This is a genomic window from Yersinia nurmii, assembly GCF_001112925.1.
In the GTDB taxonomy this organism is placed as follows: Bacteria; Pseudomonadota; Gammaproteobacteria; order Enterobacterales; family Enterobacteriaceae; genus Yersinia; species Yersinia nurmii.
In genome coordinates this window covers 230,687-288,357 of sequence record NZ_CPYD01000004.1, presented here as the reverse complement: position 1 = coordinate 288,357, position 57,671 = coordinate 230,687, and the positions used below count along the sequence as shown (strand labels likewise).

Below are 57,671 nucleotides of genomic sequence, written 5' to 3'. Positions count from 1 at the left end.
TTTATGCATCTCGGCAATCATGCTGAGCCGCGCTTGCCAACCGGAAGGCACACAGTGGCTTTGATCTCGCACAGGCTCCCAAGGTTTAAGGAATGCCTGATTTTCGGCGTAATACTCCGCCATCCGGTACGCATCCCGCTCATGAACCAAACGCAGCGACATACGATCGGTTGTCAGGCGTACTTTTGGTGATGCTGAATGATAGCCAAACATCGACTCCCCTTAATTCAGGCGGAACATTAATAGTGACGATTAATATAACCGTTGCCATGGTCGCGGGTAAAACCGCTATTGACGAGTTATTGCGCAATCAATCCGCAAAAACGATTTTTTTTATCAATTTGCCAGCTAGCTAACGTATTGACGATAAAAAAATATCATCAACTCACCATCTATCGTTTCTATCAATTTAGGTACAAACTATCAGGGTAATAATTGTCCTTCCCCCCTTTCTATTTCTGACGGTGAAACATGTCTCTGGTATCGCAAGCGCGCAGCTTGGGTAAGTATTTCTTATTGTTTGATAACTTATTAGTCGTACTGGGGTTTTTCGTGGTGTTTCCCCTGATCTCTATACGATTTGTCGATCAATTAGGCTGGGCTGCAGTTGTTGTCGGTGCCGCACTGGGATTGAGACAGTTTATTCAACAAGGCTTGGGTATTTTTGGCGGCGCCATTGCTGACCGTTTCGGCGCAAAACCCATGATCGTGATTGGGATGTTACTGCGGGCAGTAGGTTTTGCCCTGATGGCCATGGCGGATCAGCCGTGGATTCTGTGGTTATCCTGCGCGTTGTCCGCGCTGGGCGGCACGTTGTTCGATCCGCCGCGCACCGCGTTGGTTATCAAACTGGTTCGCCCTCATGAACGTGGCCGTTTTTACTCCATTCTAATGATGCAAGATAGCGCCGGTGCAGTGGTCGGTGCTCTACTGGGCAGTTGGCTGCTACAGTATGATTTCCATCTGGTGTGTTGGGTTGGTGCATTTATTTTTGTGCTGGCGGCGCTGTGGAACGCTTGGCTGCTCCCCGCTTACCGCATTTCTACGGTGCGCGCCCCAATGCGGGAAGGCATGCTGCGAGTGATTCGCGACAAACGCTTCCTGACCTATGTCCTGACGCTTACGGGTTATTACATGCTGGCGGTACAGGTAATGTTGATGCTGCCTATCGTCGTGAACGAAGTGGCTGGTTCTCCGGCTGCGGTAAAATGGATGTATGCCATTGAAGCCGCGCTGTCATTGACGTTGTTGTATCCGATCGCCCGTTGGAGCGAAAAGCATTTTCGTCTAGAACAGCGGCTGATGACCGGTCTGTTTATTATGAGCATCAGCATGTTCCCTATCGGGTTAACCGACAGTTTGCAGACATTATTAATGCTGATCTGTTTCTTCTATTTGGGTTCTATTATTGCCGAACCGGCGCGGGAAACGCTGAGCGCCTCACTGGCAGATGCGCGCGCCAGAGGCAGCTATATGGGCTTTAGCCGCTTAGGTTTGGCGTTGGGCGGTGCACTCGGCTACACCGGCGGCGGCTGGATGTACGACACGGGTAAAAGTCTGTCTTTGCCGCAGCTCCCTTGGTTCTTGCTCGGAATCATCGGCCTGATTACGCTGGCTGGATTATATTGGCAGTTTAATCAACGGCGTATCGAACCGGCGATGTTAAGCGGCAGCTAACCTTGTAACAAGTGGCCGAATTACATGGACAGCTGGCTATCCCGATTCCAGCGTAACAGTGAGTTATTCCTATGTTGAAAGTGATCGCGCAAGATTTTATTCATCCTGAACATATCGATAAAGTTATGCCGCTATATCGGGAATTAGTAGAAAAAACCTTGCAGGAGCCGCTTTGTCACGCTTATGAGTTGTGTATCAACCAAAAAGATCCCGGCCATTTCATTTTTATCGAGCAATGGCCAGATCGCGCCGCGCTGGATACCCACTGCAAAACCGAGCACTTCAGGCGTCTGGTTCCGCAAATAGACAGTTACCAACGGCAGGCAGGCACTTTTTTGCTGATGGACGCTGTCGAGAATCAGGAATAAACGCGCCTAACCCTTGTCTAGTGAATTAAATCACCGGACACAGAGTTATCCGATTGGCAGTTTCTCCCCGCTCCCGCACTATCCAGCCTTAATTTCTAGACGCCACCAACGGCGTTGCCACGGCAGAAACCGGTTACAAATTCCAACCCACGGTCTAACCGGTTACTATTAGCCAAATTTGCGGTTCAACGAGGTCATCATGAGAAAGTTATTTTGGGGCGCTGCCGCTCTGATTTTTGTCGGTGCCATTTCCGGCTGCAACCCACTGACACAGTACACGCTAACCGAGCAGGAAATTAACGAGTATTTGCAAAAACACAATAATTACGAGAAACAGATTGGCGTGCCGGGTCTAGTTGATGCCCATATTACCCTGAGCCAATTACAGAGCCAGATAGGACGCGCTGAGCCGGGTAAAGTGACGCTAACCGGCAATGCTCAGGTGAAAATCAGTTCGATCCTCGGCCCACAGAACGCCGATATGCAACTGACGCTAAAAGCGCAGCCGGTATTCGATCGTGAGAAAGGGGCTATTTTCCTGAAAGATATGGAAGTGATCGATTATAAAGTTCAACCGGAAAAAATGGATTCGGTGATGAGTATGTTAAAACCCTATCTAAATCAGTCGCTAAAATCGTATTTTGATCAACAACCGGCCTACGTATTAGATGCTGAAAAAAGCAAAACCGAAGCCATGGCGAAAAAACTGGCTAAAGGACTGGAAGTTAAACCGGGGATGTTAATCGTACCCTTTACTGACTAAAAACCTGCGTTTACCGAACAATCATACTAGCCCGCTGCTCGGCGGGCTTTTTGATCGTCCAAGCTAAGCAACCTACGGGTTATTCTGCCTCGGGTTCGTCTTCTTCTTCCGCCAGCTCATCGCGCATCGCCTGAAGCGCTTCGCGAGTTAACTGTGCCAGCGTGCGGTAAAAACCGGTCGCCGCATGGGCTTCCACTTTACCGAGGAAACGCCCGCACCACGGGAACAGGAAATCATCAAACAGAGCAATCTGTGCCTGAACTTCGTCTTCCTGCGCCTGATCTTCCAGCCAGGAGGCGGCCAGTAGCAGTGAACCAAAGTGATCTACCGGCCCGTCGTTTAACGGCATACCGCGTTGTTGCAAGAAAGCGCGTAACTCCGCTTCTGGACGCGCGTCTTCCCATTGGGAAGCAAAAGGCGAAACGCTGCATTCGCTGCCGGTAAATAACGCGGCATAATCATCGGCCAGCGCCTGCGGCTGATATTCCTGTTGCAAACGCGCCAGCAGATCACCTTGCTCCAGCGGCCAATGTTGCTCCAGCTTGCCCTGCTCAATCAGAGTAAACAGCGGCGCTAATAGCGGATCTTGCGGTTGACGATAAAACAGCGAACCCAACACCCGGCAAACCAGCGAAAAATCATTCATAAAACTGTCCTAATCCATTTATCTAGAGGGGACTACGGCAGTAAATGTTTTCCGCAGCAAAAGCGTTGACTACGCAGACCATTTACTACGGTAACTATTTTACTGCGGTAAGATTGGGCGTGACGATGTCACAAATCGGCCAATTCCGCAATGGCCGGACGGCCTCGCAGTTCGAGGAAATTCAGCAAACGACGCGGGCTTACGTTCAAAATGCGATCTTCGGGGAAACCCACATCAGCAATAATGCGTTCGCAGTGATCAAAAATTCCCAGCGAAAATGCCACGTGAGAATCAGACCCCAGCGCCAGCCAGCCCCCCGCATTGCGCACCGCTTCAGCGATAGCGCGGCAGTTAGTTTCACTGCCTTTACGGGAGTGAGTAAAGGATGAATTATTCAACTCTAGCGCCACCTGATATTTTGCGGCCGCTGCAGCAACTGCGGGAATATCGACCGGAAACTTCGGATTTCCAGGGTGGCTAATAATGTGCACATCGCCCTGCGCCATCGCAGCAATCATTGCCTGAGTATGAGCGGCTTTATCCTGCGGCGGAAATACTGGCTCATGGAAACCGGCGATCACCAGATCCACCGCGTCCAGCATTGGACCGGTGCAATCAATATCCCCGTCCAGATTTTTAATATTCGCTTCAATACCGCGCAGAATACCCACGCCATCGACTAGCCGTGGCCACACTTTCATATTCATAAAGTGCCAGTAGTGTGGAGCATCAGCCATATCCGGGCCGTGATCGGTAATCGCAAACAGCTGAATATTCTTTTGTTTCGCTTCGGCGATGTAATCATGCAGGGTACTGTAAGCGTGGGTGCTGGCGACTGTGTGCATATGCAAATCAACTGGATACATAACTACTCCGCGGGTTCTTATTCTCAGTTTGTTAGGCAAAACATAGTCCGCTAAGCATAGCAGGAATCCCCCGCACAGCCGAGCTGAAACCCATGTTTTGCCTACTGGAATCAGTAACCGCGTGCCACATCCACCAGACCTAGCGGTTGCTTGCCCGCTTCGATCAGTTTGATATTCTCTGCCACCTGGTCCATCGCCACTTCAGGTAAAGTAATAGCGGCAATATGCGGCGTAATGGTCACTCGCGGATGCGTCCAGAATGGATGCATACTCGGTAGAGGTTCTTCGGCAAAAACGTCCAGCGTAGCGGCTGCAACCTGCCCTTGGCTCATCGCCGCCAGCAAATCCCGCTCCAGCAAATGCACGCCGCGAGCCAGATTGATCACATAAGCCTGCTTATTCAATTGGGAGAACAGTGAACCATTAAGAATGCCCATAGTTTCCGGCGTATTCGGCAACAGATTGATCAACAATTGCGTCCCTTTGAGAAAATCGCCCAACTGTGCACCACCCGCATAGCTTTCGACGTCGTCAATGTGCTTTGGCGTTCGGCTCCAGCAACGCACTTTAAAGCCAAAACCAGCCAGTTTTTGTGCCACGCTTTTGCCCAATACGCCCGCGCCCATGATCCCCACGACAAAATTATCATGCTGATGAGGCGTCAGCGGCTGCCACAGTTTTTGCGCCTGCTGTAACTGATACTCATCCATGCGGCGGAAATAACGCAGCACACTACTCACCGCATATTCCTGCATCTGCAACGCCATACCGGTATCTTCCAACCGCACCAACGGCACCCCGGCAGGTAAAGTTCCTGGATGACGTCGCTCCTGATCCAGAATGGCATCCACGCCTGCGCCCAACGCAAACAGACCTTTCAGCTGTTGGCGCTTAGCCAGCATTTCGTGAGGCGGATTCCATACCAGGGCATAATCCGCCGGCTGGTTATCACCCCGCTGCCATTGACGAATATTGGCCTGCGGTAAACGCGTCTTCATACCCGTTAGCCACAGTTGGGCATCAAAAAAGGGGTGATAAAAAATAATATTCATGATCTGTAGGCTCCTAGCGTAAGTCACCTTAGATTTCCGCGATTAGCGGTGAGATGCAAGGGCGAAACTGGAGAAATCTCGCCCTAAATCTGAATAATGCCAGTGGGTTAACGGTTTTGCTCTGTCAGCTTGCTTTGCGCAGATAATTGCCCTTCCTGAATCAAACGACGCAACAACGGAATCAGCACAATCAGCACCGCGCCGGTCAGCAAAGAACCCCAGCCCAGCATGTTGAAAATTTGACTGTAGCCCGGATTGGTTTCTATCGGCGTACTGCCGCTATTGGTCGGCATCATACCAGAGACATAGCCCGCCAGAACTGATGCCACGCCGGTAACCATCATCCAGCATCCCATCATTACGCCTTGATAGCGCGGCGGAGCCAGTTTGCCGATCATGGCATACCCGATCGGTGAGATGAGCAATTCCCCCATACTTTGCAGTACATAGCTCAGCGCAATCCATTTAAACGCCACCAGCCCGTCGCCTCCCGCCAGTTGAATACCCAGCGGCAGAACCAGCATCCCCATCCCCATGCACAAAAGCGCACCAGAAAATTGAAGAGGAACATCAATAGAGAGACCGCGTTTACGCAGGCGACTAAACCACAGCGCCATCAATGGCCCACCGAACACAATCACCAAGGTATTGATGTTCTGAATCCATTGCGGAGCCACGCGCCAGCCGTAAACGTTCAAATCGATATTATGTTCAGCAAACAGCATCAACCCCATCGGAGCCAACTGGTACAACGCCCAAAATACCAGTGAGCCTGCGGCCAGCAGCATGTAGGCCAACATTCGGCGGCGCTCAACGTGAGGATGATGACGAGCCGTTACTACGCCCAGCATCACAAAAACAGCGATGCCGATAGCAATAACAAAATAGCTGCTAAATCCGGCGTAAGTGAGCAACAGACGAATGATGGGGACTAAAGCAATCAGCACCAAAATACCCACCAGCATCCGCTGTTTGGCTTGCTTTGCACCAACTTGCTGTAGTGGCGTATTGGTGTCTTTCAATATGTGCCAGCGAGATAAGGTAATCACAATCGCCAGCAGGTTACCCAAAGTGGCAAACAGGAACAGTGCACGATAGTTTTCACTCAGTTGGAAATAACCGGCAACGGCAAAACCAAGGAAGAAGCCCAGATTCATCCCGGCATAATTCCACAGGAAAGCCGATTCGCGGCGATCGTCATCCGGCATAAACCTCTGGGTCAGCATCATATTCAGGCAGGTGACATTCAGGCCGCTGCCGGTCAGGAACATCGCCAGCCCCCAATACAGTCCCCACAGACCATAAACCGCGATCAGCCAGCAACCAATAACCTGTAGCACCATGCCCAGCACAAATAGATTTCGATTGCTCAGGTAGCGTCCCCCCAAGTAACCACCGAATAAATGCAGCCCATAGTTAAATGCGCCAAATACGCCCATGATGGCATTGGCGTTGCTCTCACTGAACCCCAAACGCTTGGTGGCATACAGCACCAATGTGGAATAAAGCACGGCAAAACCTAACGTGGCAAAGGTTTGGATGAAGAATAAAGTCCCGGTTCCGGCTGGAATCGACTGTGGCAGATCATTACTGAGCTGCGGTGCGGAATCTGACTGTTGCAAAATTTACCCCTAATACTATTCCGACTAAAGATGCTATTCCGACTAAAGGTGCTATTCCGACTAAAAGTACGACTGGCCGTGGGTTTGTTCAGATAGCCGCACAGGCCGATGTACTTTCGTTCGGTATTTCAATCCCGTTAAGCGATTATTTAGCGACATTTTTGACTATAATTCCAGTAACAATGCCAGCCAACCTCATAATTAAGCACTAATTGTGCGAATTAATCGCCTAATTATGCACAAATGTACAAATAATCATCTATTTGTATAACAAATATGTTTCTGCAGGGCATTGACAACAAAGTGGCGGTTTTGTGGAAATAAATGCCGATGAAATCAGCAAATTGATGCAACTTTAGCTAAACAGTCATAAACCCTACACAAGAGGGTTGACGCTGCGCTCGGTTTTCCCTACATTACGCCGGTCGACAACGTTTGGCGTTGGTGACAACAATACGGTGAGGTGTCTGAGTGGCTGAAGGAGCACGCCTGGAAAGTGTGTATACGCGCAAGCGTATCGAGGGTTCGAACCCCTCCCTCACCGCCATATTGAGTACCGGATGATGCAGTTAGTCCTCCGTAAAAGAACGGCAATCCACAGCAGGGATAAAGTAATTCCCCTCTGAATGTGATTGCCGTTTTTTTTTATCTAAAATCAGCCAAACCTGACGCTTTCCCAATTCCCTCTGCTTTCCCCTGATGAATCTCTTTTCGCTTCGTTTCTGTTGAGTAAAAAATAGATAGCGCCTGCTAAATTTGATTATGCCACCCCCTAATTCCCCCATGCTAAAACACCTGAGCCAAAACAGCGCCTAGCGACAAATGCTATGCATTTCAACATCTCTATGGACAGGGGTATCCTAATGAAATTATGCACTTTATTTTATCTTTCTTCCCTCACATTGTTGCCCAGCCTGCTTCCCTCTCAGGCCGCACCGTTAATCGTCGCTCATCGCGGCGGTACAGCGGATTTGCCGGAAAACACCACAAAAGCGATTCAACACGCACTGGAACATCAGGCGGATATTATCTGGATTAGTGTCCAACTCAGTAGCGATAACATTCCCGTGCTTTTCCGTTCGAAGAATCTCAATGCCACAACTGATGGAGAAGGAACCGTAGCTGAATTAACCCTTGAAGACCTCAACACGCTGGATGCGGGGTATAAATTTGAATCTGAAGGAGAATATAAATTCAGAGGATTGGGGATAAAAATCCCCACGCTGGCGAGCGTATTAAACAAATTTCCTACCACAAAATTCTTTATCGACATTAAAGATCAGACAAAAGACTATGATCGCGTGGCTCAATATATCTCGGCGGTCATTACTGACAGCAACGCGGCGGACAGAACCCGAGTTTATTCGACCAAGCATCGGTTTTTCAAAGCGCTGGGGCCAGAGATCAAAACATTTGCACCGCGCAGCCATACGCGTAAAACGCTGGCGAATGTACTCATGGCTGATAATTGTCGGGTTGACGACAGAATGGAAGCGCAGAAACCGGAATATCATGCTTTTGAATTGCGTGCCCCGGTATCTGTAGTTGAAACCTTAACGCTTGGGAAAGGGCAATCAGCAGCGACAATGGTGTGGAATCAAAAGGTGACTCATTGTTTTAAACGCAATTCATTGAGCAAATTGATGTTAATCGGTGTTAATTCGCAATCTGACTATAATTTAGCGAAAGAGCTTCAGGCCGACTTTGTGATGGTAGATTCACCACAGCAAGCGGAACTCTGGCAAAAATAACGCGAATTTGCGGGGTATTTCCACAAGTTGACGGTGAATTAAGCAAGCGAATGGTTTCACGTAAATTCTTCTTGACCCTCAAGGCCCCTATCCCTATAGTACCGCCCCGTTGCAGTGCTTAACGCTGCAACAACACGGTGAGGTGTCTGAGTGGCTGAAGGAGCACGCCTGGAAAGTGTGTATACGCGTAAGTGTATCGAGGGTTCGAACCCCTCTCTCACCGCCATATTTGAGCTAAAGGCTCTGACGAAAGTCGGGGCCTTTAACTTTTGAGCCATTCCCAAGAGAAATGCCTCATAGTATTCATCGGTTATAACGGATTATTACGCCGCGGCTGGCGCTTTCCCACGCCCCTGGTGCGATCGCCCAACGGAGAGAATGGCATCAGTTTGCTATAAACCACCTGATTTCGACCCTGCCGTTTAGCCTGATACAGCGCATCGTCCGCCATTTTTATCGCCTTCACCATCGACATTCCCGGTAAATACAGCGAAACACCGATAGAAATAGTAATCCTGACTTTACGTCCATCGCTTAACGTCACTTCGAGCTGTTGAATACTTTCGCGAATGCGCTCCGCCATCACTTTCATACTTTCCGGATGGTGGCTTTCGGTAATAATGATAAATTCCTCCCCCCCGAAGCGACCAACAAAATCCAGACTTCTCACGGTTTGCTTCAAAATTTCACCCACGCTGGAAAGAATTAAATCTCCCGCGCCGTGACCATAATTATCGTTAACTGTTTTAAATTTATCCAGATCCAGAATCAATAACCCGCAGGCGCGCCTTAACGTACTTAATTGGTTTAAGCGGAAATCAACGCTAGCGCGGTTATTTAAGCGGGTAAGATTATCGACGTTGGCCCGATCTTTCATCGCGAAATAAGCATGAATGTGGCGTTCTTTAAAATTCAATGCGTGGAAACAAATAGCTAGGCACAAAGCAGAAGACGCCTGATATATCAGTATTGACGGCCACAACTGTCCATAGTTAAGAAAAGTTGCGCCGACGCAGGTACGGTAAACGGCAATAAGCGCGATAGTGATATAGAAAACCCGATTGCTCTTTCTTTCCCACACTTTGGATAACAGCAGCGGAAAGATGATTAAAACAATCAGCATATTATCTAGCGTAAACAGACCGGTAAAAATAATGTTAATGGCTAAAGCGACTAAGCCACTGAGCCAGCCGCCGTAAAATGTCGCCAAAATGATCGGTAATATTTCAAAGCTATAAAAGAAGCTATTGGTGATAATAAATTTGTCCTGATTCAAATACAGCGATATCAGGCCGGAAACCAGACCAAACAGCAAACGTTTCCATTTCTCACCGTCGTAGGAAAACGGCGTATTTTTACTCAATGCAAAATAGCTGATAGATAGCGATGCGTAAGTCACACAGGCATCGTTAAACAGCGATGAGAGAGTCATGGTAAAACTCATGGAAAATGAAACTTATGTTGTATTGTCATCATTATGTTCACTTTACCTATAGCCATCAGCGAGACCCGTCGTTTTCAAATAAGATTGCTTTCTGCCCCCGTTATAACCTAATCATGCCAAGCATAATATAGATTCACCTCAAGGGCTTCTCATCTAAATCTTAGCCGTGTAAGGCAATTCCACAGGGAAATTTTCATTATTTCAGCCCTCTTACACTTTACTGCTGCAGTATCCAGCGTCTTTTAGCCACCTACGTACCAAATACAGGGAGTGCAAAATAATCATTTTTATTCACTTTTATTAATTAGTGGTAAATATTCATCTATAACTGATAAAAGTTCATAAAATGAATAAATGTCGACGCTTTAACCCGTTACCCGCCGTGCTTATTACGTTTGTAGGACCATTCTAAAACCCCCTGTTATCCTTATTCCAATCAGAGATTGATATACATCTAGATCTCTGCCCCACATTTGGCGTATCGTTGATATTCACTACTCGAGACGGACCCCTATTGGCCCGCCATTTATTTTGTCTTTTCCTTATTTGGTTTGCACCTTAGATGAAAACGCACGGAATTAACGGCATTAGGCCGTTCAGCGCGCTTATTGAAGCTTGCTGGCGAGAAACCTATACACTTCAACGGTTTATTAAAGACATAATTGCCGGCGTCACCGTCGGGATTATTGCCATTCCTTTAGCTATGGCTTTGGCTATTGCCAGCGGCGTACCTCCGCAATATGGCCTGTATACCTCCGCGATTGCCGGTATTGTCATTGCAGTCAGCGGCGGTTCGCGTTACAGCGTTTCCGGCCCTACCGCCGCTTTTGTGGTCATTTTATTCCCAGTCTCACAGCAGTTCGGCCTAGCGGGATTATTGCTAGCCACGCTGATGTCCGGCCTGTGTTTACTCTGCATGGGATTAGCACGGCTAGGACGATTGATTGAATATATTCCGCTATCGGTGACGCTCGGATTTACTTCTGGGATTGCCATCACCATTGCCACCATGCAGGTCAAAGACTTTTTTGGTCTACAGATGGAGGGCGTGCCGGAAAATTATATTGGTAAAGTTTCGGCACTTATTCAGGCGCTTCCAAGCCTTAATTTCAGCGATACCTTAATCGGCAGCGTGACGTTGCTAGTCTTGATTTTCTGGCCGAGGCTCGGGATTAAGTTACCGGGTCACTTACCTGCGCTGGTGGCAGGTACCGCTGTCATGTGGGTTTTGTCTCTGTTCGACCAGCAAGTAGCAACCATTGGTTCAAAGTTTAGCTATATGCTGGCCGATGGTACCTACGGACAAGGAATCCCTCCGATTTTGCCGCAGTTCGTACTGCCGTGGAACCTACCGGCCGCTCATGGGCAAGAGTTTACTCTGAGCTGGGCCACAGTATCCGCCCTGCTGCCCGCCGCCTTCACCATGGCAATGTTAGGTGCCATTGAGTCGCTGCTATGCGCCGTCGTGCTGGACGGTATGACCGGGCAGAAACACCGTCCAAACAGCGAACTGGTGGGTCAGGGTCTGGGAAATATGATTGCGCCATTCTTCGGCGGGATCACTGCAACAGCCGCCATCGCTCGCTCCGCCGCCAACGTGCGCGCTGGTGCAACCTCCCCGATTTCTGCGGTGGTACACGCTCTGCTCGTTCTGCTGGCGTTATTGATATTAGCGCCGATGCTCTCTTATTTACCGCTGGCGGCGATGGCTTCCCTGCTGCTGATCGTGGCGTGGAACATGAGCGAAGCGCACAAAGTGGTAGATTTACTGCGGCGGGCGCCGAAAGACGACATTATCGTCATGCTGCTGTGTATGAGCCTGACGGTGCTATTCGATATGGTTATCGCTATTACCGTTGGTATCGTGCTGGCTTCGCTGCTGTTTATGCGCCGCATCGCCCGTATGACTCGCCTCAGCCCGTTGTCCGGCGCTCAGGATAATCAAACACTGATTTTACGAGTCAACGGCCCGCTGTTTTTCGCCGCTGCTGAGCGTATTTTCAATGAACTGCTGGAAATGAGCGAGAATCGACGAACCATCATCTTACAGTGGGACGCGGTTCCGGTGCTGGATGCTGGCGGTCTGAACGCCTTCCTACGCTTTGTGGAAGCTCTGCCAGAAGGCCGGGAGCTGATAATTACCGATACGCCGTTCCAGCCATTGAAAACGCTGGCGAGGGCTAGAGTTAAGCCGATTCTAGGCAAGCTAAGCTTCTATGGATCTCTGCCGGAGGCGCTCGCGGCGCTGAAACAACGTTAAAAACGAATGGGTAGCAACAGAAAGGGCAGCGTAGTTATCCACCACGCTGCCCTTTTTTATCGCTTTAGTTCGCGAAATAACTCAGCTTATTTGCTGGTATCCAGCTCTGGGAAGCTTTTCACCAGATCGTCGATGGCTTTCATCTGCACCAAGAACGGCTCCAGTTTATCCAACGGCAGTGCGGAAGGACCGTCACATTTCGCGCTGTCAGGCTCTGGATGAGCTTCGATAAACAGGCCGGCCAGACCCACGGCCATACCAGCACGCGCCAATTCGGCGACCTGTGCACGACGACCGCCGGACGCTGCGCCAAACGGATCGCGACACTGCAGGGAGTGAGTGACGTCGAAGATAACCGGATGACCGCCGGTAGACTTCACCATCACATTGATACCTAACATATCAACAACCAGATTGTCGTAACCGAAGTTACTGCCGCGATCGCACAGAATAACCTGATCATTACCGGCTTCTTTGAATTTGTCGACAATGTTCCCCATTTGGCCTGGGCTGACAAACTGCGGTTTTTTCACGTTAATCACGGCACCGGTTTTCGCCATGGCTTCCACCAGATCGGTCTGGCGTGCCAGGAACGCGGGTAACTGAATCACATCGACTACTTCAGCGACAGGCTGGCACTGACTGATTTCATGCACGTCGGTGATGACCTTCACGCCGAACTGTTGCTTCAGTTCCTGGAAGATTTTCATGCCTTCTTCCAGACCCGGCCCGCGATAAGAATGAATCGAAGAACGGTTGGCTTTGTCAAACGAGGCTTTGAATACGTAAGGAATACCGAGCTTTTGAGTCACGGTGACGTAATGCTCGCAGATGCGCATCGCCAGATCGCGGGACTCCAGCACGTTCATGCCACCAAACAGCACAAAGGGTAGGTCGTTCGCTACCTTGATATCGCCAATGCTAACCACTTTTTGTTTCATGCTTATGCCTTTAAGGATGGTAAATCGGAATAAATCACGACGCCTCAGCGCCCTATCAAATTATGCTAATGCAGAGTAATACGCTGCTGCTCAATGGAGTGAATCTGCATTTTTATCATTTCAGCGATAGGATCTTCCGGGCACTGTTCGACAAAATAGCTTAAATCAGAGATGGCAATATGATTGCAGTCCAGCTGAGCGTAAATCAAACCCCGATCGCGGATCTCGTAGGGATCTTCGGGATCGAACGCCAGCACCGCTTCGCTGGCACGCAGCGCCAGCTCCATTTGTTTCTCTTCCATTAACGCCGCTTTTAGCGTATCCAACATCTTACGAATAATCAGGGTATGTTCCGCTTCTTCCAGATCTTCATCTTCCAGTTCCGCAGACAACCCCAAATTACCTTTAATCCAGACTTCCAGCATATGCTCGTTCAGCGTTTCCCCGTTTAACGGATTAATCAGCCACATTTCCTCATCTAGCCAATCGGCACGAAGAATGAGCTGAGTAGGGAAAATTACTGGCATCAATGGCAAATCCAGTTGATGGGCGATATGAAGAAAAATGACGCCCAATGAAACCGGCGTACCCTGACGTTTCGCCAGGACTTTATCCAGCCAGATCGCGTCGGACAGCCGGTAAACCCCACTCGCCCCACCGAATTTCCACTTGCGGTAGAACAAATCAATAAGCACTTCCAATTGCTGATCTTGATTGAGGTCACAGGGCATCGCCGCGCGGGCATCATCAACCAACTGTTGCAGTTGGTTGCGAACGTCAGCCATTGGAAAGTTCGGTCGGATTTCCTGGGTAATCCGTAACACCCCTTCACTCAAAGGCGCGGTGTTGAATTCGAAATCAGCAATGGTACTCATAAATATCCCATCAGCAGAGGTAATTTAGTCGTTGCCAGTTTAATAATCAGGTACAGACAACCCAGTGCGAGGATAAAGGCCACACAGCGCGTTTTTTGGCTACGGTTGCGTTTACCTAAAGCGACATAACCCAACACGATGTAGAGAATCACACCGAACAGTTTTTCCGTTAGCCAGGTACCCTGCGGGCTGAACGGGTAAAACCCGGTGATAAATATCAGCGCAATACCGCTGACAAACAATAACGTGTCGTTGATATGTGGCGTTATCTTCACCCAACGTTTGTCTATCATAGCTGAACCGCGGCATTTCCAGAAGAACCGCAAAACAAACAGACTAATGCTGATAACCACCGTCGCCAAATGTAGATATTTCATGGCGATATAATCAATCCACATGATGAGTCACTCCATTTTCATTCTAATTATGTGTCATCTGCGGCAACCACTGCCCCAAAGTAACCCTATCGTTGTTACCGTAATCTTTACAGGTTGCCACCGCGCTAAAACCGGTCTGCAACAGCAGCTTCTCTACCGCTGTCGCCTGTTGCCACCCGTGTTCCAGCAATAACCACCCTTTCGGTTCCAGATACTCGGGTGCCTGTCGGATAATGGCCGCAAGATCGGCCAGACCTGCGTCTTCAGCCACCAGTGCGCTGTGTGGTTCATAGCGCACGTCACCCTGCACTAGGTGAGGATCATTGGCATCAATATAAGGCGGATTACTGGCAATCAACGCAAAACGCCCAGCGAGGGGGGAAAACCAGCTGCCTTGCAGAAACGCTACGTTGTTTAGACTCAGTTTTTCCGCATTATGGCGCGCCAACACCACCGCATCCGGTTGGAGATCGACGCCGGTGACCTGACAATCTGGCCGCTCGCTGGCCAACGCCAGTGCTATTGCCCCGCTGCCGGTGCCTAAATCTAGAATTCGACAAGGTTGTTCGGGTAAACGCGCCAGTGCCTGTTCCACCAGACATTCGGTGTCAGGGCGAGGAATCAACGTGGCCGAAGACACGCTCAGCGGCAGCGACCAAAACTCGCGCTCACCGACCAGATAGGCGATAGGTTCGCCCTGCTCTCGCCTAGAGGCTAAGAGTTCCAGTTGTTCTTTCTGCACTGCGGTCAATTCGGTTTCACCGAAGGCCAGCAAAAAAGTACGCTGACACCCGGTGACAAAACCCAACAAAATTTCCGCATCGCGTTTGGGACTGTCACTGTGCTGAAAACGTGCCGCAGCCTGCGCCAGCCAGCGTTGATAATCCATCAATCTTGCTCGGAAAGTGCGGACAGCTGATCGGCCTGATATTCCTGCACAATCGGCTGAATTAACATATCCAACTTGCCTTCCATCACCTCATCCAGACGGTACAGCGTCAGGTTGATACGGTGATCGGTGACGCGCCCCTGTGGGAAGTTATAGGTGCGGTTACGATCGGAACGATCGCCAGACCCTAACAGGTTACGACGCTCAGACGCTTCGGCCTGCTGACGTTTTTGCACTTCGGCAGCGCGAATACGCGCGCCCAGCACTGACATCGCTTTAGCTTTGTTCTTATGCTGCGAACGCTCATCCTGACATTCCACCACAATCCCGGTAGGTATATGGGTAATACGTATTGCGGAATCGGTGGTGTTAACGTGCTGGCCGCCAGCACCAGAGGAGCGGAAAGTATCGATCCGCAGATCGCCCGCGTTGATTTCTGGCATTTCAGCTTCAGGTATTTCCGGCATCACCGCGACGGTACAGGCCGACGTATGGATACGCCCCTGAGATTCGGTTTCTGGCACACGCTGGACGCGATGACCGCCGGATTCAAATTTCAGTTGGCCGTAAACGCCCTCGCCGGATACTTTGGCAATAATTTCTTTATAACCACCGTGCTCGCCATCACTGGCGCTCATTACTTCGATCTTCCAACGACGAGCCTCAGCGTAACGGCTGTACATACGGAACATATCGCCGGCAAAAATCGCCGCTTCATCGCCGCCGGTTCCGGCTCGGATTTCCAAGAAACAACCGCGCTCATCGTCGGGATCTTTCGGCAATAACAAGACCTGAAGCTGCTGTTCCAGTTCTTCGCTACGGGCTTTGGCTTCTTTCAGTTCTTCCTGCGCCATTTCGCGCATTTCAGGGTCTTCCAGCATCATTTCTGCCGCTTCGAGATCGTCCTGAACGCCCTGCCACTCTTTAAAGCAACGGGTCACATCGGTCAACTGGGCATATTCGCGCGATAACGCACGAAAACGCTCCTGATCGGCAATCACATTGGCATCGCCGAGGTGTGCTTCCACTTCTTCGTGGCGCTCTTGTAACGCTTCCAGTTTGGCAACAATAGAAGACTTCATCCGCGGTTTTAAATCCTGTTAATTGAGGAAACTAATGCTGATCCAGCCCAAGGCTGTCGCGTAATAATTGTAACCGCTCCATATCGCCATCGCTGGCCGCTTGCTGGAGGGATTTGGTTGGAGCATGAATCAGGCGGTTGGTCAGCTTGTGGGCCAGTTCATTGATCACTTGATCCACATTCGCACCCTGCTCAATGGCCGCCAGCGCTTTGGCGGTCATCTCACTGCGAATCTGTTCAGCCTGAGAACGGTAATCCCGAATGGTTTCTACCGCCCCCTGCGAACGCAGCCAAGCCATAAAATTCATGCTTTCCTGCTGTACTATAGATTCAGCCTGCACCGCCGCGGCCTTACGCTGTGCCAGATTGTGCTGAATAATTGCCTGTAAATCATCCACGCTATACAGATAGGCGTTAGCCAATTTGCCGACTTCGGGCTCGATGTCCCGCGGTACGGCAATATCGACAAACAGCATCGGCTGATTACGGCGCGCTTTTAGCGCACGCTCGACCATACCTTTACCGATGATCGGTAACGGGCTGGCCGTTGAACTGATAATGATATCGGCGTCGGCTAGGCGGGCATCGATTTCCGGCAAGGTAATCACCTCGGCGTTAACTTCGTCCGCCAGAGACTGCGCCCGCTCACGGGTGCGGTTAGCGATAATCATATGTTTAACCTGATGTTCACGCAGATGACGCGCCACCAATTCGATGGTTTCACCTGCGCCCACCAGCAACACATTCAGTTCAGAAAGGGATTCGAAAATCTGCCGCGCCAGCGTACAGGCGGCAAAAGCCACCGACACCGCACTGGCACCGATATCGGTTTCAGTACGCACCCGCTTGGCTACGGAGAAGGTCTTTTGGAATAAACGCTCCAATTCACCGGAAAGGGATTGACCCCGCTGGGATTCAGCAAACGCCTTCTTAACCTGCCCGAGAATCTGCGGCTCGCCTAACACCAGCGAATCCAGACCGCTGGCTACCCGCATTAAGTGGCTGACGGCCTCATTATCATGATGCCAGTACAGGCTTTTTATGACCTCATCGCGGCTGAGGCGGTGGTAATTACACAGCCAGTCAACCAATTGCTCATGCAGATTTTCTTGCTGTTCTACACTGAGGTATAATTCGGTGCGGTTGCACGTAGACAACACCACACCGCCCTGCACCAGCGGTTGCTGGAGCAAGCTATTAAGCGCCCGGTCGATCGAGTCAGGTGAAAATGTCACCCGTTCACGTAACGAGACAGGAGCAGTTTTGTGATTAATGCCTAATGCGAGCAGGGTCATGAGAACGGCTTAGAGTAATACTTGTCTTAGTATGGATTCTCGTCTGAGTCGCATTCTACTTGATGCGCGAGATCAATTAAAGTCACACCGCATTATCCGTCCTAATATCACGGATATCGTGGGTAAATCGCTCACTGGATAAACAAGATATTGACGCTCCGCCTTACCACCGTTAGCGTGAGCACCTTGGCTGCAACTTTGCAGCACCCAAATGCCTCGCTGGTGAAAACCACGCTTTTAAAGGATTGATATTGATATGCCCATGCGCAAGGTCACTTTTTATCGCCTGCTTCCATTAGCCAGCCTGATGCTAGCCGCCTGTTCTACCACCACGTCGACTGGCCCGGCGACGAGCCCCACCTCGCCGCAGTGGCAACAGCATGAGCAACAATTGCAGCAACTCAGCCAGTTCCAGACCCGCGGCTCTTTCGCTTATATTTCAGATAAACAGAAAGTTTATGCCCGCTTCTTCTGGCAACAGTATTCTGCGGATCGTTACCGTCTGCTGCTCACCAATCCGCTGGGCAGCACCGAGATGGAGCTGGTCGTGCAGCCGGGCGTTACTCAACTGACGGATAATCAGGGCAAACGCTACGTTAGCGATAACCCAGAAGAAATGATCGCCAAACTCACCGGCATGGACATTCCTATCAATAGCCTGCGCCAATGGATTCTCGGCCTGCCCGGCGAAACCAACAATTTTACCCTCGACGATAAATATCGCCTGAAGCAACTGGCCTATAAGCAGGGAAATCAGGTGTGGACCGTGGATTATCAAGAATATAACACCAAGGTGACCCCGGTTTTACCGAGTCGTCTGGAGCTGAAGCAGGATCAGCAACGCATCAAACTGAAAATGGATAACTGGACTGTCAAATGATCCACACCTGGCCTTCTCCGGCAAAACTGAATTTATTCCTTTATATCACCGGCCAACGCGCCGATGGTTACCATGAATTACAGACCCTATTCCAGTTTCTCGATTACGGTGACAGCCTCACTATCATACCGAGAAATGATAACCAGATTTGTTTACTTACGCCGCTAGAAGGGGTGGAAAACGAACACAATCTGATCGTGCGAGCAGCACGTTTATTGCAGCAACATACAGCAGGTTCTGGCACCCCCCACGGAGCGGATATTTCAATCGAAAAATGCCTGCCAATGGGAGGCGGTTTAGGCGGAGGTTCCTCCAACGCGGCGACGGTATTAGTCGCCTTAAATCACCTGTGGCAATGCGGATTGAGTGATGGAGAATTAGCCGATCTCGGCCTGCAACTGGGTGCCGACGTGCCGGTATTTGTGCGCGGTCATGCCGCCTTCGCCGAAGGAATTGGCGAAAAATTGCAGCCCGCGCAGCCCATTGAGCGCTGGTATTTGGTCGCACACCCCGGCGTTAGCATCCCAACGCCAATTATTTTTTCCGATCCGGATTTAACCAGAAACACGCCAGTTCGCCCCTTGGCGGCACTTTTAGCCGCTCCTTACGCAAATGATTGCGAACCGATCGCAAGAAAACGTTTTCGCGAGGTTGAACAGGTTCTTTCATGGCTGTTACAATACGCCCCGTCGCGCCTAACCGGGACCGGCGCTTGTGTATTTGCTGAATTTGATACCGAGTCATCGGCCCGTCAGGTGTTAAGTATTGCCCCGGAGTGGTTACAGGGTTTTGTGGCTCGTGGCGTTAACGTCTCACCACTGCATCTTGTACGCTCTGGAAAAGTTGAGAAATAAGCAGCGATTTGCGTGGCAATTCAGGTTTTTCCGTAGCATTAGGGGTTATCCTGCGTAGCCAACACGTTGCCTTCTTAACTGAATTAAAAGCCGGCTCATAACGCTCTTTTAGGTTAACAATGTTTTGGTTTTAAATACCCGTATGTATATTGCAATCAGTAGGATGAATCCCCCCTAACTACTGGCTGACAATATCTTCTCTGGACGCAAGCCTGAGGTTCTTCTCGTGCCTGATATGAAGCTTTTTGCTGGTAACGCCACCCCGGAACTAGCACAACGTATTGCCAACCGTTTGTACACCAGTCTTGGTGACGCCGCTGTAGGTCGTTTTAGCGACGGCGAAGTGAGCGTGCAAATCAACGAAAATGTACGCGGTGGTGATATTTTCATCATCCAGTCCACCTGCGCACCCACGAACGATAACCTGATGGAATTGGTTGTCATGGTTGATGCCCTGCGTCGCGCCTCCGCAGGACGTATTACTGCCGTTATCCCTTACTTCGGTTACGCTCGTCAGGATCGCCGTGTGCGTTCTGCTCGTGTGCCTATCACTGCCAAAGTTGTTGCCGATTTCCTCTCAAGTGTTGGGGTTGACCGTGTATTGACAGTGGACCTGCATGCTGAACAGATCCAAGGCTTCTTTGATGTGCCGGTTGATAACGTATTTGGTAGCCCAATCCTGCTGGAAGATATGCTGCAGCAGAATCTGGAAAACCCAATCGTTGTTTCACCAGATATCGGCGGTGTAGTTCGTGCACGGGCTATTGCTAAACTGCTGAACGACACCGATATGGCTATTATCGACAAACGCCGTCCGCGTGCTAACGTTTCCCAGGTGATGCATATCATCGGTGACGTTGCTGGCCGTGACTGTGTGCTGGTTGACGATATGATCGATACCGGTGGCACTCTGTGTAAAGCTGCTGAAGCCTTGAAAGAACGTGGTGCCAAACGCGTATTTGCTTACGCGACACACCCGATCTTCTCTGGTAACGCGGTGGAAAACATCAGAAATTCAGTAATTGATGAAGTGATTGTTTGCGATACCATTCCGCTGTCTGCGGAAATCAAAGCGTTGAAAAACGTTCGTACTCTGACTCTGTCCGGTATGCTGGCTGAAGCCATCCGCCGAATCAGCAACGAAGAGTCCATCTCTGCAATGTTTGAGCATTAATCACTCTCTGCAGCGCTTAGGCGCTGCAAGTCGGGCATAGGTTGTTTCTGACTTATCGCCGCACTGACAGTGATTTGCGGTTAAACGCAGAAAAAGAAAAACCCGTTGAAGCGCAAGCAACAACGGGCTTTCTACTCTTGAGCAGTCATTTAATTCCCTTCCCTCAGTCTGAATTATTCAGCTGCATTTCCGGTAACATTTTCAGGCCTAACACTTCACTGACGATAAGTACGTCATTATTATGAGTGTCGCTCATTACGGCGGCAGCGTTTATCGAAATGCTTGACCCACCAATAGCGATCCGCCACCTCTTCCCGGCCGCCAATTCTCGCACCGACCAGCCAGAGCAAGGCACCTACAAAAATGCTCATGACCGCACCGTGGGAGAAGAACTGTGGTAAACCAAGTTGAGAAACTTCGGTCAGGATAGAGTAACCCACCCCAACAACCATAGTGACTAGACCCAGCCCCATCAGCACGTTACCTAACGTTGTTGCGGTTTTGCGTTTCATATGCCACCTCCTGCATTCACTTCCTTTAAACAATTCTTCCTAGTGAATTGTTCACCTGTACTTAATGACTAAGTATAGTCAGGGAAAGCATAAGGGTATTGCGGAGACGATCACATCTGGCAAAGATATTTCTATAAATCTTTACATTGAGCGATTATTTGACCTAATTGTTGAATAATTAGCCATGCTTAGTATTTACCTTATCCGCGGGTTTTACCTTTATTCTCCCCCTTATTTTTGTGATTCTACGCGGCGACGGGTAAACTAGGGTTCTTTAATCTCTAAGTAATAGCGAATAACGACGTGAGCAGCATTAAATTGATCGTTGGCCTGGCAAATCCAGGCGCTGAATATGCCCAAACCCGCCATAACGCCGGTGCCTGGTACGTAGATTTACTGGCTGAGCGTAATAATCAATCTCTGAAAGAAGAGAGTAAATTCTACGGCTACACTGCCCGTTTAAACTTGGCCGGTCAGGATGTTCGATTACTGGTTCCCTCCACCTTTATGAATCTCAGCGGCAAAGCGGTTTCTGCCATGGCCAGCTTCTATCGTATTTTGCCGGAAGAAATTTTAGTGGCGCACGATGAACTGGATATTCCGCCCGGCGTGGCTAAATTAAAGCTGGGTGGCGGTAACGGTGGCCATAACGGTCTAAAAGATATCCAAAGCAAATTGGGTAATAATCCCAATTTTTACCGCTTGCGTATCGGTATTGGCCATCCGGGAGATAAAAGTAAAGTCACCGGATTTGTATTAGGTAAACCGCCGGCGAGCGAACAAACGTTAATTGATGATGCCATCGATGAAGCTATTCGTTGTACCGAGGTTTTATTAAAAGAAGACGTGACCAAGGCTATGAATCGCCTGCATTCTTTTAAAGCCAACGCATAATATTTCCCTTGCCCTCATATTAAGCACCGAGGGCAAGGATAAATATTATAAATAACGCCAATACACTTTAATTTATTAGGATTGAGACTATGGAATGGGGTTCAATTTCAGATATCGTCATTGCGATTTCCAGTGCCATTATGGCAATCACTGCGGCCCTAGTCGCGATAAAATGGTTTGATAATAAAAAGACGGAGCAAACTGCTTTATTGGTCGAGCAGTTTTTGAAACTGACTTACGATACAGTAAGAAGTATCCGTGCCTTAAAAAGAATTTGCGAGAATCGCAGCATAAAGAACGTTGATTTTCAATCGAAGAAAGTGGGTGAATTTAATAAAGCCATACGGCTGGCCTGTATTTCCCTCGACTTTTGGGGGGAATATAAAACCAGCGCCGAATTTAATGAGCTTAAAGATAAGTTAAAATCCGCGTGTTATAAATGTCGAATGTCCAGCCGAAAGGCCATTTCAGCAGAAAACACGATCAATGAAGAAAAATATGAAGAAATCATTCAATGCTGCGAAAATTATATCGTACTGCACAAAAAACTAAGAAAACTCTCACTCAGAAACATGTTAAACAAATAATTAATTAATATAGCAGGCCGTCGCGCTGCCACGGGCTCCGGTCTTGCTGTAAACCACACCTGGCACCATCACTTTAACCCGACGATTATTATATTGACCAACAATATTCTTTAATCCGTCAGTACAGAAAAACTTATCCCACTCATCCGATTTTTTCTGGTTAGCGACTTTATTACCGTTAGTTTCATAGCGATCGGTTAATGCGCTAAAACGCATTAAATAGCTGTCCATTTCTGGCGAAGTCATCACCTTCTTCACGCCGATATATTTAATGCTGTTATCGGAGCGACGCTCGACTAATTTTCCATAATTATCGATTTGCTCTAACCAGGTCAAAGGCCGCTCAGTATCCACTCTGGTTAAATAATGCGTGATCGTGACGCCCAGCAAAGTGCCAAATAAGATCACCAACAACCATTTAAAGCCGCTCATCACCATATTTAATACCCTATCAGAACAGTAATACGCCAAAGTTGGCATCAGGTTTAATCACTGGTTATCGGCAGCAAACCGGTAATGCTGTAGGTTTTTATACGGCATTACCTTGTCGATCTCTCACTCAGACCGAAAGCGATAAATTTAACAAACTAAGATTATATGCAAGAACAACAAATTATGGCTGACTATCTGCATCTCAGCTAAAGATATACCCGCAAAATACAAAGGCTAAACCGCAGTTAAAATCACTGCGTCAAACAGTAGGATCGAGATAAATCGTCATTATGTGTATAATGACGGCATAAATTTTGATTACATCGGCGGGTTAAACCTAACCAGCTGATTTTTAAGTTATTTAAGGTGATATAAACATGGGATTCAAATGCGGTATCGTTGGTCTGCCAAACGTTGGTAAATCCACCCTGTTCAACGCGTTGACACAAGCGGGTATTGAAGCAGCGAACTTCCCGTTCTGTACCATTGAACCTAACACGGGTGTGGTGCCCATGCCGGACCCGCGTCTGGACCAATTAGCTGAAATTGTTAAACCGCAGCGTATTCTGCCAACCACTATGGAATTCGTCGATATTGCCGGACTGGTAAAGGGCGCATCCAAAGGCGAAGGCCTGGGCAACCAGTTCCTGACCAACATTCGCGAGACTGAGGCGATTGGCCACGTAGTTCGTTGTTTCGAAAACGACAACATCATCCACGTTGCAGGTAAAGTTGATCCGGCTGACGATATTGAGACCATCAATACCGAACTGGCGCTGTCCGATTTAGACACCTGTGAGCGCGCCATTCATCGTGTACAGAAAAAAGCTAAAGGCGGCGATAAAGACGCTAAAGCTGAGCTGGAAGCATTGGAAAAATGTCTGCCACACCTCGAAAATGCCGGGATGTTGCGTGCATTGAAGACTCTGACAGCTGAAGACAAAGCAGCAATCCGCTACTTAAGCTTCCTGACATTGAAACCAACGATGTATATCGCCAACGTTAATGAAGATGGCTTCGAAAATAACCCGTATCTGGATCAAGTGCGCGCAATTGCCGCGGCTGAAGGTTCCGTCGTGGTTGCCGTATGTGCGGCCGTTGAATCTGATATTGCCGAGATGGAAGACGAAGATCGCGCTGAATTTATGGCCGAATTAGGTATCGAAGAACCCGGTCTGAACCGCGTTATCCGTGCCGGTTACGAACTATTGAACCTGCAAACTTACTTCACCGCAGGTGTAAAAGAAGTACGTGCATGGACCATCCCAGTCGGTGCAACTGCTCCGCAGGCCGCAGGCAAAATCCATACCGATTTCGAGAAAGGCTTTATCCGCGCTCAGACTATCGCTTTCGAAGATTTCATCACCTACAAAGGTGAGCAAGGCGCGAAAGAAGCAGGCAAAATGCGTTCAGAAGGTAAGGACTATATCGTTAAAGATGGCGATGTCATGAACTTCTTGTTTAACGTCTAATTCGTTTCTGTTGTCTCATGCGATCTCTGTGAATCGCATGAAAAATGGAAAACATCATAAAATCCACGTGGTTGCGTGGATTTTTTTGTTTCAGTACATCAAGTAAAAACTATTTATTCAGTTCGCCAACAAGGTTGCTATTGTCCCACTGAATAGTGGGTTATGAGCATAACAGCCTCATTCACCGGTGATATCCCTGGAGTAAGCGGTTTATTCCCCGATAAGCTTGTAACCGTGCCGTTCAGGCCGAAAAACAGATCCATGAATCAATGCTTCCAGATGGATGTAATAACCGTTCACGCCATCCAGAAGCAAACCATCATCAACATTTTTGAGATTAACTTTATATTGCTGCTGAGAATTAACCCGTAGTTTACCAATGGCCTTTTCTGTAGTCTCAGCCACGCTGTCCGCTAGAAAAACACAAATCATTTGATTCAGCTAGATTATCAGGAAGATATCCGCCTACATTGACGAAATAAAGCTTTTTAGCACTTTTAGAAAACCTGTCGGAAAGACGAATACGGTAACCATCAACCCACTGTAATGTTCCGTAGCCATCAACATGAAATTTTATCCTTGTCTCCAAGCCTTGCTTCGCGCAATGGCCGCCAGGTATCCTGAGCTTTATGCGCCGTCGTAAGCTGAATATCGTGGACCTCTATATTCGATTCCCCGGCATTTGACCAATATAAAACACGTAAAAATTCATCATCGCTCCCCGAAATTCGCTAGAAATGAAACATGGCAATTTTCAGCGTCTCAAAGAAAACATCAGCGCATATTGTTTATTGGCTCATTAGCTTCACTAAAATCCAAGTGTGAATTCAAATAGGTTCGCATTTTAAGAGCATGTTCTCTTGATGTATTTTTGATATAAATAACAAACAAATAGCTATAAATCAGTTATTGCTGACACATAAAAACCAGCATCTCGACTGCCCTCTTCTGAGCCATCAGTAATCTCGTAAGAATACGATATGTTATATATTCACCTACTTATTATTCACCCACTCGGTCTGGTTAATGCCTACACTTGCGTTCCCCTTTCCCTGATATTCCCCTCGTTTACTTCTGAAATGGTAAAGCAATTAAACGGGCCAATGACTCCACATTTTCAGCCGCAATACAGCTAAAGTGATTTCCTTCAATATGAGTTACCTTCATTGTTCCTAAACAGATCTCACGCCAAAACGCTAATGTCTGACTATCAATTCCTGGCGCGAAATCATAACCTTGCTGAGGTAGCAAAAAACGAATATCACCCAAATAAGGTGTGGGCGTGAAGCGCCCAGAGAGAAAACTTTGGCGAAATACGGTGAAAAGCTCCATAGCCTTCTCGACCGACATAGCTTGCCCAACGTGACGTGCCTGAGCTGCAACATAACATTCAAATCGTTGATGCTGAGTTTTGGTGTTCAACGTTCTAAACAGTTCGCCGACCTGATCCAATTCGCCACCGTTACCTATAGCACCTAGCGAATCTATGGGGATGATTCCATTATTAGCTTCAATAACCTGCATAAAACCCTGAACCAATAGGTTACTATTTATGGCACCTAATTCTAGCTGCTCTATTGAGATACTCAGATTAGGTAGAAACAACATTTCGATCATCAATTCATCGTGGACGTCAAAGCGCACCGGATGACTGCTGACTAATACCAAGTCTAGGATGTTAACGCCACGATCTTTTAGACGTCTGGCAACTTCAACGGCATAAAGCCCTCCCAGACAGTACCCCAAAAGTTGGCATTGTTGATATCCGGCCGCAAGTAAGAAGGTGGCATAATCATCTGCAACCAGTTCCACCAACCTTTCACTATCTAGTGCACAATATTTCTTATCGTCATCGACGCTAATACCGATCACCGCTCCCACAGATTGCTCAGCCATTTCAGTCAATAACGGTTGGAAGCCATCCATTGAGCCTAAGCCCGCGTGAAAGACTATGCGGGTAACATCGGTCTTACCTCCTCCGTAGTGATAAAATATGCCGTTACTTCCAAAGGGTTTAGCGTTTTCTTCACCCATAGCATGGTGATGATGGCTAATATTCATCGCCGACATTTTGGGATAATGCCAAATATATTCAGCCAGCGCTTCAATGGTTGGTTGATTTAGCATTAGATATAACAATGCATCAAAAGGGACCTCATCAACACCATAAGGCGCTCCTTTTAGCTGTTCACGCATTCGTCTAGCCATCCGCGCCATAATCAGCGAATCGGCCCCCATTTCATACAGATTCTGCGATTGTGTCAGTTGCGTCACGCCTAGCGCATCTCTCCACATTTCAGCCAGCTTGTTATTTAACAGATTCGCATTATCAGATGTCGTTGGCTGGCGTTGATAATGTTGCCAAGCAGCCATTTGCCACTGACGTAATTGTTTGCGATCCAGTTTACTGTTGGCAGTTAATGGCAGTTTATCAACTATTTGCCACTGCTCCGGAATCATATAATCGGGAAGCCGCATCCGAAGAAAGGCCCTGACCTGAGTCACTGTAAGGTAAGCACGCTGAGTTTTTAACCGCACGGCAAAAATATGCTGGCCCAAAGAAAACAGCGGATGCGACGATTCGGGTAAGCAAATAACTTCTCCATCGGTGTAGTGAGCAAGCCGGGTTAGCCAGTCGTTTCGGCTTAAATAAGCAGCCTTAGAACGAGTTAAATCCGCGGAAGTCTTCATCATAAAAGCCTGTGAAGCCAGTATCCACGGATATTCCTGCGTGGATTCAACCAGAACTAAACAAGCGCCCGGCGCTGCCAGTTCAATCAATTGGCATAAGGCCTCCTCCTGATGACTGATGTTTCCCAGCACGCCATCGACTAGCACAATATCAAACCCATTTGGCTGTAGCCCCTGACTACGGTAATCCTGTTCAATATCGAATGGGATGAATGAGATATCGGGAAAATTACCGAAATTCGCGCGTGCTTCCGAAAGGAAAAAGGTGGATATGTCGGTGAAGCGATAATCAACGGAATAGCTGCGAAGAATCGATAATACTGCCTGAGTCATTGAACCACTTCCTGCACCGATCTCAAGTATTCGTAAACGCCGATTAGATAAACGATCTGACGCAATATTTCCGATTAAATGACTCACCGTATCATTGAGATACTGCGCCATCATATTCTCGCAATACAATGCCTGAACGACAGCCATATCTCCTTGTGGTAGCAACAGTTTTTTGGCATCCAGCGCCCCCTTCAACAGCGCTGGTAAGCTATCAGCACAGCGTTTCAGATAGCCAAGAAATTCCGAGCTGGCCAGAACGTTATTCCATAAACATTCCGCTTCTCGCCAGCGACGATGCCCCTCATTCTGGTTTATTCGGTTAGTCAGCATGACGGAACCATCAGCAGCTTTTAGTAACCATTTTTCACTTAATAGCACCGCAAACCATCGTTCTATGAGCCAATAGAAATCGGGTGAGATCGCACTATCACCTATCCATTGTTCTGTATTTTCCCTGTCATTTAGCGCAAATAACCCTAACTGTAATAAAGCCGAAAGCATTGAATCCAACATAGCCTCGTTCAATGACGCTAACGCAGCAACAACTTGAGAAGCAGTGTATTCATATGAGATATGTTTAGAACGGAACTCCAACCTATTTCGTCGCTTAAGGTTGAGGTTTATCTGTATCGGATCAGACTGAACAGTGGATTGGCGTGTTTCTACTGCGGCAAATAGTGAAATATGACCTTCAAACTCGCTGATCGCCACCCCTGCGGCCGCTACGCCTGGGTGCTGACACAGTACCGATTCAATTTCACCCAGTTCAATGCGCTGTCCGTTGATTTTGGTTTGGCAGTCTTCGCGCCCCAGAAATTCAATTTCGCCTCCCGGAAGATAGCGGCCAAAGTCGCCGCTACGAAACAACCGAGAATGTGTTTCCTTATGGGTTATAAAGCGCTGGGATGTTGTGAATTCATCCCCTATATAACCTATCGCTACTCCGTCACCACCGATATAAATCTCACCTTTACTCCAAACCGGGCAATCATGCGTGTTCTCATCCAGAACATGCAATCTCTGGTTGGCCAAAGGAAAACCGTAAGGAATACTACGCCACCCCGGTTGAGCACCTTGATAACAATGATAGTTTGACCAAATCGCAGCTTCCGTCGCCCCACCCAATACCACCAATTGAAGCTGTGGGAATCGAGCCTTCAGGGCGTCAGGTAAACCAGGCCGCACCCAATCGCCGGAAACTAACGCCAAACGCCAGGCTGGCATACGAATTGGCGGCATACTGGTTAAATAGGTCTCCAGAATTTGGATCATTGCAGGAACCGTATTCCATAGCGTAATGCCATGTTTGTGCATCAATTCAACCCAATGAGCCGGATCGGATGCGGATGCACAATGAGATGGCGGATAAACCAAGGATCCCCCAACAGAAAGCAGGCCTAGCGCATCATAAATCGAGAGATCAAAATCCAAATGAGCTAAGCCTAACACTCTGTCTTGAGAGGAAACTTTAAACTTGCGGTTAATATCCAATATGGTGTTGAGCGCCGAACGATGAGATACCGTGACGCCTTTGGGTCGCCCCGAAGAACCTGATGTATAAATGACATAAGCTGGCGATTCTGACGTTATAGTCGGAACTATGATGTCATGACACTGAGATTTAAGACGATCAATATCTACCCGTTTTAATTCTGTAGGCCAACGCATAGTAATCTTTGAAGTGGTCAATACCAGCCTGCATCCAGCATCTTTAAGGATGAAAAAACGGCGCACTTCCGGTTGCCCAACATCAATTGGGACATAAACAGCACCTACGGAAAAAATACCTAACAGCGCCGAAATCTGTTCCGCGCCTTTATTCATCACCACCGCAACGCATTCACCGCTACGACATCCTAACAGTTGCAAACGATTCGCCACCGCCCTCGCTCGTTCAGTCAATTCGCCATAGCTAACTGATTGTTGTGAGTCGATAACAGCTGCGGCGCCCGGCGTTCGTTCAGCCTGCTGAAATATGGCCTGATGCAACAGCTTCGAGGTAATTTTCATCATGGTACTATTGGCTTTTTGCCGTTCTTTTCGCTGCCATGCAGGAAGCGGTAGCGGATGTTTTTGTCGCCAGAGACCAACGGAATCAACGAGCCCAAGCAACAACTCACTGAAGACGTCAAACATATCATCCGTCATTCCCATAGGATATATTCCCTCGCGGATATCCCAGTTAATCTGTAATCCGTGTGCGTCATCTGCCGCCTGGCAATTAATAAATACCTGAGGCGCCTGTGTGATACCGCGCCCATCCAAACGACCATCACTACTCAGCAAAGAGTTATAATCCCTTAATCCAATTGCGCTGGTGAATACAACCGGCATGAGCGCGGCCTCCCGCCCTTTCTGCCTAACCAGCTCCCGCAATACCTCAGCGCCTGAAAACAGGCGATGATCCAGATGAGTAAAAAGCTGTGCGCTGATAGCTTTGGCCTGTTGCACAAAGGAATTATCTGACTGCCAGTCAACGGGAAATAGGCTGACGGATGTAAAATCGCCAACGACCTGTTCTATCTGCGGATAAGTAGCCAAACGATTGAGCACCGTTAAGCTCAGGCAAAATTTTTTATTCAGGCTCCAACGCGCAATAACCGCACAGAAAGCGGTTAATACAATTGAGGTCGGGGTTAACCCGTGTGCCGTTGCATGCTGCTTTAAATCCAACCAGTCCTCATTATCAAGCCTCAGATAACGCCGCCGGAAACGGGCGCTCTCCGGTTGAGGGAGATAATCGGCACGCGGTAACTCAGGGGCGGAGGGGAAATCAGCCAAACGTTGCAACCAATATTGCCGATCGCGAATATACTTCGGGCTACCGCGCAACTTCCGCTCTGCTAGTAAATAATCCCGGAAAGTGACATTTATCGGAACTAAGACCTTGTCAGGTTGGGCATACTGCCCTTCAAATTCAGCTAAAAGGAGGCAAATGCTGGACCAATCGGCCATTAATAAATCCATCGACAGATGCAGTACGCTGTATTCAGCCGTTCTGCTGATTCTTATTTCAAACAGTGGCCACTGTTGTGGATCGTATTTTTTATGGCTGAGTTCAGATCGTATTCGATCCAAACCGGTTTGTGCTTGCGTTGCCGTATGGTTCCTCATATCACCACAGGGAATGGCAAAAAAGGGAACCTTAGATAAAATTCGCTGGCTGTCGCTTGGCTCCATCACGACCCGCAGCATATCATGCCGCGCAATCAGCTGATTCCAAACGTTTTCCGCTCTTGACGCTACGAGATCTGGATAGGTGACTTCCAGATAAATGTGGCATCCAATGCCGCCGTAGCCATACACATTTTCACGTCCTGAAAGATAAGTTGCTTGCATATCTGTCAGAGGAAAAGGCTGGTAACGCTCAGCGGTATTTTCAAGCAGAATGAATTCATGCCGTTCTGCCAACAACTGGGTTAACAACACGGACTTGGCTGCTCGTAACGATTTTAAATCGGCTGGCGTCAGTGAACCTTCGGGCGCCCGATAGTGCAACTCCCCATCTTTCTCCCACAGCACGAGCCCCGCAGCCCGCAGCCGAGAAAGCAATACCGCCGCAGTGTCATCTGATGCCATATGATTCCCTCTGATTAAAAGTCCTTCTATTGTTCATTTATTAATTGGGCGAATATTTACATCATCCCAATTAGTTCATCGCGTCCATCCCCGGTAACGACGCCACTATTAACACCAGATAAATCAATCCATTCTCAGTGCTGTACAAAAAAATGGCACCGAATAAACGGTAAGCGTTTGGTATACCCCCCCAACCATGTGGTAATGATTTAAAATCACAAGATGAATATCGGTAAGTGCAGTAAAAGGAGACGTTAATGGTCAAAAAATACATCTAAAACTATTCCATTGGTGTACCATGACACGGACAGCTTTATTACAAAACAATTAGAATACTTATTATATTTCACAATGATTTGAGAGATTCTCGAAAAATAAAAAACGAAAGTAAATCTCAGAAAATCCCCATGACAATCCAATCATCGATTCAAACGTTACATATCAACATATCACCTGAACATAAAAAAACAAATATTAATTATCACGCACTGGCCATTAAGTATTTCTTAGCCATAAAACAAAAGGATGATAATTCCAATAAAATATATTACCCATAAAATAACCAATGATTAATAAACCCGTTTTTATATATATTAGAAAAATGAGGAAAGTCGTTAATGAGATCAGAAATCGCCTAGCAGCGAATAAATTACAGTTAATGAATCGGCCAAGCCGCTCAATTAATATTAATTAATTTATCAACATAAACATATAGTTATAAGTATATGGGCATTACAGCAAGATAATGCAAAAAGCACAACATCCGTTAATAAGCTTATTAAGCGAGCATCTCACACCTTCCTATTCAATCAAAATAAAAATATCGGCACTAAACAGACATTAAAAAGTATCTTCTGACATTAAAAAATGTAGATATAAAAACAACGTGCAATGAAAAACGTTATCGGGTGTTTTTCATAGAAGCAGACACCAATAAGCACATGAAATAACAAACCGCCCCATATCAATAAAACAAATCATCATTATTGACCGATAAAGTGACACTCCCTTTATCGGTGTGTGAATATGATTAAAAAATATATTGTTCATTACCAAACTAAACTGCAGGTAATAGATTAACCCACATTAGCTGGCTATTCTCAGCCAGGGGACGCAATTGCCCCCCTCTCATCGCTGGCGACCACCAACACCCCTGTTGATGAGATAACCGACGGCTTTCCTCGTACTGAATCTGCCAATCACCACAAATCACATACACCACACCGGCACGACTGACGGGCAATAACTGAGCATCAGAAATGATACTGACATCCGCGCGCCAGCAACCTCTTCGCGTCATGATATTAAAATCCTGACTGACACCTCCGAGCAATGTCGCCTCCAGTGGAATATCCCCCGGAAATGAGAATGGCCGCAAAGGTTGAGCGAGTTCGTGATCAATTTGCCCCTCTGCGCTATATAACCTGACTCCGTCACCCGCCAATAAGGTTATCGAACGTTCAACCTCCGGAAAGGTGGAGAACGGCCCGTTTTGTTCAATGGTCGCAATGCTGGCTCGCCAGCCAAAATCATCGCTGCCTACCGGCCAGCAGGCAATTTCACGGGTTTCTCCCCCACCATTGCGCCAGCGACTCACGGGTAAACTGGCATAATCAAAAAATGTCAGACTCATTAAGACGCCTCCCGCAGGCAGTCTTTCAGCACCGCCAAAAATGCCTGGGCGCTCAACTGCTGTAACGGATGGAAACCGCCAATAATGACCGGTTTACCGCCTACGTACACATCGCGGATCTGCGATTTATCACCGGCAAAAAGCCAGCGATTCAGTAACGATGATGAAGGTGTGCCGACAATGTAAGGATCGTCACCATCTAACACCAACCAATCTGCTCGATAGCCCACCGCCAATGCCCCAATTTGGGTACCGCAGGCCTGCGCACCGCCGGATAATGCCTGGCTATACAGTAAATCAGCCACCGCCGGTTGCTCAGGACTAGTCAGGCGATTACGCCGCTGATCCCGCAGCCGTTGCCCATACTCCAACCAACGCAGTTCCTCCACCACATTGAGGGAAACGTGACTATCGGAGCCTATTCCCCAGCGCCCATGATGCTGAATGTATTCAACCCCCGGAAAAATGCCGTCGCCCAGATTGGCCTCTGTGGTTGGGCAAAGCCCCGCCACTGCGTGACTGGCAGCCAGCGCGGTTAATTCATCATTATCCAGATGAGTGGCATGCACCAGACACCAGCGGCTATCTACCGGTAAATGATTATATAACCAAGCCACTGGTCGTTGACCGCTCCATGCCAGACAGTCATTCACTTCTTTCTGCTGCTCAGCGATATGGATGTGTACCGGCAACTGTTTATCCGACTCGGCCAGTATTTGCTGCATTTGCTCCAACTCTACCGCTCGCAGAGAATGAAAACACAGCCCCTGATTTTGTAGTGGTTGATGTTGTATCTGCTGGCCAATTCTCTGCTGTTGTTGCAAATAACTATCTACATCCTGAATGAAACGACGTTGACCGGGCTGCGCGGGCTGAGCGCCAAATCCGGCGTAGCTGTACAACACAGGTAACAGCGTCATGCCAATCCCTGCTTGTGCCGCAGCCTGACTGAGTTGCCCGGTCATTTCCCCGTTATCTGCATAAGGTTTACCCTCCGGATCATGGTGCAAATAATGGAATTCGGCCACTTGAGTGTAACCGCCCTTTAGCATCTCAATGTACAGCTGACGGGCAATAATACCGACCTGCTCAGGCGTCAACCGCTGGACTAATCGGTACATTAAATCACGCCATGTCCAGAAGCTATCCTGCGGATCTCCGGCGATTTCAGCCAGCCCCGACATCATGCGCTGAAAAGCGTGGGAATGAAGATTAGGCATACCGGGCAGGATTGGCCCGCCTAGCAACAGGCAACCAGCATCGCTACCACCGGTAATAATTTGCGAAATATGCCCCTGTGCGTCGACTTCCAAACGAACATCCGTGGCCCATCCGTCGGGTAAAAAAGCGCGTTTGGCAAAATATGCTGGCATAGTGAATCCCAAGGTTGTGATGACACGCAAACGCGCCGAGACACAGTCGCGTCAATAAATTAATCCGCCTACTTGTATATACATATACATACGCTAAATTCAACCGTAGACTTATCTTATTATTATTTCTTTGACGAGGTTAACGCCGTGGCTGAACAACAGTCCCTATTACAACTCACCAGCGCTATGGATGACGCTCCTGCCCCTATTTATCTTAGGGTTAAACAGGCCATCATTCGGCAAATCCGTTCGGGCGCCTGGCAGCCCCATCAGCGCGTTCCCTCAGAAAGTGAATTAGTGGCGGAATTAGGCGTCAGTCGCATGACCATTAACCGCGCGTTACGGGAACTGACCAGCGAGGGTTTTCTGGTTCGGATGCAAGGCGTAGGCACCTTCGTGGCTGAAGCCAAGGCACACAGTGCATTGCTGGCCGTGCACAATATTGCCGATGAAATTGCCGCGCGCGGGCATCGCCACAGCAGCAAAATTATCCTGTTGGAAGCTCGTCCCGCTGCGACAGAAGAAGCTACCGCATTGGGCATTCTGGCCGGACAACAGCTGTTCTACTCCCAGATTGTTCATTTTGAGAACGATATTCCGGTGCAGGTAGAAAATCGCTGCGTCAACCCGCTCACCGCCCCCGATTATATGCAGCAAGATTTTAGTCGCATCACGCCCTACAGCTATCTGACGCAGGCCGCGCCATTGACCGAAGGCGAGCATATTGTCGAGGCGGTCATGCCGGGGCCGGTAGAACGTAAATTACTGGCATTAAATGAAAATGAACCATGTTTATTGATTCGCCGCCGTACTTGGTTCGGCAAAGCCGTAGTCACGTCCGCTCAACTGCTGTATCCCGGTTCCCGCTATCAGCTATTTGGTCGATTTACACCACAGGGAACCCTAACATCCTGATAACAAATTAAAGGTGTGATAGCGCAAATTGCTGCATGTTGCCGGTTGCTGACCTTGGATTTATAGGCTAGGTTGTCTTTGATTGTATATACAACCGTGTCACCCCGTGGGGTGGAGGATAAAGATGGCGTCTGTAATTTACTGCGACAGTTTGTGGTCTGGAGCCGATATCGTCACGATGCGCGGCGGCCACTATCACACTATTAGCGACGGCGTCATTGCCGTTCATGATGGGAAAATTATCTGGATTGGCACACGCGCGGCTTTGCCTGCTGTGAGAGCCTCGCGGGAAATGACTTTTCCCGGTGGAATCATTACTCCCGGCTTGATTGATTGCCATACGCATCTCGTTTTTGGCGGCGACCGCAGTAGCGAATTCGAACAACGCTTAAACGGCGTGAGTTATGCCGAAATCGCCGCTCAAGGCGGTGGAATTATTTCCACGGTGAATGCAACCCGGCAAACTAGCGAAGATGAACTGCTGGAGCAAGCGCTGTTTCGCATGAAACCGCTGCTGGACGAAGGCGTTACTTGTCTGGAAATCAAATCCGGCTACGGTCTGAGTTTGCAAAGTGAGCTGAAAATGCTGCGGGTCGCTCGCCGACTCGGCGAAATGCTGCCGGTCGAGGTAAAAACCACCTGCCTGGCTGCCCACGCTCTTCCGCCGGAATATGCTAATCGAGCCGACGATTATATCGATCTGGTGTGTAACACCATTATTCCGCAGGTTGCCGCAACCGGGCTGGCTGACGCGGTTGATGCTTTCTGTGAACATTTGGCGTTTTCACCCGCTCAGGTGGAGCGAGTTTTCCATGCGGCAAAAACGGCGGGTTTACCAATCAAACTCCACGCGGAGCAGCTTTCCTCATTAGGTGGCAGCACGCTGGCAGCGCGACATCACGCTTTGTCTGCCGATCATCTGGAATACGCCACTGAGCAGGACGCACAGGCAATGGCCGCATCGGGCACTGTCGCGGTATTGCTGCCCGGAGCCTACTACATGCTGCGGGAAACCCAGTGTCCTCCGGTAGAGCTTTTCCGTCACTATCGCGTGCCTATGGCGTTAGCCAGCGATGCTAACCCCGGCACCTCTCCGGTGTTGTCATTACGCCTGATGTTAAACATGGCCTGTACGTTATTTCGCATGACGCCGGAAGAAGCGCTGGCTGGCATTACCTGCCACGGCGCGCAGGCGCTGGGCGTTCAAGAAACACAGGGCACTCTGGAAGTCGGCAAACTCGCCAACTGGGTACACTGGCCGTTATCTCGTCCAGCCGAATTATCTTACTGGCTGGGCGGACAGCTCCCTGCCACCGTGGTCTATCGAGGAGAAGTACGCCCATGAACATCGCCGATCCCATCAGCTTTCACGTCGGTGAATTACCGCTATTAATCAGTATTCCCCATGCGGGAACTCGCCTGACGCCAGCGGTTGAGGCCGGGCTTAGCGATGCGGCTCGCCCGCTATCTGATACTGACTGGCATATTCCACGCCTTTATTCATTTGCTAAAGATATGGATGCCAGTCTGCTGGTCGGCAATTATTCACGGATGGTGATAGATCTCAACCGTCCATCCAACGATCAACCGCTGTATACCACGGCAACTACCGGTCTGTTTCCTGAGACCTTATTCGATGGCCGCCCTTGTTTTAAACCGGGACAAACACCCTCTGACAGCGAACGCCAACGCTATCTTGACGCTATCTGGCAGCCTTATCACCAGCAGTTACAGCAAGAGCTGGATCGACTAAAAGCTCGGTTTGGCTATGCACTGCTGTTAGACGCACATTCTATTGCTTCGGTTATTCCTCGCCTGTTTGAAGGCCAGCTACCTGATCTTAACTGGGGAACCAACGACGGCCAGAGCTGCGCCAGCAGTTTAAGCGAACGTTTAATTGCCTGCTGTCAGCAGCAAACGACTTTCACTCATATATTGAATGGTAGATTTAAAGGTGGATACATCACCCGAAACTATGGTCAACCGCAGTTGCAACAACACGCGGTGCAGTTGGAACTGGCTCAACTTAATTACATGTCCGAAACCGAGCCTTATGAATTCAGCGCAGGTAAAGCCCAGACATTACAGGGATTACTGAAACAACTGGTAGGCAGCATGATTTTATGGGGGCGCCAACAGGAAAGCATTAGCCACTAAACATTTCGATCAAGCACCAAACAAAAAAGGCCCCATCATAAGGGGCCTTTTTATTTTTCAATAAAAAAGCGGAGTTGCCCCCGCTTCTTTACTTTCACCAATTTCCGACACAGAAAAGGGTAATAATTACTGCTTTGACAACTTAGAAACGGTAAACCAACGCTGCAGCGACTACGTCGTCGGTACCCAGACCCAGTTTGTTGTCATCGTTCAACTGGTTGATTTGATAGTCAACGTAGGTGTACAGGTTTTTGTTGATGTAGTAAGTCACACCGATATCAACATATTTCAACAGATCCGCATCGCCGCCGGCAACGCCAACCAGATCCTTGCCTTTAGACTGTACGTAGCCCAAAGAAGGACGAATGCCGTTTTCGAACTGATACTGTGCTACCAATTCTACGTTTTGGGTTTTGGTCGCGATCACGCTGCCGTATGGCGTCATGTTACGAGTTTCACCGTACATCGCAGCGATATAAACTTGGTTAGCGTCGTATTTCAGCGCGGTTGCCCATGCCTGAGCCTTATCACCCGTTGCGCTGTTAGTCAGAGTTTTCTGACCTAAAGTACGGTTGGAAGAAGAGTAAGATGCCGCAGCGCCGATACCTGAACCACCGATATCCTGATAGTCAACGGACAGACCAAAACCGTCGCCGTTGGCTTTCTGAATTGCACGGCCATTGTTTGCGCCAACCAGCGTTTCGTCATTTTTGCCTTGGTACTGAACGGCAACGTTCAGGCCTTCAACCAGACCGAAGAAATTGCTGTTACGGTAAGTCGCCAAACCGGTAGAACGGCCGGTCATGTAGTTGTCGGTGAAGGACATAGAATCACCGCCGAACTCAGGGAACATATCGGTATACGCCAGCGCGTCATACACTACGCCGTAGTTACGGCCGTAATCGAATGAACCGAATTCAGCAAATTTCAGACCGGCAAAGCCCAGACGGGTTTTATTGCCTTTATCACCTTGAGATTCAGCGTTATTAGCCTGAATGTTATATTCCCACTGACCATAACCGGTCAGTTGGCTATTAATTTGAGTTTCGCCTTTAAAACCTAAACGAACGTAAGTGAAGTCACCGTCGCTTCCTTTATCTTTGCTGAACAGATGTTTCGCAGCTACACGACCGTACAGGTCAAGTTTATTGCCATCTTTATTATAGATTTCGGCTGCGTTAGACAGAGATGGGATCAAGCTTAAGGAGACGGCCAGGGCCAGCACACTGCGTTTCATCATTATTTTCCTTGAATTTTATATAAAGTTAACTCATCGCCATCAAATACATTTGAGCGGCCTAGTGGTTAAGTTTTAATTTTTTATAGTGACAAATAAATGTAAAGCCAAGAGACATTAGCATTAAGCGAAAAAAGATAAAATGGAAAAATTGCAGAAATATCGTCATAAACAGCTTATCAATTGTAACAAAATGTGTTTTACGGAACTTTTGTAATATACTGATTATTAATGAATTTAATGCACACATGAATATCCAAAAGAGTGCAAGCGCACCAAAACAGTGCGCAAGTGTTTCTTTTTGTTTCTTTTTTACGCGACATGGTCAACATGATGAGAAATTTGAGGCTATAGCGTTCTGCTATTGCAAACATTCAGATTCGCAAAGTTATTTCTGTTTTTTGAAGTAACGCAAAAATTAATGAATGATTCGCCTAAAACCAATGACAACGAGAAAGCGTTAATTAATAGAAATAATAACTTTATAAACCACGTGGTTAATTAATCAGTGAATAAAACCATTAATAATAACGTGCCACTCACGCATTCTTTAATGTAAGGATTATGCTAACAATAAGAATTTATGCAGTATTAAACACTGGGTTTTATCTTGAGGGTATTATTATGACATTTTCATTACAGGGTGCCACACCTGCCTGTCCAAAAGTGATATTAACTTGCGTGATTAATTTTAACATTTAATACATTAACTAATTTTCTTAATACTCTCTGATGTCAGATGGCAATCGGTATTCATTGCCAACTGACTCATCGCTCTCCCTTCCTTATATTCATATGCAATTAGCGTCGCGGTAGCTCAGTTTCATCCATGCGCACCAGCATCAGGCCCGCGCGCAGTCCTTGGGCAACGTGGGGATTAGGAAACAATATCCATTCGTAAGGATGTTCGACCCGATAATTTCCGCTGGACTGCTCCATTAACAATCGCCCGTAGGCAAAACGCGCGAAATTGAGGGTTTCATCGGCAACGTGCAAACAGAAGTTTGCATCAGCTTTGATCAAGGATTTCACCACGCGATACAATAACATCGGCGTGTCCGGTGCCCTTTCCGGCACTGGTTCGCCGCAAACCAGCCCCTGCAATCCCCGATTGATTCCGGCGAATTGAGCTAAGTCGTTCTCTCCAAACGGCAACGCTTTCCCCAGCTCTAGCGTACAACTGTCTGCCTCCCAGTATTCACTGGTGTAATTGGAAAAGGTTCCCCCGGCTGAGGTATGCATAACCAAGGCATCCAGTTCGATATTCTGTAGCCAGCGATATAACTCTGATGAATACGGACGCCCCTGATAAGGCAATAAGCCGAATCGAGAATGATAGGAACCACGAATTGCCGTATGTAAATCATAATGCAGCCGCTGATGCACCTTTTCAGTGCTAAAAAATTGGGAAACGGCCTGCTCCAATACCTGAGCTCGCGCTCTCTCGATAGAGTCAGGAAATCCCTGATGGCGGCCGCCAAACATCCGATTGATATCATGTTCGAGATAACGCTTTGCGACGCGAATCGCCGCTGGATTTCCCAATAAAATCAGTAAGCGAACATTTAACTGGCGACGCCCAAGAAACAAATCGCCAACCAATTGATTTAGCAGCTCGATTGGCGCAGTTTCATTACCGTGAATACCGGCTGACAGGACTACTGCCTGCCGATATTCGCCTAGCGGGCACAGTTCCAGCATGCCTTCTCCCAGCCAATGCCAGCGAAACTGCGCCGTTCTCCCTTGGTCGTTCACCGGTTGACACTCAGATAAAGTCAGGGTTAACAAATCCAACATGATGACTCCTTATCATCCATGAAGTGAGTTTTGCTGAAAGTGGTACACCGACCCCAAATCCAGAATCTGCGTCAATTCGTCCAGCGCTTGTCGCCCTTCCTGTAGTAATTGCGGATCGGCCAAATCACTTAACTGCAATCGATCGCGATAATGACGATCGACCCAATTGTTGAGCGTGGCAAAAAGAGCGGGAGTCATCATGACGCGAGGATTCACGGCCTTAAGTTCAGTTTCGTTCAGCGCGATGCGCAGCCGCAGACAGGCCGGGCCTCCGCCGTTGCGCATACTTTCCCGCAGATCGAAAACTTTAATTTCGTCAATCGCCCCACCGCTCGCTACTAACTCGGATAAATAGCGCCAAACACCCGCGTGATCCCGCGACTCCTGCGGGATCACCAGAAGCATTTTCCCGTTATTCTTACGCAATAACTGACTGTTAAATAGGTAGGTAGCGACCGCATCGGCCACTGAAACTCGCTCCGTCGGCACTTGTATTGCGTCTAGCTGATACTCCATTTCGCCCATTTGGCGACGCAACGGCTCCAGAGCACATTTCCCCCCTATAAAAGCCTGTTGATGGTAAAAAAGAACCTGTTGATTGCTAACGGCGATGACATCGTTATGAAAGACTCCACAATCGATAACCTCTGGATTTTGCTGAAGGAAAAATGTGCGACAGGTATCCAACTGATGTAATCGCGCCACGGCCTGACTGGCTTCAAGCGTTTGTCGCGCCGGATAACGACTCGGAGCAGAACCGGTCGCCATACCCTGCCTGCCGTATACGAACACCTGCACCGCGGGTCGATCGTAATCACCGCCGAGGCGGTTATGGTTGGCTGCGCCTTCATCACCAAACAACTCCACGCCGGGCAGTGCCTGATGATGAACAAAGTGATGAGGGTGATTGAAAATACGCTGCAATAACGCACTCGTAGTTTCCGCCTCGATTGCCCGATGGAATTTATTGTTCAAATTGGCGGCGGTAAAATGCACCCGACCGTCGGCACTATCTGCCGAGGGGGAGACAGTAGCGGCATTGGCGGTCCACATAGAAGAAGCCGAACTTACCGCAGACAATAGTCTGGGCGCATCCCGCACGACCCAACTCAAAACCTGCCAATCAGATCCGCTGAAACCTAGCTGCCGTAATGCGGGTAAGCATGGCCGCTCCTGCGGCGGCATCACGCCCTGCGGGTAACCTAGATCCGCCAGCGCTTTCATTTTCAGCAAGCCTTGTTTAGCCGCCAGTTTCGGGTTGGACAGGCTATTTTTATGCTGAGTTGAGGCTTCATTACCGAAAGATAATCCAGCATAGTGATGAGTCAGCCCGACCAATCCATCGAGATTTAATTCATATCCTGCCATAGGGCTTCTCCGGCGCGGCTTATAGAGGATCGGTCACATCAAACGAGATGCCCGGTGATAAAGTCGCTGGCAACGTTAGGTTATCGCTTTCCAGCGATGCCATCGGCCAGGCACAGTAATCCGCCGCGTAAAACGCACTGGGGCGATGATTGCCCGAGGCGCCCACACCGCCGAACGGCGCTGCACTGGAGGCACCTGTCAACGGTTTATTCCAGTTGACGATACCGGCCCGCGCTTCCTGCAACAGTTGCTCAAACTGACGACGATCTGGGGAAACCAGCCCAATAGCCAGACCAAAACGAGTCTGATTCGCAATCTCTAACGCCCTATCGAAATTGTCATAACGAATAATGCAGACCAAAGGGCCAAAATATTCTTCATCCGGCACGTCATTCACTCCGGTGATATCAATAATCCCCGGTGTCAGCACCGCGCCCTCCGCGTCTGGTCTGGTCATAGTCAGCAAGGCTTTACCGCCCAGTTTGATCAGGCTTTCCTGCGCATCCATCATGCGATCCGCCGCCTGAGGGGAGATCACTGCGCCCATAAATGGCTGGGGCTGCTGATCCCAACGGCCAATCCGCAGTGACTGCGCCACGGCGATAAAACGTTGCAGGAAAGCATCGCCTTCTGCGCCGCGTTTTACCAAAATCCGCCGCGAACAGGTACAACGCTGACCGGCAGAAATGAACCCTGACTGGATCGCCAAATTCACCGCTGCATCGCGATCATCAATTTGTTCGACAATCAGCGCATTGTTACCCCCCATCTCCAACGCCAGCATTTTCTCCGGCTGTCCGGCCAATTGACGATGCAACTGATAGCCGGTAGCGGCGCTGCCGGTAAACAACACGCCGTCGATGTCATTCTGTCCGGCTAGCGCGATACCGGTATCCCGTCCGCCCTGAACCAAATTCAGTACACCCGGCGGTATTCCAGCCTGCTGCCAAAGTTTGACGGTTTCTTCCGCAGTTTTCGGCGTCAGTTCGCTAGGTTTAAACACCAGCGTGTTACCGGCCAACAATGCTGGAACTATATGCCCATTGGGTAAGTGTCCGGGAAAATTGTACGGGCCAAACACTGCCAGTACGCCGTGAGGACGATGGCGCACCACGGAGAGTGCGTCGGCCATTGGCGATTCGCTGGTGCCGGTACGAATTTGATGGGCTTGCAATGAAATATTCACCTTGCCAATCATGGCCTGAATTTCTGTCAGCGTTTCCCAATGAGGTTTGCTGGTTTCCAGGCTGATAGTGCGCGCCAGTTGCTGTTTATGCTGTTCCAGCAGTACGGCAAAACGCTGAATAATCGCCACTCGCTGCTCTAACGACGTTTTCGCCCAAACCGGGAAAGCCGTTCGCGCGGCCTGACAGGCTTTGGCGACATCCTGCTCATCGGCTGCACGGGCTTGCCACAGTAATTGCTGATCCATAGGATCGTGTTTTGCGAAAGGCTCACCCTTGCCGGTGTGCCATTCCCCTTGAATAAAAAGTGCAGGATGGGTCATTTTCGTGTCTCCGGGGAAAATAAGCTGACCAAACGAACCGTTCCGCCCTGTTCCACGCCAAGCGCAGCCGCACTTTCGGCGTTGAGGTGCAGAACCTCATCAGTCAAATCGGTGTGAATCAACAGCGCACGAAAGTGATGGTAATCATCATTCGCTACCAGATAAGCGGTGCCGTTGCCGTCCAGAATGACATCATCAATAGAAATCTGCCGTTTCGTACTTTGGCGCACTGCGCGGATTTCATCCGTATTGGCCTCCAGCGTTGGGCCACCGTCAAAAATGTCCACATACCCTTGGTATTGCAGGCCTTCGGTTTCCAACACCGCTCGCGCTGGCGCAGTATGGGGATGTACCTGGCCAATAACCGCCTGTGCTTCAGCCGCCAGAAAATCCACGTAAAGCGGATGTTTCGGCATCAATTCCGCAATAAAGGCTTTCTGGCCGGTGCCACTCAGATAATCCGCTTTGGCAAATTCAATAGAAAAGAAATGGCGTCCGACATTTTCCCAAAACGGAGAGCGCCCCTGTTCATCGGTAAAACCGCGCATTTCCGCGATCAGCTTGCGCGAGAATAACTGGCGGAAAGCGGCAATAAACAGAAAGCGCACTTTAGAAAGGAAGGGACCATTTTTCCCCTGACGATATTCAGGATCGAGAAATAAAGTACACAGCTCACTGTAGCCAGTGTGGTCGTTGCTCAAAAAGAGCGTTGGCACCGACTTGTAGACATTGAGGGTTTTCGACGCATGTACCAGCGCCCCCACGCGAAAGTTGTACCAGGGATCATTCATGCCAACGGCAACCTCAATCGCGCTGACGCCGACCACCTTTTGACGCTCAGTGTCTTCCAAAACGAACAGGTAACCCTGTTCGCCCAAGGCCAAAGTTCCTTGCCAGGTGTTTAACGCCCGTTCAATGCGTGCTGCGAGGTGTTGCTCATTTTGTGGCAGAGAAGTCATGCCTACGCCAGTTTTTCCAGCCAGTTCCAAGATATCGGCCAGATCCCGACGTTCTACCGGGCGAATAATCATCATAATCAAGGTCCTTTTTTACAGCGTTAATCCTATTGGCAAACCTGCTCAATCCCACGGGCAAGGCGTGCCAGTCCCTCTTCGACGTCTGATTGAGAAATGATGAGAGAAGGAGCAAACCGCACCACATCCGGCCCGGCAATCAGAGCAATCAACCCGTGTTTGGCTGCGGCCTGAATAATGGCTTTGGATTGACCGGCATATTCGCGTTTTAACGCGCAGCCAATCAGTAGGCCGCTGCCGCGAATCTCGGAGAACACGGGATAACGAGCGTTAATGTTTGCCAATCCCTGCTGGAACCACTGATGGCGCAGCTTCACGCCGGATAGCACTTCTGGTGTGTTGATCAACCGCAGAACGGTTCCCGCCACAGCACAGGCCAGCGGGTTGCCGCCGTAGGTGGTTCCGTGGCTACCGACGTTGAGCGCACCGGCAAAACGGTTGGTCGTCAACATTGCAGCGATTGGGAAGCCGCCCCCCAAGGCTTTGGCACTGGTTAATACGTCCGGTGTCACGCCGTAATGCATATAGGCATAGAGTTCACCGGTACGACCGACGCCGGTCTGCACTTCATCAAAAATCAGCAAAGCGTTATGGCGATCGCATAAAGCACGCAGTCCACGCAGGAATTCGGCGTCCGCCGGAACCACGCCGCCTTCCCCCTGAATCGGCTCGACAATCACCGCGCAGGTTTGCTGATTGATCAACGTTTCCGCCGATGCCAGATCGTTAAAAATGCCGTGACTGATCCCACCTGGCAACGGAGCAAAATCCTGCGAATATTTTGGCTGTCCACCCGCAGAAACGGTAAATAGCGTGCGGCCATGAAACGCGTTGCGAAAAGCCACGATCTGGTTTTTCTCGCCCTTTTGCCCCGGCTGGTTGGCATAGGTATCCAGCGCATATTTACGCGCCAACTTCAGCGCCGCTTCGTTAGCCTCCGCCCCGGAGTTACAGAAAAAGACTTTTTCAGCAAACGTCGCATCAATCAGTTGCTTGGCTAACCGCAGCACCGGTTCATTGGTATAACCATTACCCAAATGCCACAGTTTTTCCGCCTGTTCATGCAAGGCAGCTTTAAGCGCCGGATGTCCGTGTCCCAAGGCATTGACCGCAATACCACCGGCAAAATCGATGTAAGATTTTCCTTGTTGATCCCACAGAGTCGCACCTTCTCCACGAACCGGGATAAAGTCAGCCGGTGCATAGGTTGGCACTAGCCATTCATCAAATGATTGGCGGGTGACCGGGATTGGCTGTTCCATATAAACCTCTTTCTCAGCATGCGTTTGGGGTGTGAATGCGTACTGGCGAGCCAATGGCACTCTCTTTTCCCGCCGTCGCCTCACACTGATGGAGTGAGCACGGCGGAGGTAAAAATGTTATTTCGCAAAATGGTGACGACCGAAGTCGATTGGGTCGCCTTTCGTAGATCCTGTTAACAATTCAGAATGAAACATATTCATTTGATATAAAGTGTAGAGCAGCTTTTATGCCAGCAAGCCCAACATGTGAATAAAATGTATTTTTTGCGTAAAAACAAGAGTTTAGTTTGCATAATTATGCAAAATGCGCAATTCTCCGTGCATTAATTCATCAAAAAATGGCGTATTTACTGGGGGTGCGTCGAAATATTATTCAAATAATGGGAAGTTCGATTTTTGCTCTGTATGATCACATTTATGCAACACAATAATAACAGGCATGCGTGCTAGCGCCCTATATATGGGCAGTGAATGCGTCAATTTAGTGCGTTTGTTCTGTCGGATTTGTGTCTGGCGGCAGGTCGATGGGTGAGCATGATTCTCACCCATGATGTGATTGGAAAAGAGTTAAGTGTGTTCGCGCTGTGAATCCTCCTCTCTAGCGACGCGCACTGAGCTGATAAACCAATTGGCCGAGGGTTTTAATTGCCTGCTCGCTGTGGCTACTCCACGGGAAGGAGGCATTGAGGCGGAAACAGTGATCAAACTGCTTACCGGTAGTGAACATCCGCCCTGGCGCAATGCTGATCCCCTGCTCTAACGCACGAAGATAAAGTTCATTGGTACTAAACGGCGGTTCCATTTCTACCCATAAAAAGAAACCACCGCCGGGATGACTGATTTTCACGTTTTTTGGGAAAGCTTCTGCCACCGCCTGATGGATAGTGTTCAACCGTTGTTCCATGACCCGCCGCAGGCGGCGCAGATGCGTATCATACCCACCCTGAGTGAGATAATCGGCAATAGCCAGTTGAGTGGGTACGCTGGCAGAAACGGTGCTCATCAGTTGTAAATGCTGAATACGCTGAGCGTGAGTCCCCGCCGCCACCCAGCCGACCCGAAAACCAGGTGCCAGACATTTAGAAAAGGAGGAGCAGTGCAAAATCTGACGATGCTGATCCAGTGCCTTGGCGGGCAGCGGACGTTCCGCGCCAAAATACAGCTCGCCATACACGTCATCTTCTATTAGCGAGATATTGTTCTGCTGTAACAGGTTGACCAACCGCTCTTTATGGCTCCACGGCATGGTGGAACCCAGCGGATTCTGGAAATGAGTCATCAGCCAGCAGGCCTTAATCGGATATTGGCCGATAACCTGCTCTAGGGAATCCAGATCGATACCTAACTGCGGATGGGTGGTAATGGCAATGGCTTTTAATCGCAAACGCTCAATGGCCTGTAATGCGCCATAAAATGCCGGCGATTCAATCACTACCCAGTCTCCCGGCTCCGTCACCGCCTGCAAACTCAGGCTCAGAGACTCCATCGCACCGGCGGTAATCACAATTTCTTCCGGCGAAACATTCATACCGCTGGCAGCATAGCGTTGGGCAATATTCCTTCGCAGGCTTTCGTTACCCGGCGGCAGGTTAGTGACCGAACTTTGCGGTGATATTTTCCGCGCTACGCTGGCCAGCGCTTTGGATAACCTCGGTTGCAATAACAGGCAGGGATCGGGAAAAGCAGAGCCAAAGGGTACAATCGCCGGATCTTTCCCCGCCTGTAGCACGTCAAAGATAAAGGCATTGATATCGACCTGCTCGGACAAATGCAGTTTGGTACCGCGCTGCGGCTGCGGTAGCTGGGTAGGTCGGGACGCCACATAGTAACCAGACTGCGGTCGCGCCACGATCCAGCCCTGACTTTCCAGCAGTTGGTATGACTGCACCACCGTCATCAGACTCAGCCCCGATTGCTTACAGCTTTCCCGCAGCGATGGCAGTTTATCCCCGGCCTGCCATACTTTTGACTGAATCTGGGTACGGATCTGACTGGCTAATTGCTCATATCGTGTCATAAGTCATCTGTTATAGGTAATATTGCGTTAACTGTCACTATTATACCTACTTTAACCTGTGGTTAACTTGCTGCCAAGCCCGCCAGCCCGAAAAACCATCTCGGTCATTGATGAAGCCGCCGCATGACCGGTTTAGGATCTCAGCAATTGCCTCGAATAAATCTTCCACAAGGACAGGGTTTTCCGGTTGGGCGCTGTCTGTTTCACGGCGATAGCCATCACCTGCAACGTAATTGCGATATACCGCTATGAAAAATAGAAGGAAGTACCATGTTTGATAAGGGGTCCCTATGCTTGGGTTAACTGCACTAGAACTGGCCCGCATTCAGTTCGCTTTCACCGTTTCGTTTCATATTATTTTTCCGGCAATCACTATCGGCTTAGCCAGTTTTCTGGCGGTGCTGGAAGGACTGTGGCTAAAAACCAAAAATCAGGACTACCGCGACCTTTACCATTTCTGGTCAAAAATCTTTGCGGTTAACTTCGGTATGGGCGTGGTGTCCGGTTTGGTTATGGCCTACCAGTTCGGCACCAATTGGAGTTTTTTCTCCGAATTTGCCGGCAGTATTACTGGCCCCTTGCTGACTTATGAAGTGTTAACCGCCTTCTTCCTCGAAGCCGGTTTTCTCGGTGTGATGCTGTTCGGTTGGAATCGCGTTGGCCCCGGCCTGCACTTTTTTGCCACCTGCATGGTGGCGCTCGGCACGCTGATGTCCACGTTCTGGATTTTAGCCTCCAATAGTTGGATGCAAACGCCGCAAGGCTTTGAAGTGGTTAACGGGCAGGTGGTGCCGCTGGACTGGATTGAAGTGATCTTTAACCCGTCATTCCCTTATCGATTGGCACACATGTCTACCGCCGCCTTCCTGTCCTCCGCCTTCTTTGTCGGGGCATCTGCCGCCTGGCATCTACTGCGTGGCCGCGATACTTCCGCTATGCGTAAAATGCTGTCGATGGCGATGTGGATGGCACTGATCGTCGCCCCGATTCAGGCGTTGATTGGCGATGCCCACGGTTTGAATACGCTGGAACATCAGCCAGCTAAAATTGCCGCTATCGAAGGGCATTGGGAAAATCATCCCGGCGAGGCAACGCCGTTAGTGCTTTTTGGTCTACCGGATATGGCGCAGGAAAAAAACCATTTTGCTTTGGAAATTCCCTATTTGGGCAGCCTGATTCTGACTCACAGCTTGGATAAACAGGTGCCCGCGCTGAAATCTTTCCCGCCGGAAGATCGGCCTAACGTACCCGCGGTGTTCTGGGCCTTCCGTATTATGGTGGCATTGGGGATGTTGATGATTCTGGCTGGCGTGTGGAGCCTGTGGTTACGCTGGCGCGGTGGTTTATACCAAAACCGAGCTTTCCTAAACTTTATCTTATGGATGGGACCGTCCGGTTTGATCGCTTTGCTGGCCGGATGGTTTACCACTGAAATGGGACGCCAGCCTTGGGTAGTCTACGGGTTGATGCGAACAAAAGATGCGGTTTCCGGCCACGGCGAAATCCATATGAGCATCACGCTACTCGCCTTCCTGCTGGTGTATTGCTCGGTGTTCGGCGTGGGTTATGCCTACATGATGCGCCTGATTCGCAAAGGCCCTGTCAAACACGAAGGTGACTCACCGGAACAAGGCGGCCCCGGCCAACAGCGTACCCCGGCACGACCGCTATCCGCCGTCAGTGATAGCCTAGACAATAACCATTCTGAAAGCCGCAGGAGCTAATTATGGGTATGGATCTTCCACTAATCTGGTTCGTTATTATTGTTTTCAGCACCATGATGTATGTGGTGATGGATGGTTTCGATCTCGGCATCGGAATGCTTTTCCCGTTGGTGAAAGACAGCCGCGATCGGGATTTGATGATGAACAGCGTCGCCCCAGTTTGGGATGGCAACGAAACCTGGCTGGTTCTTGGCGGGGCAGCGCTGTTTGGCGCATTCCCCTTGGCCTATGCGGTTATTCTGGACGCACTCACCATCCCTCTCACGTTGATGCTATTAGGGCTGATTTTCCGTGGTGTCGCCTTCGAATTTCGCTTTAAAGCTACGCCGGAAAAACAGCATATCTGGGATAAAGCGTTCATTGGCGGCTCATTGCTGGCTACCTTTACCCAAGGCGTGGTTCTGGGCGCCTTTATCAACGGGTTTGAAGTCACGGGTCGCGCCTATACCGGCGGTCCTTTCGACTGGTTGACGCCTTTTGCTTTGTTCTCTGGCTTGGGGCTGGTCGTGGCTTACGCGTTGCTGGGCTGTACCTGGTTGGTGATGAAAACCGAAGGCCATTTGCAATATACCATGCTGCGCTTGGCTACGCCGCTGACCTTACTCATGCTGCTGGTTATCGGCGCGATTAGTCTGTGGACGCCATTGGCGCACCCACAAATCGCCGAGCGCTGGTTTAGCTTGCCTAATCTCTACTGGTTCCTTCCGGTGCCTATTCTGGTGTTGATCGCCACCTGTGCGCTGTTGCACAGCGTCAAAAATCGCGGCCACTATGCGCCCTTCCTGCTGACGCTGCTGCTGGTTTTCCTCGGCTACAGCGGTTTGGGCATCAGCGTCTGGCCTTATCTGATTCCGCCATCCATTACTTTCTGGGCCGCCGCCGCGCCCATGCAAAGCCTCGGTTTTATGCTAGTCGGCGCGCTGTTTATTATCCCGATTATTCTGGTTTATACCTTCTGGAGCTACTACGTGTTCCGGGGAAAAATCAATCACGATCAGGGCTATCACTGATTTCTTCGGGCTGGCGAACCCAGCCCGATCGGATTCATTTGAACAACAGGAAATCCTATGTTTAAAAAAACGGTTCCCATCTCGACAAAGCCGTCAACACCGGTACCTTGGTGGAAAAAATTAGGCTGGCTGGTGCTGATTTGGTGCGGCAGCGTATTAGCACTACTGGCCGTCTCCATGCTGTTCCGTATGCTGATGACCGCTGCAGGAATGAAGAGCCATTAGCACTAACACTTTATCTACAAAAACGGTAAGGTAGCGGCGTTTATTGCTCAAAGGAATTCCGCTGAATGAAACGCTACCTGATCCCGATTGTTAATCAGGTTGCCCTGCTAATGCTGCTCTTAGGCCTGCTGGGACTGGCCGGCATGAGTATCTCTTCGTGGATGGCTCAAAGTATTCAGGGTAACGCCCACGCTATCAATAAGGCCGGATCACTACGCATGCAAAGCTACCGTTTGCTCTCGATGGTGCCGCTGGATAGCCATGATTTACCCTATCTCGATGCGCTAGAGCAGGATAAAACCAGCGCTGACTTGCAACAATCCCTGCAACGAGAAGGATTAACCGAACAATACCAGCAGCTAAATCAGTACTGGACCCAAACGCTTAAACCTCGTTTACAGCAGGCTCAACGCCCCGAAGACGCCGCTGAGCAGGTTGCCAGTTTCGTTCACCAGTTGGATGCTCTGGTACTCGCTATCGATCACAAAACCGAACAGCGTATTGTTCTGGTCTCCGTCATCCAATGGATTTTCATCGCGCTGACCCTGATCCTGTTACTTGCCACAACCTTTTATCTACGCCGCCGATTGCTTCGCCCATGGCTGCAGCTGATCACCATGGCGAATGCCATTGCCCGAGGGGATTTCAGCCATCGTTATTCCCTGACTCGTCACCGTGACGAAATGGGCACACTCGGTCTGGCATTAAATCGTATGTCGCAGGAACTCTCATTGATTTATGCCGATTTGGAACAGCGCGTGGCTGAAAAAACCGCTGATTTGCAGCAGAAAAATCAGGTGCTGGCCTTTCTTTACCAAAGCAGCCAGGAATTACATACCCACCAGCCGTTGGCCGATCGTTTAGAGCCCATAATCAATCAGCTTAAGTTATTAACGCCGCTGAAGAACATTCAGATTTGCCTGTATAAAGAGGGGGGCGAAGGTCAGGCTAATCCGCTGCATACTGCGCAGGGAACCATTATTAGCAGTCAGGAGTTGGAAAACGCCTTGACGCCAGATCAACAGTGGGAATCGCTGAGCTGGAGTCTCAGCGATAAGCTAGAACAATACGGCTTATTATTGGCTAAACAGCCCGTGAATCATCCTCTGAGTGATGAGCAGTTCCAGCTGATCCACATGCTGGTAGAACAGTTGACCAGCACGCTGGCGCTTGAGAGTCAGGCCAAGCATCAACAGCAATTGCTACTCATGAATGAACGCTCAGCCATTGCCCGCGAGTTACACGATTCTATTGCTCAATCCCTTTCCTGCCTAAAAATTCAGATCAGTTGCCTGCAGCAGCAAACCCGGGATCTTCCTGAAACCAGTAAGATATTGATGCAGCAAATGCGCGAAGAGTTAAACATCGCCTATCGCCAGCTAAGAGAATTGTTAACCACCTTCCGGCTTAAACTGAGCCAAGCTACGCTAAGCGCCGCGTTAGAAGCGACCGCAGCCGAGTTCAGCGAACGTATCGGTATTCCGGTTAATCTGGATTATCAGTTACCTAATGATTTGGTTCCTGTTCATCAATCTATTCATTTGGTACAGGTCGCTCGAGAAGCTTTAAGCAATATCTATAAACATGCTCAGGCTACCGAAGTTTCCATTCGGGTTTATCGCGATAACGATGAGGTGGTGATGGTGGTTCAGGATAATGGATTGGGTATTGGCGACAGCAGCGCGCGGCCCAACCACTACGGGCTGATGATTATGCAGGATCGCGCGAACAATCTGGGTGGACACTGCGAAATACGCCAGCGGCCAGAGGGCGGCACCGAAGTCCGAATTCAATTCATTCCGGATAGTGACGATCTAGTTTGATTGAAATCCTCAATAAGGGCGGAGGGATTATCCCCGCCGCCTAATTTTATCTCTGATAATCGATAGCATCTTGATCTCTTTCTACTGCCAGCAGCGGATACTGAATATTCTGCACTACCAGAGTCGGCTGACACAGCAGAATAAATAGTCAGATGAATTACGAGCTTAATAGCCATTCCAAATCATCCAGCCATCGCACGCTCTATAGCACTTTCAGTTCATGCAAATAATTATCATTCACATAACTCGGTGATACAATTGCTTCATCAATTCCGCTGCAGCCAAATTAGCTGAATATCCAATAGAATAAAAAGGATGAGAGAGTGACTACAGACACCGCCGCCACCGCCGCCACGAAACGCCCTGCGCCACCTCGTTGGGTGCAAGTTAAAGAAGTGCTGGATATTTCACCGCACCTGCGACGTATTACTTTCCACAGTGATTCATTAGCTAACTATCCAGCAGACTGTGCCGCTTCGCATCTGAAAGTATTTTTGCCTCAGCCGGGGCAAACCCAACCCGCATTGCCCGTGTTAACCGATAAAGGCCCTATCTGGCCGGAAGGGGAAATGCGCCCGATTGTACGCACCTATACGGTACGCGCGGTGCGCCCTGCTTCCGGTGAAATTGATATTGAATTCGCCATTCACGATCACCAAGGTCCGGCGGTAGATTTTGCCCGCCATGCTCAAAAAAATGACTGGATCGGCATCAGCAATCCCGGCGGCCCACAGCCGATGTTACCACCAGCACAGCATTATTATCTGGTTGGCGACCCTTCCTCCCTGCCCGCTATCGCCGCGCTGTTAGAAACCTTGCCTGCTCACGCGCAAGGTCAGGTAATCGTACGCATAGATAGCGCGCAGGACGTGCTGGATCTACGTAAACCTGCTGGCGTTGAGCTAAATTGGGTTATCGGAGGAACTGAGAAAACTCATGAAATCGTCACTCAATTCTGTTCTTTCACCTTACCTACGGAAAATGTGATGTTTTGGCTGGCTGGTGAAGACAAGTTAGTGGTGCGACTACGCCGCTATTTACGCCGCGAAAAAGGCTGTGAACGCGATCAGCTTTACGCCGTCCCTTACTGGCGCGAAGGGATGAATGAAGAGGCTTACCATCAGAAGCGCCATGATGTGATGGATAATCTCGACGGTTAAGTTTCAAAATAAATCCTATATCCACTTGGACATATCGCCCTGATATGTCCATTCTTAATAAGCTAATTAACCAAATACCATTGTTTTTAAAAAACGTGTAAAGAAACTCTGCCAAACCCTTGTTATTTGTTAATCTTAGTCTCATTTTTTTGTAAATAGCCGCTTTATGTGCGTCAAACGGAGTTAACGCCACTTTAGAGCTATAAAATAATAAGGAGCGCACCTCAAATGAAGTCGCAAAACGATCCTGGCCGATCTAAATCTCGCCATCATGAGTATTCCCTGATTTTGCCTGTTATCGCATTGGCTATTCTCAACGTCTGGGGCAATACCAATAACTTCACCGCTATCATTGTCATTAACCTAATTGCTCTGGTCGCCATTCTTAGTAGCGCTTTCAGCGTGGTTCGCCATGCCGATGTGCTGGCTCATCGCCTCGGTGAACCCTACGGATCGCTGATTCTTAGCCTCTCCGTCGTGGTACTCGAAGTGAGCTTAATTTCCGCCATGATGGCCACGGGTGACGCAGCCCCAGCGCTAATGCGGGATACGTTATATTCCATTATTATGATTGTAGTTGGCGGGCTGGTCGGTGTATCCCTGCTTTTGGGCGGTCGAAAATTTGCCACCCAACATGTTAATTTAGTTGGCATAAAACAATATCTAATGGCGATATTCCCATTAGCAATTATTGTTCTGGTTTTGCCTTCTACCCTACCCGGCGGAAATTTCAGCGTCGCGCAAGCGCTGGTCGTAGCGGTTATTTCTGCAGCCATGTACGGCGTCTTCCTGGTTATTCAAACCAAGACTCACCAAAGTCTTTTTGTCTATGAACACGAAGATGAAAGCGATGATCCGAGCGATCCGCACCACGGCAAACCTTCATCACACAGTAGCCTATGGCATACCTGCTGGCTGCTGGTACACCTGATCGCCGTTATTGCGGTCACCAAATTTGACGCCAACCCGCTGGAAAGTTTATTGACTGAACTGAATGCGCCGGCCAAATTTACCGGCTTCCTGATCGCCCTATTAATCCTGTCACCAGAAGGTTTGGGCGCATTAAAAGCCGTATTGGCTAATCAGGTTCAGCGGGCAATGAACCTATTCTTCGGTTCCGTATTAGCTACTATTTCCCTGACGGTTCCCGCCGTTACCCTGATTGCAGTATTAACCGGACAGGAATTAACCTTTGGTCTGGAAGCTCCCCATATGGTGGTGATGGTCAGCGTATTAGTGCTTTGTCAGGTGTCGTTCTCCAGCGGGAGAACCAACGTGTTAAACGGCACGGCACATTTGGCACTGTTCGCCGCTTATATGATGACCATAATGCTGTAATTCTGAATCGACATAAATAACCAAAGGCAAGCTTCTGGCTTGCCTTTTTTGTTTGTATCCAACGATGCTTGAATCGCTGTTACCTGAATTAATGCCCTGCGCCAAATAAACGCCGCGCCATTTCCAACTAACCTCATTCACAAATAGAATATTCAGATACCCGAACCAGCCTGGTCGCATTGATTACGCCATCGTATTCAGCGGCAAACCCTTCATCACTTTTACCCTCGGCCCCCTTTAAACGCCATGTTGGCTAAATAACCGGTGAGTCGCCCAGATTTCCCCGATTCACTCTCGTAGCCAGTGGTAATAAAGCCTAAGGATTCATGTCAGCGAAATCGAATGATGTAAATAAGGCCAATATTTTATCGGCTGGAATCCTTGCGCTTCAAAGAGACAAATCTCATTCTCGATGAAAATATTTCGGCGCAAGAGTCATTTTTTTAGCAATAAAACCTGGCTGAGGTTAAAAAGCATCAGGCCCCCGATAGTGATATCGGAGGCCTGTAGAACATTAAAATAGTCTGTCGTACAACCTACTGTTGAATGGCTAACGGTTGTACCGCCTATTACGCTAGCGTTTATTCCAACCTATCCCACCGTCGATTCTAAACTGACTCCGCATCCATCAATCTGTTTTTGAATCTCACGACAGTATTATCAGGTATAGGCATTTAATGTACGTTGACACAATGCCGAACGCACACAGTCTTGTTTGTCGAAACGAATAATGCCGATCATTTCATCTTCGGAGAAACGTTCCAGCGCATCACTGAGGCCCGATTTCACACCGCGTGGTAAATCGCATTGGGTAATATCACCATTAACGATTACCGTCACATTTTCACCCAGTCGAGTCAGAAACATTTTCATCTGACTGGCGGTTACGTTCTGGGCTTCATCCAGAATCACCACCGCATTTTCAAACGTCCGTCCGCGCATATAGGCAAAGGGAGCAATCTCGACTTTCCCTATTTCCGGTCGCAGGCAGTATTGCATAAATGACGATCCTAAACGGCGTAGTAGAATGTCATAAACCGGACGGAAATAAGGCGCAAACTTCTCGGAAATATCACCAGGCAGGAAGCCCAGATCTTCATCAGCCTGTAAGACAGGTCTGGTAACAATAATCCTATCTATCTCTTTATGAATGAGCGCTTCCGCCGCTTTGGCCGCGCTAATAAAAGTCTTGCCACATCCCGCTTCGCCGGTGGCAAAGATGAGCTGTTTACTGGCTATGGCTTCCAAGTAATGACCCTGAGCTTCGGTTCGTGCCAAGATAGCGGAGGTATCGCGGCTGTCTCGCGCCATACCGATAGATTCAACACCGCCCATTTGAACTAACGATGTCACATTCTCTTCCTCACGTTGACGATGACTACGTGAATCACGTCTAATCACGCGCTTCGCTTCACGACGAGCTTTGATCACTGCTTTTTGTCTTCCCATAGTGGCACCTTACAGTTTGTTTCACCTACCGCAGCAGTCATTGCCTGCGCGATTATGTTTCACATACGGATTAGGTTTTTGGCTTCCTTTGCAGCCAATAAGAGCCAATGAAAAATGCAAATAACCTGAACGATAAACCCGATTCGGTTTTGTCTGGTTCAGATTAATGCAGAGGGAACTCATCAGGGATGAACATAAAAAATCAGAGGGAGGATTTTGGATCTTGGTTGACCATTCAGGGTCGGTAAGCCGGCCCTCGTTACAACGAGTTTCTGAAGTGAATACTTGGTTTTGTCTCAACAGCCCAAACCAGGACTTTACCATTAGCGATCCTCGCAGTGATAAACAACAGCCTAAGCTGTACACCGTGTGAAAATTACCGCCAGATGATTACAGTATAATGACACTCTCACATTTCGCGTGCTGCAAGTGTAAAAAAGTATAATTTATTTTTTCTGTACGTTTTTTGTTCTTATTAAGAAACGGTCGATTTCCATTATTTATCCTTTGCCTGTCTCCAACATAATAGAAGCCGACAATAGCTCCAATGTGCACATTAATCATATAAGCTTCCCTGCTCATAGAACACGCAATCACCTGAATAACCCAAGGCAGCAAATAGCTTAAATCGCCGTTTGAAAATCCTGTAAGCGTTTCTTTTGTTTTCCGTCAGCGGTGAAATTTTCTGTTGATAACCATTGTGTTATCGCTCGCTTAACCTCCGGCCATTCACCATCGATAATCGAGAACCAATCGGTATCTCTATTACGCCCTTTTACCACTATGGCCTGTCTGAATTGACCTTCGTATTTAAAACCATAGCGTTTAGCCGCATTCCGAGAAGGTTCATTGCAGGAATCACATTTCCATTCACAACGGCGATAACCTAAGGTATCGAACACGTAGCTGAGTAAAAGATATATGGCTTCGGTTCCGGCAGAGTTTCTTTTCAGTAACGGAGACCAATTAACCGCGCCAATCTCAATTACGCCATTGCTATTATCAATACGCATCAAAGCAACGGTGCCTAATACATGGCCGTCATTAGTATCCATCACGGCATAATGCACGGCATCGGTCGCGTTAATCATGCTTAACATATAGTCATGAAACTCGGCCTCTGTTTCCGGACGCTCCTTAAAGAGATAAGTCCAATCGCGACCGTCCTCAATACTGTGATAAGCCTGATATAACTGTTTTTCATGTTTGGCCATATTGACGGGTTCCAGATAACAGAAACGACCGCTTAGCACTTCTTTTTGTGGTAACAATGCCCGTTGCCAAACGGCCAATTCATCGCCAATTGCTTGTCCAAACTCATTTAATC

General features: G+C 48.9%; 48 protein-coding genes and 2 tRNA genes (2 of these 50 running past the window's edge). 22 read left to right on the top strand and 28 right to left on the bottom strand.

What is annotated here, in order from left to right; translation table 11 throughout:
- Positions 1-213, bottom strand: the beginning of a protein-coding gene (gene rimJ / locus AD970_RS07420) for a ribosomal protein S5-alanine N-acetyltransferase (protein ID WP_049597665.1). It extends 372 nt beyond the left edge of the window; the window shows 213 of its 585 coding nt (coding positions 1-213); its start codon is at positions 211-213; its stop codon lies beyond the left edge, outside the window.
- Positions 214-471: 258 nt separating this feature from the next.
- On the opposite strand from rimJ, the gene mdtH reads away from it, so the two are divergent.
- The 3 genes from mdtH (at position 472) to AD970_RS07405 (ending at position 2,808) form a co-directional block, all read left to right on the top strand.
- The gene (gene mdtH / locus AD970_RS07415) at positions 472-1,677 is read left to right on the top strand and encodes a multidrug efflux MFS transporter MdtH (RefSeq protein WP_049597664.1); all 1,206 of its coding nucleotides are present in this window, start codon (positions 472-474) and stop codon (positions 1,675-1,677) included.
- A gap of 71 nt (positions 1,678-1,748) precedes the next feature.
- A complete protein-coding gene (locus tag AD970_RS07410; RefSeq protein WP_049597663.1) occupies positions 1,749-2,045 on the top strand; it encodes a putative quinol monooxygenase in 297 nt (98 codons plus the stop codon).
- A 199-nt stretch (positions 2,046-2,244) separates the two neighbouring features.
- Entirely contained in the window at positions 2,245-2,808 is a 564-nt protein-coding gene (locus AD970_RS07405; protein WP_049597662.1) for a lipoprotein, read from the top strand.
- A 79-nt stretch (positions 2,809-2,887) separates the two neighbouring features.
- Here the strand turns inward: AD970_RS07405 and AD970_RS07400 are convergent, their stop codons facing one another.
- The 4 genes from AD970_RS07400 to AD970_RS07385 form a co-directional block, all read right to left on the bottom strand.
- Positions 2,888-3,454 (bottom strand): TorD/DmsD family molecular chaperone, encoded by a 567-nt coding sequence (locus AD970_RS07400; RefSeq protein WP_049597661.1) that lies wholly within the window; start codon positions 3,452-3,454, stop codon positions 2,888-2,890.
- A gap of 128 nt (positions 3,455-3,582) precedes the next feature.
- Positions 3,583-4,320, bottom strand: a complete 738-nt coding sequence (locus AD970_RS07395) for a phosphatase (protein WP_049597660.1) — start codon at positions 4,318-4,320, stop codon at positions 3,583-3,585.
- Between the two features lie 110 nt (positions 4,321-4,430).
- The gene (ghrA, locus tag AD970_RS07390) at positions 4,431-5,372 is read right to left on the bottom strand and encodes a glyoxylate/hydroxypyruvate reductase GhrA (RefSeq protein WP_049597659.1); all 942 of its coding nucleotides are present in this window, start codon (positions 5,370-5,372) and stop codon (positions 4,431-4,433) included.
- 107 nt (positions 5,373-5,479) lie between these two features.
- Complete coding sequence (locus AD970_RS07385) at positions 5,480-6,994, bottom strand: peptide MFS transporter (protein WP_049597658.1); 1,515 nt, start codon at positions 6,992-6,994, stop codon at positions 5,480-5,482.
- A gap of 457 nt (positions 6,995-7,451) precedes the next feature.
- Between AD970_RS07385 and AD970_RS07380 the strand changes: the two genes are divergently transcribed.
- The 3 genes from AD970_RS07380 (at position 7,452) to AD970_RS07365 (ending at position 8,971) form a co-directional block, all read left to right on the top strand.
- A tRNA-Ser gene (locus tag AD970_RS07380) sits at positions 7,452-7,541 on the top strand.
- Between the two features lie 280 nt (positions 7,542-7,821).
- Positions 7,822-8,745, top strand: a complete 924-nt coding sequence (locus tag AD970_RS07370) for a glycerophosphodiester phosphodiesterase family protein (RefSeq protein WP_084728127.1) — start codon at positions 7,822-7,824, stop codon at positions 8,743-8,745.
- 136 nt (positions 8,746-8,881) lie between these two features.
- A tRNA-Ser gene (locus AD970_RS07365) sits at positions 8,882-8,971 on the top strand.
- Positions 8,972-9,055: 84 nt separating this feature from the next.
- Here the strand turns inward: AD970_RS07365 and AD970_RS07360 are convergent.
- The gene (locus AD970_RS07360; protein WP_049597655.1) at positions 9,056-10,189 is read right to left on the bottom strand and encodes a GGDEF domain-containing protein; all 1,134 of its coding nucleotides are present in this window, start codon (positions 10,187-10,189) and stop codon (positions 9,056-9,058) included.
- A gap of 562 nt (positions 10,190-10,751) precedes the next feature.
- Between AD970_RS07360 and dauA the strand changes: the two genes are divergently transcribed.
- Entirely contained in the window at positions 10,752-12,449 is a 1,698-nt protein-coding gene (dauA, locus tag AD970_RS07355; RefSeq protein WP_049597654.1) for a C4-dicarboxylic acid transporter DauA, read from the top strand.
- Between the two features lie 86 nt (positions 12,450-12,535).
- On the opposite strand, the gene kdsA is transcribed toward dauA, so the two are convergent.
- The 6 genes from kdsA to hemA all read right to left on the bottom strand — a co-directional run bounded on the left by kdsA (position 12,536) and on the right by hemA (position 17,907).
- A complete protein-coding gene (kdsA, locus tag AD970_RS07350; RefSeq protein ID WP_049597653.1) occupies positions 12,536-13,390 on the bottom strand; it encodes a 3-deoxy-8-phosphooctulonate synthase in 855 nt (284 codons plus the stop codon).
- A gap of 65 nt (positions 13,391-13,455) precedes the next feature.
- Positions 13,456-14,265 (bottom strand): invasion regulator SirB1, encoded by an 810-nt coding sequence (sirB1, locus tag AD970_RS07345; protein WP_049597652.1) that lies wholly within the window; start codon positions 14,263-14,265, stop codon positions 13,456-13,458.
- Entirely contained in the window at positions 14,262-14,663 is a 402-nt protein-coding gene (locus AD970_RS07340) for a SirB2 family protein (protein ID WP_049597651.1), read from the bottom strand. The genes sirB1 and AD970_RS07340 overlap by 4 nt, the downstream gene beginning before the upstream one ends.
- A gap of 22 nt (positions 14,664-14,685) precedes the next feature.
- The gene (gene prmC / locus AD970_RS07335) at positions 14,686-15,531 is read right to left on the bottom strand and encodes a peptide chain release factor N(5)-glutamine methyltransferase (RefSeq protein WP_049597650.1); all 846 of its coding nucleotides are present in this window, start codon (positions 15,529-15,531) and stop codon (positions 14,686-14,688) included.
- A complete protein-coding gene (gene prfA / locus AD970_RS07330) occupies positions 15,531-16,613 on the bottom strand; it encodes a peptide chain release factor 1 (RefSeq protein WP_049597649.1) in 1,083 nt (360 codons plus the stop codon). The genes prmC and prfA overlap by 1 nt, the downstream gene beginning before the upstream one ends.
- Positions 16,614-16,644: 31 nt before the next feature.
- Positions 16,645-17,907 (bottom strand): glutamyl-tRNA reductase, encoded by a 1,263-nt coding sequence (gene hemA / locus AD970_RS07325; RefSeq protein WP_049597648.1) that lies wholly within the window; start codon positions 17,905-17,907, stop codon positions 16,645-16,647.
- 256 nt (positions 17,908-18,163) lie between these two features.
- Here hemA and lolB point away from each other — a divergent pair, with 256 nt between their 5' ends.
- From lolB to prs, 3 genes are all read left to right on the top strand, one after another.
- The gene (gene lolB, locus AD970_RS07320; protein WP_049597647.1) at positions 18,164-18,787 is read left to right on the top strand and encodes a lipoprotein insertase outer membrane protein LolB; all 624 of its coding nucleotides are present in this window, start codon (positions 18,164-18,166) and stop codon (positions 18,785-18,787) included.
- Positions 18,784-19,641 carry a 4-(cytidine 5'-diphospho)-2-C-methyl-D-erythritol kinase gene (gene ispE, locus AD970_RS07315; RefSeq protein ID WP_049597646.1) on the top strand — a complete coding sequence of 286 codons (858 nt, stop codon included), beginning with the start codon at positions 18,784-18,786 and terminating at the stop codon, positions 19,639-19,641. The genes lolB and ispE overlap by 4 nt, the downstream gene beginning before the upstream one ends.
- 226 nt (positions 19,642-19,867) lie before the next feature.
- Positions 19,868-20,815 carry a ribose-phosphate diphosphokinase gene (gene prs, locus AD970_RS07310; RefSeq protein ID WP_012006410.1) on the top strand — a complete coding sequence of 316 codons (948 nt, stop codon included), beginning with the start codon at positions 19,868-19,870 and terminating at the stop codon, positions 20,813-20,815.
- 239 nt (positions 20,816-21,054) lie between these two features.
- On the opposite strand, the gene ychH is transcribed toward prs, so the two are convergent.
- The gene (gene ychH, locus AD970_RS07305) at positions 21,055-21,327 is read right to left on the bottom strand and encodes a stress-induced protein YchH (protein ID WP_049597645.1); all 273 of its coding nucleotides are present in this window, start codon (positions 21,325-21,327) and stop codon (positions 21,055-21,057) included.
- Between the two features lie 303 nt (positions 21,328-21,630).
- Here ychH and pth point away from each other — a divergent pair, with 303 nt between their 5' ends.
- Both pth and AD970_RS07295 read left to right on the top strand, forming a co-directional pair.
- The gene (pth, locus tag AD970_RS07300; protein WP_049597644.1) at positions 21,631-22,221 is read left to right on the top strand and encodes an aminoacyl-tRNA hydrolase; all 591 of its coding nucleotides are present in this window, start codon (positions 21,631-21,633) and stop codon (positions 22,219-22,221) included.
- Positions 22,222-22,310: 89 nt separating this feature from the next.
- Positions 22,311-22,808 carry a hypothetical protein gene (locus AD970_RS07295; protein ID WP_049597643.1) on the top strand — a complete coding sequence of 166 codons (498 nt, stop codon included), beginning with the start codon at positions 22,311-22,313 and terminating at the stop codon, positions 22,806-22,808.
- On the opposite strand, the gene AD970_RS07290 is transcribed toward AD970_RS07295, so the two are convergent.
- Entirely contained in the window at positions 22,809-23,288 is a 480-nt protein-coding gene (locus AD970_RS07290; RefSeq protein ID WP_157045475.1) for a hypothetical protein, read from the bottom strand.
- Between the two features lie 329 nt (positions 23,289-23,617).
- Between AD970_RS07290 and ychF the strand changes: the two genes are divergently transcribed.
- Positions 23,618-24,712 (top strand): redox-regulated ATPase YchF, encoded by a 1,095-nt coding sequence (ychF, locus tag AD970_RS07285; protein WP_049597641.1) that lies wholly within the window; start codon positions 23,618-23,620, stop codon positions 24,710-24,712.
- A gap of 210 nt (positions 24,713-24,922) precedes the next feature.
- On the opposite strand, the gene AD970_RS20090 is transcribed toward ychF, so the two are convergent.
- The 5 genes from AD970_RS20090 to AD970_RS07265 all read right to left on the bottom strand — a co-directional run bounded on the left by AD970_RS20090 (position 24,923) and on the right by AD970_RS07265 (position 34,321).
- Positions 24,923-25,117, bottom strand: coding sequence for a hypothetical protein (locus tag AD970_RS20090; RefSeq protein ID WP_235786916.1), 195 nt, complete (start codon positions 25,115-25,117; stop codon positions 24,923-24,925).
- A gap of 155 nt (positions 25,118-25,272) precedes the next feature.
- On the bottom strand, positions 25,273-25,362 hold the full coding sequence (locus AD970_RS20085; RefSeq protein WP_235786919.1) for a hypothetical protein: 90 nt from the start codon (positions 25,360-25,362) through the stop codon (positions 25,273-25,275).
- A gap of 418 nt (positions 25,363-25,780) precedes the next feature.
- The gene (locus tag AD970_RS07275) at positions 25,781-31,315 is read right to left on the bottom strand and encodes a non-ribosomal peptide synthetase (protein ID WP_049597640.1); all 5,535 of its coding nucleotides are present in this window, start codon (positions 31,313-31,315) and stop codon (positions 25,781-25,783) included.
- 1,057 nt (positions 31,316-32,372) lie between these two features.
- Positions 32,373-32,948 (bottom strand): HutD/Ves family protein, encoded by a 576-nt coding sequence (locus AD970_RS07270; RefSeq protein ID WP_049597639.1) that lies wholly within the window; start codon positions 32,946-32,948, stop codon positions 32,373-32,375.
- Complete coding sequence (locus tag AD970_RS07265) at positions 32,948-34,321, bottom strand: formimidoylglutamate deiminase (RefSeq protein ID WP_049597638.1); 1,374 nt, start codon at positions 34,319-34,321, stop codon at positions 32,948-32,950. Before AD970_RS07265 ends, AD970_RS07270 begins: the two co-directional genes overlap by 1 nt.
- A 147-nt stretch (positions 34,322-34,468) precedes the next feature.
- Between AD970_RS07265 and hutC the strand changes: the two genes are divergently transcribed.
- From hutC to hutG, 3 genes are all read left to right on the top strand, one after another.
- On the top strand, positions 34,469-35,236 hold the full coding sequence (gene hutC, locus AD970_RS07260; protein WP_049597637.1) for a histidine utilization repressor: 768 nt from the start codon (positions 34,469-34,471) through the stop codon (positions 35,234-35,236).
- Positions 35,237-35,360: 124 nt separating this feature from the next.
- Positions 35,361-36,581 carry an imidazolonepropionase gene (hutI, locus tag AD970_RS07255; protein ID WP_049597636.1) on the top strand — a complete coding sequence of 407 codons (1,221 nt, stop codon included), beginning with the start codon at positions 35,361-35,363 and terminating at the stop codon, positions 36,579-36,581.
- Complete coding sequence (gene hutG / locus AD970_RS07250) at positions 36,578-37,393, top strand: N-formylglutamate deformylase (RefSeq protein ID WP_049597635.1); 816 nt, start codon at positions 36,578-36,580, stop codon at positions 37,391-37,393. Before hutI ends, hutG begins: the two co-directional genes overlap by 4 nt.
- A 142-nt stretch (positions 37,394-37,535) precedes the next feature.
- Here the strand turns inward: hutG and AD970_RS07245 are convergent, their stop codons facing one another.
- The 7 genes from AD970_RS07245 to AD970_RS07215 form a co-directional block, all read right to left on the bottom strand.
- Entirely contained in the window at positions 37,536-38,633 is a 1,098-nt protein-coding gene (locus AD970_RS07245) for a porin (protein WP_049597634.1), read from the bottom strand.
- Positions 38,634-39,431: 798 nt separating this feature from the next.
- A complete protein-coding gene (gene astE, locus AD970_RS07240; RefSeq protein ID WP_049597633.1) occupies positions 39,432-40,427 on the bottom strand; it encodes a succinylglutamate desuccinylase in 996 nt (331 codons plus the stop codon).
- 12 nt (positions 40,428-40,439) lie between these two features.
- Positions 40,440-41,795, bottom strand: a complete 1,356-nt coding sequence (gene astB, locus AD970_RS07235; RefSeq protein ID WP_049597632.1) for an N-succinylarginine dihydrolase — start codon at positions 41,793-41,795, stop codon at positions 40,440-40,442.
- 19 nt (positions 41,796-41,814) lie between these two features.
- Positions 41,815-43,302, bottom strand: coding sequence for a succinylglutamate-semialdehyde dehydrogenase (gene astD, locus AD970_RS07230; protein WP_049597631.1), 1,488 nt, complete (start codon positions 43,300-43,302; stop codon positions 41,815-41,817).
- A complete protein-coding gene (astA, locus tag AD970_RS07225; protein ID WP_049597630.1) occupies positions 43,299-44,336 on the bottom strand; it encodes an arginine N-succinyltransferase in 1,038 nt (345 codons plus the stop codon). The genes astD and astA overlap by 4 nt, the downstream gene beginning before the upstream one ends.
- A gap of 29 nt (positions 44,337-44,365) precedes the next feature.
- Positions 44,366-45,598, bottom strand: a complete 1,233-nt coding sequence (locus AD970_RS07220) for an aspartate aminotransferase family protein (RefSeq protein ID WP_049597629.1) — start codon at positions 45,596-45,598, stop codon at positions 44,366-44,368.
- A gap of 598 nt (positions 45,599-46,196) precedes the next feature.
- Positions 46,197-47,615 (bottom strand): aminotransferase-like domain-containing protein, encoded by a 1,419-nt coding sequence (locus AD970_RS07215; RefSeq protein ID WP_049597628.1) that lies wholly within the window; start codon positions 47,613-47,615, stop codon positions 46,197-46,199.
- Between the two features lie 290 nt (positions 47,616-47,905).
- Here AD970_RS07215 and AD970_RS07210 point away from each other — a divergent pair, with 290 nt between their 5' ends.
- The 6 genes from AD970_RS07210 to chaA all read left to right on the top strand — a co-directional run bounded on the left by AD970_RS07210 (position 47,906) and on the right by chaA (position 54,895).
- The gene (locus tag AD970_RS07210; protein ID WP_049597627.1) at positions 47,906-49,339 is read left to right on the top strand and encodes a cytochrome ubiquinol oxidase subunit I; all 1,434 of its coding nucleotides are present in this window, start codon (positions 47,906-47,908) and stop codon (positions 49,337-49,339) included.
- A 2-nt stretch (positions 49,340-49,341) separates the two neighbouring features.
- Positions 49,342-50,349, top strand: a complete 1,008-nt coding sequence (gene cydB, locus AD970_RS07205) for a cytochrome d ubiquinol oxidase subunit II (RefSeq protein WP_049597626.1) — start codon at positions 49,342-49,344, stop codon at positions 50,347-50,349.
- A 57-nt stretch (positions 50,350-50,406) separates the two neighbouring features.
- Positions 50,407-50,574: a DUF2474 domain-containing protein gene (locus AD970_RS18765; protein ID WP_072080609.1), complete on the top strand. Its 168-nt coding sequence runs from the start codon at positions 50,407-50,409 to the stop codon at positions 50,572-50,574.
- 65 nt (positions 50,575-50,639) lie between these two features.
- Positions 50,640-52,397 carry a nitrate/nitrite two-component system sensor histidine kinase NarX gene (gene narX / locus AD970_RS07200; RefSeq protein WP_049597625.1) on the top strand — a complete coding sequence of 586 codons (1,758 nt, stop codon included), beginning with the start codon at positions 50,640-50,642 and terminating at the stop codon, positions 52,395-52,397.
- Positions 52,398-52,720: 323 nt separating this feature from the next.
- Positions 52,721-53,557 (top strand): siderophore-interacting protein, encoded by an 837-nt coding sequence (locus tag AD970_RS07195; RefSeq protein WP_049597624.1) that lies wholly within the window; start codon positions 52,721-52,723, stop codon positions 53,555-53,557.
- Positions 53,558-53,785: 228 nt separating this feature from the next.
- Complete coding sequence (chaA, locus tag AD970_RS07190) at positions 53,786-54,895, top strand: sodium-potassium/proton antiporter ChaA (RefSeq protein WP_049597623.1); 1,110 nt, start codon at positions 53,786-53,788, stop codon at positions 54,893-54,895.
- A gap of 660 nt (positions 54,896-55,555) precedes the next feature.
- Here the strand turns inward: chaA and phoH are convergent.
- Together phoH and AD970_RS07180 are read right to left on the bottom strand one after the other, a co-directional pair.
- Positions 55,556-56,344 carry a phosphate starvation-inducible protein PhoH gene (gene phoH / locus AD970_RS07185; RefSeq protein WP_049597622.1) on the bottom strand — a complete coding sequence of 263 codons (789 nt, stop codon included), beginning with the start codon at positions 56,342-56,344 and terminating at the stop codon, positions 55,556-55,558.
- 623 nt (positions 56,345-56,967) lie between these two features.
- A protein-coding gene (locus AD970_RS07180) for a GNAT family N-acetyltransferase (protein WP_049597621.1) crosses the window boundary here: on the bottom strand, positions 56,968-57,671 show its 3' portion. It continues 4 nt past the right edge of the window; the window shows 704 of its 708 coding nt (coding positions 5-708); the start codon falls outside the window, past its right edge — the gene reads right to left on this strand; its stop codon occupies positions 56,968-56,970.

Bases quoted from the DNA above. Each gene is read 5' to 3' on its own strand.
- mdtH (WP_049597664.1), top strand. From the start codon at position 472: ATGTCTCTGGTATCGCAAGCGCGCAGCTTGGGTAAGTATTTCTTATTG.
- AD970_RS07410 (WP_049597663.1), top strand. From the start codon at position 1,749: ATGTTGAAAGTGATCGCGCAAGATTTTATTCATCCTGAACATATCGAT.
- AD970_RS07405 (WP_049597662.1), top strand. From the start codon at position 2,245: ATGAGAAAGTTATTTTGGGGCGCTGCCGCTCTGATTTTTGTCGGTGCC.
- AD970_RS07400 (WP_049597661.1), bottom strand. From the start codon at position 3,454: ATGAATGATTTTTCGCTGGTTTGCCGGGTGTTGGGTTCGCTGTTTTAT.
- AD970_RS07395 (WP_049597660.1), bottom strand. From the start codon at position 4,320: ATGTATCCAGTTGATTTGCATATGCACACAGTCGCCAGCACCCACGCT.
- ghrA (WP_049597659.1), bottom strand. From the start codon at position 5,372: ATGAATATTATTTTTTATCACCCCTTTTTTGATGCCCAACTGTGGCTA.
- AD970_RS07370 (WP_084728127.1), top strand. From the start codon at position 7,822: ATGCATTTCAACATCTCTATGGACAGGGGTATCCTAATGAAATTATGC.
- AD970_RS07360 (WP_049597655.1), bottom strand. From the start codon at position 10,189: ATGAGTTTTACCATGACTCTCTCATCGCTGTTTAACGATGCCTGTGTG.
- dauA (WP_049597654.1), top strand. From the start codon at position 10,752: ATGAAAACGCACGGAATTAACGGCATTAGGCCGTTCAGCGCGCTTATT.
- kdsA (WP_049597653.1), bottom strand. From the start codon at position 13,390: ATGAAACAAAAAGTGGTTAGCATTGGCGATATCAAGGTAGCGAACGAC.
- sirB1 (WP_049597652.1), bottom strand. From the start codon at position 14,265: ATGAGTACCATTGCTGATTTCGAATTCAACACCGCGCCTTTGAGTGAA.
- AD970_RS07340 (WP_049597651.1), bottom strand. From the start codon at position 14,663: ATGTGGATTGATTATATCGCCATGAAATATCTACATTTGGCGACGGTG.
- prmC (WP_049597650.1), bottom strand. From the start codon at position 15,531: ATGGATTATCAACGCTGGCTGGCGCAGGCTGCGGCACGTTTTCAGCAC.
- prfA (WP_049597649.1), bottom strand. From the start codon at position 16,613: ATGAAGTCTTCTATTGTTGCCAAACTGGAAGCGTTACAAGAGCGCCAC.
- hemA (WP_049597648.1), bottom strand. From the start codon at position 17,907: ATGACCCTGCTCGCATTAGGCATTAATCACAAAACTGCTCCTGTCTCG.
- lolB (WP_049597647.1), top strand. From the start codon at position 18,164: ATGCCCATGCGCAAGGTCACTTTTTATCGCCTGCTTCCATTAGCCAGC.
- ispE (WP_049597646.1), top strand. From the start codon at position 18,784: ATGATCCACACCTGGCCTTCTCCGGCAAAACTGAATTTATTCCTTTAT.
- ychH (WP_049597645.1), bottom strand. From the start codon at position 21,327: ATGAAACGCAAAACCGCAACAACGTTAGGTAACGTGCTGATGGGGCTG.
- AD970_RS07295 (WP_049597643.1), top strand. From the start codon at position 22,311: ATGGAATGGGGTTCAATTTCAGATATCGTCATTGCGATTTCCAGTGCC.
- AD970_RS07290 (WP_157045475.1), bottom strand. From the start codon at position 23,288: ATGCCAACTTTGGCGTATTACTGTTCTGATAGGGTATTAAATATGGTG.
- ychF (WP_049597641.1), top strand. From the start codon at position 23,618: ATGGGATTCAAATGCGGTATCGTTGGTCTGCCAAACGTTGGTAAATCC.
- AD970_RS07275 (WP_049597640.1), bottom strand. From the start codon at position 31,315: ATGGCATCAGATGACACTGCGGCGGTATTGCTTTCTCGGCTGCGGGCT.
- AD970_RS07270 (WP_049597639.1), bottom strand. From the start codon at position 32,948: ATGAGTCTGACATTTTTTGATTATGCCAGTTTACCCGTGAGTCGCTGG.
- AD970_RS07265 (WP_049597638.1), bottom strand. From the start codon at position 34,321: ATGCCAGCATATTTTGCCAAACGCGCTTTTTTACCCGACGGATGGGCC.
- hutI (WP_049597636.1), top strand. From the start codon at position 35,361: ATGGCGTCTGTAATTTACTGCGACAGTTTGTGGTCTGGAGCCGATATC.
- hutG (WP_049597635.1), top strand. From the start codon at position 36,578: ATGAACATCGCCGATCCCATCAGCTTTCACGTCGGTGAATTACCGCTA.
- AD970_RS07245 (WP_049597634.1), bottom strand. From the start codon at position 38,633: ATGATGAAACGCAGTGTGCTGGCCCTGGCCGTCTCCTTAAGCTTGATC.
- astE (WP_049597633.1), bottom strand. From the start codon at position 40,427: ATGTTGGATTTGTTAACCCTGACTTTATCTGAGTGTCAACCGGTGAAC.
- astB (WP_049597632.1), bottom strand. From the start codon at position 41,795: ATGGCAGGATATGAATTAAATCTCGATGGATTGGTCGGGCTGACTCAT.
- astD (WP_049597631.1), bottom strand. From the start codon at position 43,302: ATGACCCATCCTGCACTTTTTATTCAAGGGGAATGGCACACCGGCAAG.
- astA (WP_049597630.1), bottom strand. From the start codon at position 44,336: ATGATGATTATTCGCCCGGTAGAACGTCGGGATCTGGCCGATATCTTG.
- AD970_RS07220 (WP_049597629.1), bottom strand. From the start codon at position 45,598: ATGGAACAGCCAATCCCGGTCACCCGCCAATCATTTGATGAATGGCTA.
- AD970_RS07215 (WP_049597628.1), bottom strand. From the start codon at position 47,615: ATGACACGATATGAGCAATTAGCCAGTCAGATCCGTACCCAGATTCAG.
- AD970_RS07210 (WP_049597627.1), top strand. From the start codon at position 47,906: ATGCTTGGGTTAACTGCACTAGAACTGGCCCGCATTCAGTTCGCTTTC.
- cydB (WP_049597626.1), top strand. From the start codon at position 49,342: ATGGGTATGGATCTTCCACTAATCTGGTTCGTTATTATTGTTTTCAGC.
- AD970_RS18765 (WP_072080609.1), top strand. From the start codon at position 50,407: ATGTTTAAAAAAACGGTTCCCATCTCGACAAAGCCGTCAACACCGGTA.
- narX (WP_049597625.1), top strand. From the start codon at position 50,640: ATGAAACGCTACCTGATCCCGATTGTTAATCAGGTTGCCCTGCTAATG.
- chaA (WP_049597623.1), top strand. From the start codon at position 53,786: ATGAAGTCGCAAAACGATCCTGGCCGATCTAAATCTCGCCATCATGAG.
- phoH (WP_049597622.1), bottom strand. From the start codon at position 56,344: ATGGGAAGACAAAAAGCAGTGATCAAAGCTCGTCGTGAAGCGAAGCGC.